This window comes from Microcoleus sp. Pol12A5, from assembly GCF_036701435.1.
In the GTDB taxonomy this organism is placed as follows: Bacteria; Cyanobacteriota; Cyanobacteriia; order Cyanobacteriales; family Microcoleaceae; genus Microcoleus.
In genome coordinates this window covers 1-42,574 of the sequence record NZ_JAUBQU010000052.1, presented here as the reverse complement: position 1 = coordinate 42,574, position 42,574 = coordinate 1, and the positions used below count along the sequence as shown (strand labels likewise).

Sequence of the window (42,574 nt, the reverse complement as noted above, 5' to 3'; positions counted from 1 at the left end):
GCTGCAATAAACAGCCAAGAAATCCCGCAGGTGGTTTCGGATATTGTCATGAAGCTGATGGCGAAGAATGCCGAAAAACGCTATCAAAGTGCCTGGGGATTGAAACATGACTTAGAAAAGTGTTTGCAGCAGTGCCAAGAAACTGGAAAGATTGAAACTTTTGAGTTAGGAACGCGGGATATATGCGATCGCTTCCTCATCCCCGACAAAATTTATGGACGAGAAACCGAAGTAAAAACGCTCATACAAGCCTTTGAAAGAGTCAGCGAAGGTGCAACAGAAATCATGCTAGTAGCGGGTTTTTCTGGAATTGGAAAAACCGCAGTTATCAACGAAGTTCATAAACCCATTGTCCGCCAGCGCGGTTATTTTATTAAAGGAAAATATGACCAATTTCATCGCAACATTCCCTTCAGCGCCTTTGTGCAAGCATTCCGCGATTTAATGGGGCAATTGCTATCCGAATCAGATTGGCAATTAGAAACATGGAAAAGCCAGATATTAACTGCATTAGGAGACAACGGACAAGTCTTAATTGACGTAATTCCTGAGTTAGAAAATATTATCGGTAAACAGCCAGCAGCCATTGAATTATCGGGAACAGCCGCCCAAAATCGCTTTAATCTCCTGTTTCAAAAATTTGTGCAAGTCTTTACCAGTAAAGAACATCCATTAGTCATGTTTTTAGATGACTTGCAATGGGCCGATTCCGCATCACTGAACTTGCTGAAATTATTGATGCAAGATGCTGGGTATCTATTAATACTAGGTGCGTATCGAGATAATGAAATCTCCCCCGTACATCCATTCATTTTAACAGTGGATGAAATTGTAAAAACTGGGGCAACGGTGAATACAATTACTTTACCACCCTTAAGGCAACCTGATATGAATCAGTTGGTGGCAGATACACTGAATTGTGAATCATCTCTAGCCCAGTCTTTAACAAAATTGGTCTATCAAAAAACTCAAGGTAATCCTTTTTTTGCGACCCAGTTTCTCAAAGCATTACATGATGACAAGTTAATTAGCTTTGATTTCGAGATTCAATATTGGCAATGCGATATTGCCCAAGTGAAGGCCTTAGCCATTACTGATGATGTCGTTGAATTCATGGCATTGCAATTACAGAAATTGCCCAGAGAAACTCAGGATAGTCTCAAACTAGCGGCTTGTATAGGGGCGCAGTTTGATTTGAATACCTTAGCAATTGTCAGTGAGAAATCACCAGACAGTAGCGCCACAGCTTTATGGAAAGCCTTGCAGGAAGGTTTGGTAATTCCTACTACCGAAATTTATAAGTTCTTTACCCAATCTGATAGCGAGGAAGTTTTTAATGATTCCGCTAATCCGACTTATCGATTTTTACACGATCGCGTCCAACAAGCGGCTTATTCATTGATTCCTGACGAGCAAAAACAGCAGACCCATTACCATATTGGGCAATTACTCCAACAAAACTTATCAGAGATAGAAAAAGAGGAAAAGCTGTTTGATATTGTCGGGCATTTAAATTTAGGAATTGAGTTCATGACTCAAGCAGAGGAACGGGAAGCCTTAGCCAGATTGAACTTAGCAGCAGGACAGAAAGCCAGAAATTCTACAGCCTATGCAGGCGCCAGAAGTTTTGTAAAAACAGGGCTGGAGTTACTCACTGAAAACTGTTGGCAAACTCAGTATGAATTAACCCTGAATCTTTATGTGGCTGCGGCTGAAACGGCTTACTTAAATGCCGATTTTAATGGCATGGAAGAAATGGCAGCCCAGGTTTTGCGATCGGCGAAAACAATACTAGATAAAGTCAAGATATTTGAGATTCAAATCAACGCACTGACAACTCAGAGTCAGATGTTAGAAGCGATCGCTATCGGCACCAATGCCCTAGCACAATTGGGGATTGAACTCCCCTATGAAACTGACGAAGCATTGACACGCATTGCATTACAAAACCTCGCCAACCAACTGGAGGGCAAACAGATCGAGGAACTGGTTAACCTTCCCGTGATGAGCGATCCTCGGACAATCGCGGCGATGCAATTGTTAGGCATCTTGTTTCCGGCTATTTTTATGGGAAATCCTGCCTTGCAGCCTCTCCTTTGTGCCACAATGGTCAGTATATCACTTCAATTTGGCAATGCACCAGCATCAACAATCGGGTATGTGGGTTATGGCATTGTGCTGTCTGGTTTTTTCGGAGAAGTAGAAAAAGGTTATCGCTTTGGGCGAGTAGCACTGAGCTTACTCAATCAGTTGAATTGGCCAGAATTTAAATGTATCACTTTACTTTGGTTTGGCTGTTTTATTCAGCATCGTCAAGAACCACTGAGGGCAACAATCCCAACTGCGAAAGAAGGGTATTTAGTCGGAATGGAAACAGGTGATTTTCTCAATGCTGGCTACTGCGTCAGTAGTTATTTATATAATAATTTTTTTTCAGGGGTAGAGATTGATGATTGGCACGCAGAAATAGAAAATTACTGTGTTGTCTTAACGACTGTGAAGCAATATTCTCCTATGTTTTACGTGAAGATGACACAACAGACGGTACAGAACTTGAGGGAAATTGTCAATCAACCGGATTTGTTAATCGGTCAGGCTTATGATGAAACCGTGATGTTTCCTCAGCATAATCAGAATAGAGAGCTTACTGCACTCGCTCTTGCCTATAACTACAAACTAATGCTTGCCTATCTCTTTGGCAACTACACCAACGCCCTAGACTACATTGCTCAAGCAAGCCTCTATTTGAGGGTGGCGGCAGCAATGATTCATACTCCGGTTTTCCATTTCTATGCCGGGTTAACCTGCTTGGCAGTCTGCTCTAAGCAGTCAGAAATTGAGCAAGCGAACAGTCTCGCTTTGGCAGAAACCCATCAAACCACTTTGGCTCAATGGGCACACCAGGCGCCGAGGAATCACAAACATAAAATTGACTTGGTAGAAGCAGAAAAATGCCGGGTTTTAGGCAAGAATTATGAAGCTGGAGATTGGTACGATCGCGCAATTGCCGGAGCCAAGAAAAACGAATATATCCAAGAAGAAGCTTTAGGCAACGAACTCGCTGCAAAATTCTACTTAGATTGGGGGAAAGAAAAAGTTGCACAATCTTACATGATTGAGGCGTATTACTGTTATTCCCGTTGGGGTGCAAAGGCTAAAGTCGCTTATTTAGAACAACACTATCCACAACTACTGAAAGCTATTCTCCAACCTGCTAACTTTGTAATCACATCTGGGACAACAATCAACCCTACCTGGATGGGAAGCCTAGCTAGCGTCAGTAGTAGCGAGAATGTATGGTTAGATTTTCCAGCAGTAATGATGGCGGCACAAGCTATTTCCCAAGAAATTGAATTAGAGAAACTGTTAGCCACTTTGATGCAGATTACGCTGGCGAATGGGGGAGCACAAATCGGTTGTTTAGTGCTTCGCCAAGACCGACAATGGTTAGTCGTCACTCAAACCGCACAAAAGCAGACAAAAATATTAGAAATTCCTCTGGAACAATATCAGGAAATTCCTCATAGTTTAATTTATGCGGTGGCACGAACTCAAGCGACGGCTGTTTTTGATAACTTAAGTATAGCAGACCAATTTGCAGGCGATCGCTATATTATTGCTCATCAACCTAAATCAGTTTTATGTACTCCAATTATTCGCCAAGGAAAACTCGTCGGTATTGTTTACTTAGAAAATAACTTAACACTAGGAGCATTTACTAATGAGCGAGTAGAAATTCTCCAGATACTCGCAGCTCAAGCGGCGATCTCTATTGAGAATGCTCGTTTATATAAACAAATAGAAAAATATTCCCAAAGCTTAGAAGCAGAAGTAGCGCAAAAAACGGAAGATTTAAGCCAAAAAGCTTTTGATTTAGAGCAAGCATTTAAAAACTTACAACAAACCCAAGCACAATTAATTCAGAGCGAAAAAATGTCATCTCTCGGTCAACTGGTAGCTGGGATTGCTCACGAAATCAACAATCCAGTAACATTTATTCGTAGTAATGTTGCACATATAGAGGATTATGTCAAAGATTTGCTTATTTTACTTGATATTTATCAACAAGAGTATCCTGAAGCCCGTGGAGTAATTCAAGCAAAAATAGAAGAAATGGATTTAGAATTTATCTGGAAAGATTTAATTAAAATTCTAGAATCTATGAAATCAGGGAGCGATCGCATTAGCCAAATTATCCTGAGTTTGCGTAACTTTTCCCGTTTAGATGAAGCAGAGATGAAAGCAGTAGATTTACATACCGGAATAGAAAGCACTTTGCTAATTTTACAAACTCGCTTAAGACTAAGCGATGGCAAATCAGAAATACAAGTTATTAAAAGTTATGGAAATCTGCCCAATGTCATTTGTTATGCTAGTGAGATAAATCAAGTATTTCTGAGTATTATCAGTAACGCTATTGATGCTCTTCAATCAATTAATAAAACAGAAAAAAATCCTGTAATCATGATTCATACTGAAGTCATAGAAAAAGACAGGGTTAGAATTAAAATCTCTGATAATGGTGCTGGTATCCCGGCGAGTATTCAATCCAGAATATTCGATCCCTTTTTTACAACTAAACCAGTGGGTAGCGGTACAGGTTTAGGTTTATCTGTTAGCTATGGTATTGTCAAAAAACATGGCGGTAAATTAACCTGTAATTCTAGAGTTGGAGATGGTACAGAGTTAGCGATCGAGATTCCTATCAGCTATATTAGAGCCTAAAGAAGCTTCTTACTGCTACCCCCGTTGGGATGTCAAACAAAAAATATTCGATCATTTATTGACCACGAAAGCAGTGGGCAAAGGCACGGGATGGGGTTTGGCGATCGCACGGCAGATTGTAGTTGAGAAACATAGCGGTTCTATTCACATCAACTCTCGACAGGGAGCCGGAACAGAATTTATCATCACCTTACCCACTAATGCCTAACAAAAAAGTTAATTTTTTTCTCTTCTTCAGACCCATTTAACCGCTCGTTAACCCACCAATTACCAAATAACAACAACCATGAATAACTCTCACCAAAACCGCAACCAAAACATAAGCATTCAAATTCCCAACTATCAAATTCTCCAAACAGTTTATTCAGGAAGTCGCACCTTAGTTTATCGGGCCATCCGTACCAGTGACCGATTACCTGTCGTCATCAAACTGCTGAAAAACGAGTATCCCACCTTTAGCGAGCTGGTGCAATTTCGCAATCAATATACCATAGCTAAAAACCTTTGTCAAGCGGGAATCATCCAAACGTATAGTCTCGAACCCTCTCGAAATGGCTATGCATTAGTCATGGAAGACTTTGGGGGAATTTCGCTTCAGGAATGGGCGATTAAAGGGAAAAACGCACTATCTTTGAGAGAGTTTTTGGAAATCGCGATCGCACTATGCAATACCTTAGATATTCTCTACCGAGAGCGCATTATTCACAAAGACATCAAACCCAGCAATATCTTAATTAATCCCGAAACCAAACAGGTCAAATTAATTGACTTTAGTATTGCGTCTTTACTTCCAAGAGAAACACAAACTTTGATAAATCCCAATGTATTAGAAGGGACACTTGCTTATATTTCCCCAGAACAAACTGGTCGAATGAATCGGGGGATTGACTATCGAAGTGACTTTTATTCTTTGGGTGTGACTTTCTACGAATTACTCACAGGGAAATTACCATTTGAATCAAATGACCCAATGGAGTTGGTACATTGTCATATTGCCAAAGCAGCACCATTAGTACATGAAAATAACCCACAACTCCCCTCGGTAGTCTCAGAGATTGTCAGTAAATTGATGGCAAAAAACGCCGAAGATAGATATCAAAGTGCATTAGGACTGAAATATGATTTAAAAAAATGTTTACATCAACTACAAAAAACTGAGAAAATTCAGAGCTTTAAAATTGCACAACGGGATAGGAGCGATCGCTTCATCATCCCCGACAAACTCTACGGACGAGAAACTGAAGCAGAAACTTTACTGCAAGCATTTGAGCGAGTCAGTCTTGGTGCAACAGAAATGATGCTGGTAGCAGGTTTTTCTGGTATTGGTAAAACCGCCGTTGTCAATGAAGTTCATAAACCAATTGTTCGGCAACGCGGTTATTTTATCAAAGGAAAATTCGACCAATTTCAACGCAATATCCCCTTCTCAGCTTTTGTCCAAGCATTTCGGGATTTAATGGGGCAATTGTTAACCGAAAGTGATGTCCAACTAGAGCAATGGAAAAATCAAATATTAGAAACTGTCGGAAACAACGGTCAGGTAATTATTGAAGTCATTCCCGAATTAGAAAAAATCATTGGTGAACAACCACCAGCAGTAGAATTATCAGGAACAGCAGCCCAAAATCGCTTTAATTTATTGTTTCAAAAATTCACCCAAGTCTTTACTAGCGCCGAACATCCATTAGTGATGTTTTTAGATGATTTACAATGGGCTGATTCAGCATCATTAAAGTTGATGCAGCTATTAATGGTTGATACAGATCATCTTTTCATCATTGGTGCCTATCGGGATAACGAAGTCAATCCCGCCCATCCATTAATGCTGACTTTGAGCGAAATTCAAAAAAACCCAGCAGCCATTAATACTATTACTTTAACACCCCTGAGTCAATCCCAAATCAATCAATTAGTCGCTGATACCCTAAAAATTACAGAAAATTTGGCATTACCCCTTTCACAACTAGTCTCTCAAAAAACTAAAGGCAACCCATTTTTTGCCACCCAATTTCTCAAAGCCCTACACGAAGAAAATCTCATTCAATTTAACTTGGAGTTAGGCTGTTGGCAATGCGATCTGTCCAAAATTAATCAACAAGCTTTGACCGATGATGTTGTAGAATTTATGGCGTTGCAGTTAGAGAAGTTACCCTTAGTAACCCAGAATATTCTGAAGTTAGCCGCTTGTATTGGCAATCAGTTCGATCTAGCAACATTAGCAATTGTTTCAGAACACTCAGATGTAGAAACCGCAGCCAATTTATGGAAATCATTACAAGAAGGTTTGATTTTACCGATCGGTGATGTTTATAAATTTTATCTAGGGGAAGAAAGTCAAGCTGTTACGTCAGAAAAGTCTCAAAATGTTACCTACAAATTTTTACACGATCGCGTTCAACAAGCAGCCTATTCCCTAATTCCACACGACCAAAAACAGGCGACTCATTACCAAATCGGACAACTGCTGCTGCAACAGATTTCGGCACAAGCAAGAGAAGACCGTATTTTTGAAATTGTCAATCAATTAAATCACGGAACTGGTTTAATTACCAAACCAACAGAACGAGAAGAATTAGCCCAACTCAATTTAATTGCCTGTCGCAAAGCCAAAACTTCAACCGCCTATCAAGCCGCCCATGAATATGCCACAGCAGGATTGTCTCTGTTGGCAGAAAATACTTGGCAGCAGCAGTATGAAATGACCCTAGCCTTGTATGAACTAGCAGCGGAAGTGGCAATGCTAAACGGTAATTTTGAGGCGATGGAACAGTTCATTGATATTGTCATTCAACAGGCACGCTCCTTACCTGAAAAAGTCAACGTTTACTGCTTTAGAATTCAATCTCATATTTCCCAAAGTAAATTAACCTCAGCGATCGCGATCGCCCAACCAGTTTTACAACAGCTTGGCGTCACCTTTCCTGAAACACCAACACGATCAGATCTTCAACAGGAAATCCAAGAGATTGAGGAACTTATTGGAAATAGGGAAATTGCCGATTTGGTTAACTTGCCTGAGATGAGGGATGTGGAAAAACTCGGTACTATTAAGATTGCCAATATCATCAGCCCAGCAGCTTACCTCACGGGCTCTGCGCTGTTCCCATTGCTGAGTACTTTGTCGGTTAAACTTTCCATTCAGTACGGTAACACATCGATTTCTGCTTACGGCTATGTGAACTATGGCAATATTCTCTGCAATTTCTTCCAAGTCGTGGATACAGGAACACAGTTTGGTTTCTTGGCACTCCAGATTATTTCAAAACTCGATGCCAAAGCAAGTAAAACAGATGTTTTGATGCTCTTGGGGTTATTTGTTGTACACCGAAACTCTCACATTCAAGAAACACTACCCCTGTTGCAAGAAGGTTACACCACTGCCATAGAATTTGGGAACTTGGTACTTGCTGGGTATAATGGCCACAGTTTTTGCCTCAATTCTTTTTGGTGTGGTCAATCCCTGGCTACGTTAGAGCAGGAAATTTGCGCTTACTGCCATAGTTTGATGCAATTAAATCAATTGACAACCGCAAATTATTGCCGGATCTATTGGCAGCCTGTTTTAAATTTGCTAGGTCTTGCAGAACATACCACCCTTTTGTCTGGGAAAGCCCTTGAAGAAACAGAATTTCTCCAGCAGCTACAATCTGCCAAGGATGGATATGGATTGTATATTTTCCATTTGTATAAACTGATGCTTTGTTTCTTGTTTGGAGAAATTGAGCCAGCGAAAAATCATGCTATTGAATTCAGGCGCTATTTTATGGCTGGTGCGGGATTAGTCAGCGAACCAGTATTTTATCTTTATGAATCTCTGCTAACTCTGGCACAATTGAATCCAGAGTTAGATGAAACATCAGAAGCATTGCAGGGTGTCATAGAAAACCAAACCAAGTTACAGCAATGGGCGTATCATGCACCCATGAATTATCAACATAAGGTTGATTTGGTAGCGGCAGAAAAATGTCGAGTGTTAGGACAAAAAGCCGAAGCAATTGAGTTTTACGAGAAGGCGATTTCTCTTACCAAAGCCAACGAATATACCCAAGAAGAAGCACTTGCTAACGAACTGGCTGCTAAATTCTACCTACATTGGGGCAAAAAGCGCATAGCCGGGGAATACATGATTGCAGCCTACTATGCCTATGCTCGTTGGGGTGCAAAAGCCAAAGTTGCTGACCTAGAAGCTCGCTATCCGCAACTGCTTGCACCTATATTAGAGCAAATCCGTTCTCCTCTCTCCACTCACGAAACTATCTTCACTTTAGGGAGTGTTACCTCCACCAGTTCTGCCACATCCAGTAGTAGTGTTTCTGTGGCTTTAGATTTAGCTGCTATTCTCAAAGCTTCCCAAGCAATATCCGGTGAAATCGAACTCGAAAAGCTACTTTCATCGTTGCTTTCAATCGTCATTGAAAATGCGGGGGCTGATAAATGCGTGTTCATGCTATTGCGAGACGATCGCCTGTTAATTAAAGGGTCAATTACCGAGGGTTCCAAGCCAGTTGTCTTGCAGCGTCTTCCCATTGAAGAGAGTCAAGAAATTCCCCTGAAGCTGATTTACAAAGTCAAGCACAACAGGCAGACTGTTGTGCTGCTGGATGCGACGACCGAGCGGACTTTAATAAATGACCCATATATCATGCGTCAGCAGCCGAAGAGTATCTTGTGTAGTCCGATTTTGCATCAAGGGAAGCTGATGGGCATTTTATATCTAGAAAACAATTTAGTTACGGGAGCATTTACAAGCGATCGCGTTGAACTACTTAACTTACTCTGCGCTCAAGCGGCGATTTCCTTAGAAAATGCTCGACTTTACGAGCGATCTCAGAACTATGCTCAACAGCTAGAACAGTCTCTGGAAGAGTTAAAGAATAGTGAAGCCCGCTTTCAGAAACTTGCCAATAACGTACCTGGCTTGATTTATCAGATTCGGATTCAAGCCGATGGTTCTGCTTCAGTGCCCTACGTCAGTTCTGGATGTCAAACACTCTATGAAGTGGCGGCAGAGGATGTGATGGTAGGAAAATACAGCCTACGCGATTTTGAACATCCCGACGATCGAGCAGAAGCGTTTCGGGCAGTTATCGAGTCGGCTCAAACGCTCACCCCATTTCAACATGAGTGGCGGATTATTACTCCCAGTGGGAAAGTGAAATGGGTGAAAGCCGCTGCTCAGCCAGAACGTAGAGAAGACGGAGAAACCGTTTGGGATGGAATGCTGATTGATATTACCGATCGCAAGCAAGCAGAAGCAGCTGTAATTCAAAAATCACAGGAACTCCAACAGACTCTGGTAGATTTGCAGAACACCCAACTGCAAATGGTGCAAAGCGAAAAAATGGCATCACTCGGAAATCTGGTAGCAGGTGTTGCTCATGAAATCAATAACCCCGTCGGCTTTATTTGCGGCAATTTGAATGAAACCCAGCAAACGGTGCAAGACTTAGTGGAGCATCTCAATCTCTATCGCGATCGCGCTCCAGAAACAGAGGTTGCAGACCATGCCGAAGATATCGATTTAGACTATATCATCGAAGACTTGCCTAAAATGATTGACTCCATGAAAGTGGGATGCGATCGCATTAAAAGTATCAGCACTTCGCTCCGCACCTTTTCTAGAGCTGACAAAGACTATAAAGCGCCCTTCAACATCCACGAGGGCATAGATAGTACGCTCTTAATTCTCAAATATCGATTGAAAGCGAACGATGAGCGACCCGCCATTGAAGTAGTGAAAGACTACGGCAATATTCCGACGATCGAATGCTTCCCCGGACAGCTTAACCAGGTGTTTATGAACATTCTAGCCAATGCGATTGATGCGTTAGATGAATCAAATACTGGTCGAAGTTTTGCGGAAATTCAGGCGAATCCCAACCGCATTACAATTACAACCTCACTAGAAGATAACCAGGCTAAAATTACCATTACTGATAATGGAAAGGGTATGAGTGAATCAGTCAAAGAGAAAATATTCGATCATTTGTTTACGACGAAAGCGGTAGGGAAAGGAACGGGATTAGGATTGGCGATCGCACGGTTGATTGTAGTTGAGCAACACTTTGGTATGATCGAAGTCAACTCAACTTTAGGTCGCGGTACAGAATTTATAATTTCACTGCCATGTTGAGCATTAGCTGGGTAATTTATAGCCAATTTTGGGATTTTTTTTGAAACTTGAAAGTTTTTTACACCCCAATTTACAATTTCTAGTGAGCGATAACTTCTGCCAAAGTCTTGATACTTCCGTCGGACTAATTCATAAAGGAATCTCGATCGCAAATTCCGTACCTTCTCCTACGGTGGAACGGCAGCTCAAGGCTCCGGCGTGTTTTTCCGCGACAATTCGGTAACTGATGGCTAACCCTAAACCAGTGCCTTTTCCCATCGGTTTTGTCGTGAAAAACGGGTCAAATAATCGACTCCGCACGTCTTCTGTCATGCCGATCGCATTATCGGCAATGCGGATGCAAATACTATTTTCGTTCAGGGCTTCTGTGCGAATCCTAATAGTTGGTTTCCAATCGTCGCCGCCGGCAGCCGATCGCCTTTTTTGGTTGCAAGCATCTTCCAAGGCGTCAATACTGTTGCTAAGCAGATTCATAAATACCTGATTGAGCTGACCAGCATAACATTCTATTAAAGGGAGTTGACCGTAATCTTTGATGATTTTTATTTCTGGATAGTCGCCTCTGGCTCGGAGTTTGTTGTGCAATATTAAGAGGGTATTATCTATGCCTTCGTGAAGGTTGGTAGGCTTTTTTACGGAGTCGTCTAAACGCGAGAAATTTCGCAAGCTCAGAACTATTTCGCGAATGCGATCGGCTCCCATTTTCATCGAAGATAATATTTTTACTAAATCTTCTCTCAAAAATTCTAAATCGATATTGTCAATAAATTCTTGAACTTCTACCACGGGCTGAGGATAGTGTTTTTGGTAAAGTTCCACAAGCTGCAACAAGTCTCGGATATATTGGCTGGCGTAGGAAATGTTGCCGTAGATAAAACTGACAGGGTTATTAATTTCGTGAGCTACTCCAGCTACCATTTGACCGAGACTTGACATTTTTTCGGTATGAATTAGGTGAGCTTGAGTTTCTCGAAGTTCTTTGAGAGCGATTTCTAGCTGCTGGGCTCTGTTGTTGGCGATCGCCTCGGAGAGCCGCAAAGCATCCTCCGCTGCTTTGCGCTCAGTCATGTCAAAAATGGCACCGTTGAGGGATAAAACTTCACCGTCTGCGTTGAAAAGGGCTTGACCTTTCTCTGCAACCCACCGCACATTTCCGTCGCAGTGCATCAGGCGATATTCGATGATGTAAGGTTGTTTTGTCTTAATAGCCCGATCGATAATTGTCTCGATCTGCTCAGCGTCATCGGGATGAACTATACTCGGAAAAGCCTGCACCGGTTTTTGCATAAAGTTAGCTGCAGGATAGCCGGAAATAGCTTCTATGCCACTGCTGATAAAAGTTAGGCTCGATCGCCCAGCAGCACTGCATCGGTAAACCGCACCGGGAATGCTAGAAACTAATGACCTAAATTCTTCTTCCCTTTCTCGCAAAGCTGCCTCAATCCGCTTGCGTTCGCTAATATCGCGAGCAAACGCGCACTGATATTCTTTGCCGTTAAATTCCAAATGGTCGATCGTAATTTCTACCGGAAAAATGCGACCGTACTTAGTGAGGTGGTGAACTTCAATATTAACTGAACCGCAGCGTTTTAAGACTTTCCAGTGCAAGCTCCAAGCACTTTGGGGAAAATCTGGATTGATGTCGTGCACTGTCATCGAGAGCAATTCTGCTGCAGAATATCCCAATGAAGTGCAAGCAGCGTCGTTGACGTACAAAAATTTACCGTCGGGTCCGATCCAGAATATCGCATCTGCCGATCGGTCGATCGCAAACTGAGTCAGTTGCAACTTTTCTTCAACTCGCTGGCGATCTGCAATTTCTTTTTCTAACTGTTCATTAAGCGAATTGAGAGCTAAAGCGCGATCGATAATAGTATCTGAAGCGTAAAAATCGATCAATTCTTTCGCCAATTCTCCTTTCTCTATATCATGCTGGTGCGGATTTTCTTCTACCTGTTTTAACGACTGTTGTTGAAATTTTTCTCTTTGATTAAAACCAGACTCGGCAAGTGCTTTCGGCATCAGGGCGAAGGCGACTGCGGCTAAAAGCCAAGAAATCAAAGCACTTGTAGCTTTAAGAGTTACCGACAGCCAATATATGGAATGCCAAAGCGTCCAAACTTCCGTCAATTTAGCCGCACCCCAGGCAAAAAAAACAACGGCAAACACCCGGAAAATCCTGCGGTGAGAACCTTGGCGGGTAAAATAAACTAAAGATAGGGCGATCGAACAATAAGCCAGTGCAGTCAGCGAGTCAAAAACAGCGTACAATCGCAACTCCGGCACCAGCTTGCAGGCGAGTGTAGAAGATACAGAAATTGTTGAAAAAAAATTTGTTAATTGTTCTTGCATAAAGTTCAAGAAAAAAATTATCTGTACCAATGCAAATCCGATCAAATCTAATTATTTGATTTCGGCTAGTGAAATATTTACATAATTATATACTTTTTTCATTTTTTATGAAACAGCTATTTTTTCAGGAAATGTCAAAACTGTCGAGGTTGGGCCCCGGAAAGGAAGCTTTATCGCAAGTATGAGCAATGGTGAGCGTCACGGCTAGCAACGCTTAGGTTGCTCCCTGTAACGGAATAAATAGGTTCGCCTAGCTCTTGATTCAGAAACATTTAAATTGTTAATGATCGGTATTAAATTTTCTTTTAGATTACTTAAGCAGTGAGCTAGGGGTTAAAAACCCCTGGCTCACAGATGGACTAACAGACTTTTAAGGCAGAGAAAATCTCAATTTTTGGGGTGGAAATCCACAATTAAGCGCCGCCCAGGGCCCACTGCACCAAAGTCCGAACTCCAAAACCGGTAGCCCCAGGGCCATTGTAACCATTTTCTTTGTCAGTCCAAACCGGGCCGGCAATATCTAAATGCGCCCATGCAGTATCCTTTACAAACTGCTTCAAAAATAGCGCCGCCGTAATCGAACCGCCGGGACGAGGGCCAGTATTTTTCATGTCGGCGTGCAATGCTTTCAAGCCCTCAAAATACTTCTCTTCCATCGGCATTCGCCAAAATTTTTCGCCTGCCAACTCTGAGGCGGCGACTATTTCGGCAGCGACGCTATCTTGAGGACTCCACAAACCCGCGATATCGTCGCCTAAAGCAATTACGCAGGCTCCGGTCAGAGTTGCTAAATCGACAATCGCGTCAACTCCCAATTTATCAGCAAATACCAAAGCATCAGCCAGTGTTAAACGACCTTCAGCGTCCGTATTGTTGACTTCAATTGTTTTGCCGTTGGAAGCTGTAAGGATGTCTCCAGGGCGCATGGCGCGGCCGCTGATCATGTTTTCAGTGACGGCACTGATAAAGTGAACTTCTACATCTGGTTTGATGTGTCCGATCGCCTTTGCCGCACCCAAAGTAGCCGCAGCGCCGCCCATATCTATTTTCATCATTTCAATGCCGCTGCCCGCACCTTTGATGTTCAAACCACCAGAATCAAAGGTCAATCCTTTGCCGACTATTGCTATTTTGCGGCGCGGTGTGCCTTCTGGTTTGTAAGTTAAATGGATGAATTTAGGCGGTAAATCAGATGCTAGGGCAACGCCGAGAAAGGCTCCCATGCCGAGTTTTTCGCAGTCTTCCCGCTCCAATATTTCTAATTCTAAACCGCATTCGGCAGCTAGACTTTGAGCAGTTTCTGCCATTGTAATCGGAGTGACAAAATTTGCCGGCGCTGCGACTAATTCCCGTGCTAAAATGACTCCGGCAGTGATTTGGCGGGATCGGGCGATCGCACTTTCGGTACCGGCAAAACCGAGCAAATGAATTTGTTCGAGTTGCGGGCTTTTGTCTTCCTGTTCCGATTTGAAACGGTTGTCTTGATTCAAGGAGAGTTCTACACCTTCGGCGATCGCGCTTGCTGTAACATCCGGCGCGTTTTTCCACACCGGAAAGCTAATTCCGAGGGTTTTGCATTTCTCTTTTTTGGCTAACTTGGCGCAAACGCCTGCTGCTTGCCGCACGGTGTCTAATTTTAAATCCTCTGTTTTGCCCAAACCGACGATCGCAATTTTGCGAATGGGATTATTGCCGCCGACGCGGGTGATGGCGCTGGTGCCCACTTTGCCCTTAAAATCTACTTCCAGTAGCAGCTCTTTCAAAGTGCCTGCAAGCTTTTCATCTAATTGTGCCAGATCGCCCGTGAGTTCCAGGGCATCCTCAAATAGACCAATTGCCAAGGCGTCTCCGGTCCAAACAGAGCGGGGCGTATCGGTGACTAGAAATTCCATGTTTTGATTTACACTTTAGATTTTAGATTTTTGATTGTACTTTGTAGTGGGTGGTTTGTGGTTTTTCCTTTGTGCGCGTAAATAGATCGGTCGCACAAATTTTCCGCTCCACATCAAAATAAATTCTGCTACTATATCAGCCAAGTCCGCCTGCGATCGGATCTTCCACCAATCTCAATCATCTGTGTGGGGGTCGGCTGTCCGTTTTTGCCCCACTCTTAACATTTATTTCTCGTTAAACAGGTCTCCTGCCTGTGATGGCGTGGAACACCCATCCTGCCTCTGATGGCTTTTGACAAACGATCGGTTATCTATTGTTATTTTCTTAAATTTTCCCATGCTAAAACGACGCCGGGCCCGATTTTCTGTTTTAATCAGCGTTTCAGTTTGCGTTATTGCGATCGGCTCTTTGGTTGCTGCGATGAAATGGATGGGTTTTGGCTCGGTCCAGAAGGCTCAGCAGCCCCTGAATGCAGCGAATTCCGAATCGGAAGTCAAGATGCTGGTGTCGCTGTCACCGAGCGAGCGATCGGCAAAATTAGTTGAACTCGCAGCCAGTCAGTCTGAAAGTACGAACCCGCAGCAGGAAATCTCCCCTCAAAGCCGCGCCCGCTACCTGCTTGCCAGCGATTTAATCCAGCAAGGAAATGCGGCCAAAGCATTAAAATTATTGGACAAATTAGAGCAAGAATATCCGGTTTTAGCTGCTCACATTGCCCTAAAAAGAGCGCAAGCTTACCAATTGAGCGGCGACAAAGGCAAAGCCCAAAAAGCTTGGCAGGAACTGCTCAAAAACTATCCGAACGACCCCGTAGCAGCAGAAGCTTTATATGTTTTAGGCAAGTCAAAACCGGAATATTGGCAACAGGCAATTACTGAATTTCCTGGTCATCCCCGCAGCGTAGAAATTGCCCTCCGCAAGTTAAAAGAAAATCCCAATCAGCCGCAGTTGATGCTGCTCGTAGCAAAACACGGTCATTATGTCAAAGACTACGGGACAATTTTGGAACAACTGGTGCAGCGAAACAGCGCCGCTTTGAAACCGGAAGATTGGGAAGAAATTGCCTTTGGCTATTGGGAAAAACAAGATTACGGCAAAGGAGCTATTGCTTACGGGAAAGCTCCCCGCAACGCCAAAAATCTTTACCGCAAAGCTCGCGGTTTGTGGCTCGACGGAAAAATCCCGGAATCAAGAATTGCCTATCAAGAATTAGTGCGCGAGTTTCCCGATGCCGAAGATACTGGTTTGGGTTTAATTCGGCTATCGCGGCTGAGCGAAGCGAAAGAAGCCATCGTTTTGCTCGATCGAGTTATTAGCAAATTCCCCAATTATGCCCCCGAAGCTTTGTTAGATAAATCCCAACTTCTCGACAAAGCACGCAGCGGTCAATCTGCCTCAGATACCCGGAAGTTGCTCTTGACAAAATACAATAATTCTGATAAAGCTGGCGAATTGCGGTGGACGATCGCCCAGCAGTTTGCCAAAGGCGGAGATTTAAAATCAGCTTGGCAGTGGGCGAGAGAATTAACCACCCACAATCCCGACAGCGAACAAGCTCCAGAAGCAGCATTTTGGGTGGGGAAATGGGCACAGCAACTCGGCCGCGAACAAGACGCCAAGACTGCATTTGACTACACGATCTTACGCTATCCAGAATCATATTTTGCGTGGCGATCGGCTGTACTTCTCGGCTGGCCCGTAGGCGACTTTACCACAGTCCGAGATTTGTCTCCCAATGTAGTGCGGCCCCATCAGCGCCCCGAACCAACCGCCGGTTCTCCTGCGTTGAAAGAACTCTATCAATTAGGTCAAGATAGAGATGCTTGGACGCTGTGGCAAGTAGAATTTATCGATCGCGTAGAACCAAGTATTGCCGAACAGTTTACCGACGGTTTAATGCGAGTTGCAGTCGGAGACAATTTAGACGGTTTGTGGATGGTTAGTAGTTTGCGGCAGCGCGATAAACCAGATGATAGAACCCAATACCTCGATCTCAGACAGCAACCGATTTATTGGCAAGCACTTTATCCTTTTCCTTACTTAGAAAGCATTGTCAAATGGTCGCAAGAACGCAAAATAAATCCAGTATTAGTAACCGCATTAATCCGTCAAGAATCGCGGTTTATGCCCTCCATCAAATCATCAGTTGGCGCCACCGGTTTAATGCAAGTAATGCCTGAAACAGCAGCTTGGGTTGCCGCTCAAATCAGCCTCAAAAAGTATTCATTGGAGAATGTGGACGACAACGTTAAACTCGGTACGTGGTATTTGGATCACACTCACGACGAGTACAAGAATAACTCGATGTTAGCTGTGGCGAGTTATAATGCCGGTCCGAATGCAGTATCAGATTGGTTGAAGAGGTTTAATTTTAGTGACCCGGATGCTTTTGCGGAAAAAATTCCCTTTCCTGAAACGAAAGGATACGTAAAATCGGTGTTTGAAAATTACTGGAATTATCTGCGGATTTACAATCCAGAAGTTAATCAGTTAATGAGTGAGCATTATGCGACTGCTCAGAAAAAAGCAAAGCCTTAGTAATTATGGTTGAGGCTAAGCTTTCAGGAACGGACTCTCCGGCCCGTTCCACAAACAAATTTATTTTGTGTATTGATTTTTTCGGGTGGGCTTCTAGCCCGCCCATACCAAAATTCTAGAAAGTGAAATTATGGAATGATAAAATAAATCACCGGCATCCCAAGGAATCGCGAGTAGAAATCCCTGTTTTAGAATTAATACCGCTGGCTTTTGTGCACAATTCTTTAACTTGTGAGCCGTCCATAATTGCGTCGGTAAAGTCAGCGCCGGTAATATCAACTCCGTCAAAAGTAGAACGCAGCAAAATTGTTTCCGCTAAAATTGCATCACTTAAATCGGCATTAGTAAATTTAACTTGATCTATCATTGCATTAGTTAAATTGGCGCCATGCAAATTCGCTTGAGTCATCACCGAAGCGCTCATAATTGCTCCCCGCAAATCGGCATTAGAAAAATTAGTCAAGTCCATATTAGCGTTAGAAAACTCAGCGGCCCGCAGCATTTGACCCGAAAAATCGCGTCTTGTCAGTTCGGCATTGCTAAAGGACAACGGCGGAGCGTAATATTTAGATTGAGCCAGCGCTGGCCGCGGCAGGATGAAGATAGTTAGCGCCAAAAGGAATGCTGCTAGTTGCCGAAGTTTCATAAGTCTGATATTCTCGCAAGGTGGGTATTTCGTAGTGTATCCCGAACTTGGGTCGATCGACTAACCAGGTACAATCTTAATTAATAGTGATGGAGATGGAAAAAAAGATATGCTAAGTTTTTTCTTAACTTGGATAGTAGCAGCAGTTTCGCTGATCGTTACCGCTAACATTGTACCAGGTATTTCGGTGGTTAGCTTTCCGGCGGCGATGGTGGCTGCTGTTGTTATCGGATTGGTGAACGCGGTTGTCAGACCGATTCTTACATTGCTGACGCTGCCTTTGACCATTATTACTTTAGGTTTGTTTTTATTCGTTGTGAATGCAATTTCGCTTTCCCTGGCTTCGTTGTTGGCGGGTGCGTTCAATATCGGCTTTGCGGTTAACGGTTTTTGGCCGGCTTTGTTTGGTTCGATTGTTTTGTCATTCGTGTCTGGGTTGATTGGTCGATTTGTGAATGCCAATACTTTGTCTCAGTAATACATTATCCCAGATACTCGATCGGGCAAACTGCAACCGCTACTGTTACCGCAGAACCCGCCCTAACCCCTCCTTGTGAAAGGGGGGGATTTTTGGTGCGAAATATTTTTTTAGGAACTAAGAGGGCATTTGAACCGCAGATAAACGCAGAGGGGCGCTGATGATTGATGGATATCTGCGTATATTCGCGTTCATCTGCGGTTAAATTTTCTTTTTTAACTGCACAAAGTGCCGCAGCTTCTGCTACGCTGGGCGTCCCGACTGCTTTTGCTGCAATATTTGAAGGGTTGGGGACTTCTACGGAACTTAAAATGTCAGCAGCAAAGGTTTTTAACGGCCAATTTCGCTCTTGACAAAGTTCCAGCAAGCCGACTTCACCTGCTTTAGTGTCTATTGTAGCAATACCTGCGATCGCACTTTCCGCTAAATGATAAGCACGGCATACTTGTTTAATCGCAGTTTCTATTAATTCTCGCCCTGTTCCGCGTTCGCAACCTATCCCTATCCACAACACTCTCGGATGCCACTGAACTTTTGGCAAAGCAGATTCCGGGGAAAATCTTCTCTGCGTGAAACTAATCCAAATTCTGGCTTTGATAGTTGATAGATTTTCCCCATCCCAATACAAAGAATGTTTTTCGGGCAGACTGTTTTGCCACAAAGTAGAACCAACTTCTTGAATTACTTCGACAGTTTCCCCTCTAGCCATAGCCGCCGCCACTCCTGTCCAGTCACCTTCCCCGCGCTGCCAGCCGCTGGGAATGTCTAGCATCTCTAAAGTAAATTCATCGCTCATTATTCCGTTATCTATTCTGTAGTTTCACTGCGACCGCAATCTTAAAAAAAATTTAATACTTTGTTTATTGAAACTTTTGCTACAACTGTAGCATAAAATACAAAAAATCAAACATTTAAGATGGTAGAACTAAATCAGTTACTGTTAGAGTTTGAAAACAACCTCAAATGGGAAGGAGTGACAAAAGAATGGATAGAGCGGCGGGAAAGTTGGGTTAGCGATGTGGCAGCATCAGTTAATCTGACAGATCTAGCATAACTGCTAGTTGAATATAAATCTTCTAACTTGCAGTGGGAATCGGTAGATATGCAGTCGCCAGAGCGTCGTAACCGTTGGGTAGAAGAATGTCTTGGAGCATCGATTGTTCAAGAAGTATCAAGTTTATTGCTGGAACTTGAAACCAATACCAATTGGAAAGCTGTGACTACTGATGAATGGCAGCAGAATTGCGAGAAATGGGTACCGCAAATACACAAGTTTAAGGATTAGTTTCCAGGAGTCAGAGCAGGTAGAGATGCGTTTTTATAACCTAATATTTCCTAATGACTAATCGCTAGTTCTTCCTCTTTCAGCTAAACCCCATTTAGAAAAATCTCTGCGAGTCATTCAGCCCTTTTCTGCATTTGCTGCGGAGAAGCATTCGGCTCCATAATCGTATTTTGACTGAAGGGCGCGACTGCAAACATTGCCAAAAATACCTGAGCGACAATTTTCTGATTCATCTTTGGATAAACTTGTTTTTCCATCGCCGTTTCCAAATAAAACCTCAGCCACATAGCTCATTATAAAAAACCAACAGTCTCAATCAATAAAATTTGTCCAAAAATAGCACAAACTGCAAACAATACCAAATTTAATATGGTAGAACTAAACCAATTACTGTTAGAGTTTCAAGCCCACCTAAGCAGGGACGCAGTGACGGAAGAATGGAAAGAACGTCGCGACTGTTGGATGAGCGAGGTATCAGCAGCAAGTGACGAAAAACACCTAGCGAAATTGCTAGCTGAATTAGAATCCAATTTTCAGCGAGAAGCGGTACAAAGTCTCTGGAAAATGATCCGTGAAAGTTGGGTAGAAGAATGTCATATAGCATCGACGCTGGAAGAAGTATCAAGTCTATTGCTGGAACTTGAAAGCAATACAACTTGGGAAGTAGTGACGGATGAATGGCAGGATAATCGGGAGAAGTGGGTGCAAAAGATGTACGAATTTATAGAGTAATAATTCACTTAATCAAAATCCACTTTCATTGTGAATGATGTCCCTCCTGTGCGGTTGATTGTCTCGCTTCCGTCAATTACTTTAAATCCACAGCGCTCGTACAAACTCAGGGCCCGATTTGAGCTTCTGACACTCAGGGAGACCGATCGATAAGATGCTTTTGCCGCTGACAACAAACGAGCCAGCAACTGCGTTCCTACACCCTGATTTGTATATTCTGGAAGAACCGCGATCGCCAATTCCGGGGTAGTATCGTCAACCCAGCCAAAGCCCTTGTCATCCCCTGTCAACAAACGCAGCCAGGCGGCTCCTACTGGCTGGCTGGCGTTCAATTCGATGGCTGCGAAGCCCAAATCGTTTGCACGTCCCCAATTCTTGACATATTTGGCAATTAAAGGATGATTGACAACCGCTTGCACCGTTGATTCGCCTTCTTCTGCCATGTGCGCCGCTTCATACAGCATTTGCCACAAAAAAGGCTCGTCTTCCTGCGTTAGCCGCCGAATAGAATAGTGCAAAACTTTGCTCATAACAAGTTTTTCCTATTGCCCTAATTATTCATCTTTAATTAAAACCCCATTCAGAAAAATATCTGCGAGTCCTTCAGCCATTTCCTGCATTTGCTGCGGAGAAGCATTCGGCTCCATAATTGTATTTTGACTGAAACCCGCGACTGCAAACATTCCCAAAAATACCTGAGCGACAATCTTCGGATTCATCTTCCGATAAACTCCTTTTTCCATAGCCGTCTCAAAAAAAGCCTCAGCCACATTAGTCATTTTTCCGATGACTTCCAACTGAATTCTGTCGCGCAAATCCGGGTGAAATTGCGCCTCCAAAAAACACACCCGCATCATGTCGCTATTCTCGCGGATATTCAGCATCCGCCGCCGCATCACCTGAGCCACTGCTTTGTAACTGCCCATCTCGCTTAATTCAGTCAGCAAATCCGTCAGCAACTCCACCCATCCTTCCGTCGCCACCTCAATCAAAATCGCTTTTTTATTATCAAAATGCCGAAATAGCGTACCCTCTGCCACCCCCGCCGCCGCTGCTAAATCGCGAGTTGTCGTGCCGTCGTATCCGCTGCGGGCAAACAACCGCTGAGCGGCTTGTAAAATCCGCTTCTTGGTTTCTGTTTCAGAAGGAGGAGACTGATTAAAAATTCGCATGGCTTTGCAATCGGTAATTGGCGACTTGGATCTACGGTATCGGGACTGAATGGCTAAATTAATGTTAAGTTTTAAGTTGTGCGCGGCTTTGATCCCAAACTTAAAACTCCTCGCTCAACTCCAGACCCTTTTTGAGATTTGCTGTATCAGCCTAACATCTGCGGCGCAACAGATCGCTTATGCCTCCAAAAATCTTTATCCTTAAAAAAGAATCTCTGACCGCCGAGCACAAACATTTTTTGTTTGACAATCCAAAATCTCAATTCTAAAATCTAAAATCGAATGACCCCGCAGTTCCAAAAACCCCGTGAAGCGAAGCTATCCCGTAGGGAATCGCCCGATCGCCAAACTCGATTCATCGCCTCCCTGCTGGCCGCTGTACTGCTTTGGTGGGGCATTTCTCCAGAAATGGCCCTTGCCCGCCCCAACCCCGCTAGCGGCTCCCAAGCAGTCTCTGTTCAACCGTCGCTCGATCGAGTAATCAGCCAAGTCAGCGAATTTAAGCTCGACAACGGCATGAAATTCATCGTACTCGAAAGGCCCAGAGCGCCCGTAGCATCGTTTCTGATTCACGCCGATGTCGGCGGCGCAAACGAACCCGACGGTCAAACAGGTGTCGCTCACTATCTCGAACATTTAGCCTTTAAAGGCACGCCAAAAATCGGCACTACCGACTACCAAGCCGAAAAGCCGCTCTTAGAAAAACAAGACCAACTCTTCGAGCAAATGCAAGCAGCCAAGGCCAGCGGCAAAACTGAAGAAGTCGCCCAATTAAAAGCAGAATTCGACAAAGTTGAAGCTGAAGCTTCGCAATTTGTCAAGCGTAATGAACTCGGCAAAATAGTGGAACAAGCAGGCGGAGTCGGACTAAATGCCGCTACTTCCACCGACGCCACAATGTATTTTTACAGCCTTCCAGCTAATAAGTTAGAAATGTGGATGTCGCTGGAATCCGAGCGATTTCTAGAACCAGTATTTCGGGAATTTTACAAAGAAAAACAGGTAATTTTAGAAGAGCGCAGGCTGCGAACCGAGAATTCTCCGATCGGACAAATGGTTGAAGTTTTTGCCAACAAAGCTTTCTCTGCTCATCCCTACCGCCGCCCCGTAATTGGCTACACTGAAGACATTAAAAACCTTAGCCGCAGCGACGTGCAGAAGTTTTTCGAGACTCACTACGTCCCCAGCAAGCTGACTGTGGCCGTGGTAGGAGACGTGAAAGCTTCGGAGGTGAAGCGACTAGCTCAAATTTATTTCGGTCGTTACAAGGCGAAACCAGCGCCTCCAGAATTGCAGATTGTCGAACCTCCCCAAACGCAAACTAAGGAAGTCACGCTGCAATTAAAAACTCAACCTTGGTATTTGGAAGGATACCATCGGCCTGCGATGAATCATCCCGACAATGCGATTTATGAAATGATTGGTTCTTTGCTCAGCGATGGCCGCACTTCTCGGCTTTACAAATCTTTGGTAGAACAACAGCAATTGGCGCTGGCGGCTCAAGGTTTTAGCGGTTATCCGGGGGAAAAGTATCCGAATTTGATGTTATTTTACGCTCAAACTGCTCCGGGCCGCACGGTTGATGAAGTAGCTGCAGCTTTGAGCAAGGAAATCGATCGCCTGAAAACTGAGCCCGTTTCTGCTTTGGAATTGGAGCGGGTGAAAACTCAGGCGAGAGCCGATTTATTGCGATCGCTCAATTCTAATATGGGCATGGCATTTGCGCTGGCGGACTATCAAGTAAACACCGGTTCGTGGCGAAATTTGTTCAAGGAATTGGATGCGATCGCGGCTGTTACTCCCGCTGACATTCAGCGTGTCGCTCAGGCAACTTTTCGCCCGGAAAATCGCACGATTGGTAAGCTTTTGCCACTGTAACCAGAAGGAAGAAGGAAGAAGGAAGAGGTAAGAAGGAATAAGGAAGAAGGAACTCTCGTTTCCAGGCTCTGCCTGGGAACGCATATCCGCGAGGCTTTGCCTCGAATTGTCAACTTATGAAATAAAGGAAGAAGGAAAAAGGAAGAAGGCTCTTCTGCTTCGCTCAGGGTAAGAAGAGGGAAGAAGAAAGAGGGAAGAAACACTCGTTTCCAGGCTCTGCCTGGGAACGTATATCCGCGAGGCTCTGCCTCGAATTGTCAACTTAGGAAACATTGGAGAAAGAATGAAAAGGACTAAATTGAGACTGAAAAAAGTAAAGTTATTTCTGCTATCGCTTTGCTTTTTTACTGTTTCACTTGGCACGTTTAATTTGTTACCTTCCTTTGCGGCGGCACCCAAACACTACGACGAATTAACATTTCCCCCGCTGGCAGAAATTAAACTGCCTAAATACACTCGCTTCGAGCTGAAAAATGGCATTCGGGTGTATCTGATGGAAGACCGGGAACTCCCGTTAGTCGGGGGAACGGCGCTATTTCGCACGGGCGAGCGCTTTGAACCTGCCGAGAAAATTGGATTGGGAGGATTGACGGGAGAAGTGATGCGAACTGGCGGCACGAGCGGGCATACGGCTGATGAATTAAATCAGTTGCTAGAACAGCGAGCAGCTTCGGTAGAAACTGGGATTGATGTTGCTTCTGGTACGGCTAATTTTAGTGCTTTAGCTGAAGATGTGGAACCCGTGTTTGACTTATTTGCGGAAGTGATTCGAGAGCCAATATTTGCTCAGGAAAAGTTAGATTTAGCAAAGAATCAAACTCAAGGTGCGATCGCCCGCCGCAATGACGATCCTGACGGTATTACCGGCCGCGAGTTTCAAAAATTAATTTATGGCGATCGCAGTCCTTACGCGCGCACGGTAGAATACAAAACCCTCGCCAATATTTCCCGCGATGATTTGGTGAGTTTCTACCAGAAATATTTTCATCCCAAGAATATGATTTTGGGTATTTCTGGCGACTTTGATACAGCTAAAATGCGATCGCTCGTCGAGCAAAAATTCGGCAACTGGCAACCGAGTCAAAGTGCAGAAGTGCCTGCACTACCAACCGTATCGCCAGCAAATAGGGGCGGCGTATTTTTGGTAAATCAGCCGCAATTAAGTCAAAGTTACGTGCAAATAGGACATTTGGGCGGAATGCTCAGCAGTCCAGATTACGGTGCTTTGGACGTGATGAACGGGGTTCTCAACGGTTTCGGTGGTCGTTTGTTTAATAACGTGCGATCGCGCCAAGGCTTAGCTTATTCAGTATACGCCGCTTGGAGTCCGAGATATGACTATCCGGGGGTGTTTGTCGCTGGAGGCCAAACGCGATCGGACGCCACAGTACCGTTTATCCAGGCAATTCGCGCCGAGATCGATCGTATCCGCACCGAACCAATTACCCCGGAAGAATTAGCTTTCGCTAAAGATTCCACCCTGAATTCTTTCATCTTTAAATTTGAAAATCCCAGTCAAACTTTGTCGCGATTAATGCGCTACGAATACTACGGCTATCCAGAAGATTTCATTTTTCGCTACCGCCGCAGTATCGAAGCAGCAACAATTGCCGACGTGCAGCGCGTAGCCAAGACTTACTTGAAACCGGAGAATCTGGTAACATTAGTAGTGGGAAATAGTGCGGCAATTGAACCGCCGTTATCGAGTTTGGGAACTTCGGTAAAAGTGCAATCTGTTGATATCACCATTCCCCCAGCGACTTGAGCATAATTAGTTTGACGCACCAGCCTCTTATTTGGTGCGTCACTATGAGATTGTCACTCTAACTTGTGAATTTTTGATGGCGACACACCCTACGGCTATCTTGCTGAAGAAGTCGATTACTAAAGCTCTGGAATACCAAAACTACCTAACTGACTAGAGTTTTTCACGTCAACCCATACTTGAAATTCAATTATTGAAGGTTTGACTGTAATTTTTTCCGTCATACCAAAACCTTTATTTTGCTGGATTACCTCACACGGAGCGAAACTGACTGCTTCGTTAACATCAATGATCGTTCCTGAAAAATCGCCTTCTGGAGTGTTATAAAACTCAATGGATCGCCCCTCAACAGGAGGATAAGGCATAAGCGTAGAAAATGCACCGAAACCACACTCTTTATTTACACAAATTAGAATCGACCAAAGGTATACTCCAAACTGCGTCCCATAAATCGCTGTATCTGATGAACTCATTATTATCCCCTTTGATTTAAAAATGGACAAGATAGCAGATATTGTATTATCTGCCCACCATCCAGAGTTAGTCTACCGTTGTGGCGAGCGCTTTTAATTACCAGCTTTGTCAGGCTCGGATCGCAAATGGCTAGACAGTTACCCATGTCGGATAACTGTTCTCGGTTAACGTACCACAAAATAAGGTGTTTTTAGTGAAGACTTTAGTCCTTATAAAACACGATAGGAATAAAGTCCTCCCTACAACCTCAACTAAAAATCAATACTCAAAGGTGCTCTCGGAAACGGAATCACATCCCGAATATTCCCCATTCCCGTCATAAACTGCACCAACCGTTCAAATCCCAAACCAAACCCAGCGTGAGGCACAGTACCGTAGCGGCGCAAATCCAAATACCACCACAATTCCTCCTTATTCATACCCTGCGCTTCCATGCGCCGCTCCAACACATCTAGCCTTTCTTCCCGCTGCGAACCGCCGATTATTTCCCCAATATTAGGAGCCAAAACATCCATGGCTCGCACCGTTTTCTCGTCATCGTTTAAACGCATATAAAATGCTTTAATCCCGACGGGATAGTCGCTGACAATTGTCGGCTTTTTAAACAAGTCCTCAGCCAAATAACGCTCGTGTTCTGACTGCAAATCCAAACCCCAACTGACCGGAAAGTCAAACTTTTTGTCGGCTTTTTCCAAAAGTGCGATCGCCTCCGTATAAGTGATCCGCTCGAACTGATTATTAATGATATTTTGAGCAGTAGCCAAAACCGTTTTGTCAATGCGCTCGTTGAAAAACTCCATATCTTCCGGGCAACGATCCAAAACGTATTTAAAAATGTACTTTAAAAACGCCTCAGCTAAATCCATATCTCCCTGCAAATCGCAGAAAGCCATCTCCGGTTCAATCATCCAAAACTCAGCCAAATGTCGCGAAGTATTAGAATTTTCCGCTCGAAAAGTCGGTCCGAAAGTGTAAACATTTCCGAAAGCCATCGCCATAACTTCCGCTTCCAACTGGCCGCTAACTGTTAAATAGGCGCGCTTTCCAAAAAAGTCTTTAGCATAATCTACCTCTTGCGAATCAGTGCGTGGCACATTCTTTAAATCAAAGTTGGTAACGGCGAACATTTCCCCCGCACCTTCGCAGTCGCTAGCAGCAATAATCGGAGTGTGAACCCACAAAAAACCGCGTTCTTGAAAAAATTGGTGTACCGCCGCCGAACAAGCATTGCGGACTCGAAAGACAGCACCGTGGGTGTTTGTGCGCGGCCGCAAATGCGCGATTGTCCGCAAAAATTCAAAGGAATGCCGCTTTTTTTGCAATGGATAAGTTTGCGGGTCTGCATCACCGTAAACTTGTACTTGTGAGGCTTTCAACTCAATTCGCTGTCCTTTTGCTGGAGAAGCTACCAGCACTCCCGACACTTCTAGAGATGCACCTGTATTGAGTTGTTTGAGTACATTTTCAAAGTCTGGCAAATCGGAATTTATGACTACTTGCAAGTTAGCCATCGCCGAACCATCGTTGACTTCGACAAAGGCAAATTCTTTCAATTCGCGTTTGGTACGAACCCAACCTTGAACAGTTACAGTTTCGTCCGGTTCACCTGCGCGCAAAATTGCTGCTATTCGTTGATTTGTCATATCCACTCCTGTTTATTTAATATTTATTTTGCACCATCTTTCTCTCTTTTCTCTTCCTCTGCGCCCTCTGCGCCCTCTGCGGTAAATAAAAAAATCAAAAATCCCAACATTGTTCAACCTGCATAGGATTTCAAAATCCAACCGATCAAAATACCGAGTCCCCCAAACCGAACTGCTTGCCAAAAAGGTTGTTTTATGCTTCCCCAAGAAAACAGGCTGCTTTCTAAATTCAACTCGATAGTTTCCAATTCTTGCTCAATTTCCCGCAATTCTTTTTTGAGTTGCGGCAATGGATTTCGGCGCCCCGACTGGCGGATTTCTTCGCGCCGATGGCCGAGTTCGACTTGGCGCTGTCGATCGACCTGAATTTGAGTGTACCGTTCTTTGACTGCCGCGAGCGATCGCTCCACTGCTGCGATCGCTTGAACAAACTCGCTTTCTTGCTCTTCCGGATTTAACTCTGACGGCTGTTGAGGCATTTCGATCTGCAAACCTGACAATAATAATAAAAAAAACTGATTTCCAATTAAGTTGTTATTATATGCAGTATATTTTCTAAATTAACGAACTCTAGCCAAATAGACATAAGTATAGCAACTTTATCGGCATTTAAAACGTTTTTAATTGCTGAAACCATTGATTTTATGTCATTTTCCTTCTTCCTTCTTCCTTCTTCCTTACCACCTATGCTTGAAACTACACAAACAACCCAAACTGTCAACCTCAACGAGCTGAGCACGGTAGAACTAGCCCAAGCTCTAGCCGCGCGCCTCGCCATCCCCGAAAAAGATTGGCACCGCCTCAAAGCAAACCGTTCCGCGCGGGCCTGCGAGCAAGCTGCGGCCGCTTTGGTCTTTTTGCTCAAAAAACAGCCCGAAGAAGCTCTCCCGCGCTTAAACCAAGCAGCAGGATGGCTGGATAGATCGATATCTGCTCCTCCCTGTCCCACCCACGGCAAATAATTTTGAGTATAGAGTCTTGAGTTTTGGTTTGATTAGTCGCTCAAAAATTAGACAATCGCGCTGCTCGATCGAGCAGCGCGATTGTGAGTTCAAAAGATTTATACTTTTTTAACTCAAAACTCAGATTTTGCATTATGATCAGCTATCAATAGCCAGAGCGTTCAAATTCTCATTGCAAACTTCAGTCCGGGAACGAAAAATTTTCCAGGTCTAACTGAGATGAAAAATGCTGCTTTCATAGCGGTGCTAGCGCAAGCGAGGCAGTCGGTAGCGACTTGGAAGTTCTTTGCACAGCCGTAACTCTGTACCTTGAGAATTCCACTCTACCCGATCGAATATTTGGTAAAGAATAAACAAGCCTCTACCGCATTCCTGTTCCACATTGGGTAGTCCAGAGTTATCTGCAACGTCCTCTGCTAGGAGACTGTCGCAATCATCGGTATAAAGGTTACAACTGCAAGGGGCATTAAAGCCAGAACCTTGATCCGATATCACCCACCAATATTGGTTTTGAACGATTGAAAAACGGACTCCAACAGTTTTACCGGGGTCTAATTTGTTTCCATGCTTAGCAGCATTTACCAAAGCTTCTTGAAGCCCCAACCGCAATTCCGCTTGCCAGTAATCTGGCACCTCTGCTAGGAGCAGATCCAAAATAGGACAAAGGTATAGAGTAGAAGCGAAGCTAATCGTAATCCAATTGCGTCCGACGGGACGAGGTGAAATAGCAATCACTCAGAAAACTCCCTAACTTTCAGGTGGATAAAGTTCACACCCTGCATAGTTGGCTCCCTAGTATTCAAAATGCTAATTAATTGAGCGGCGCAGCTCTACTTCTATATTAGAGTATCTAAGCAATTAAGAACAGCAAACAACGTCACAAAATATTCAGCGATTCTGAGAAACTTCTGCAGAGAACCATCGGTAATTTTACTTATAACTTCTCCCAGCCGCGAAATTTTTGATTTCAGCTTTTGTCAACTCGCAACCAAACGGCTCGCTGCATCCCCACGCCGTCAACACCTCTTGAACAAACGATCCCCACCTGGAAAAGCTCGCAAATAACTATAAAAAAGTCGATCCCTTGACCCTCGCCCATCAGGTTCGACCCTCGCCGCCAAGCTTTGCACCCATCGCCCCAGAGCTATCTCTTACCGCCACACAGCACAATCATCATACCTAGGTATGTTGCACCCAAAACCCGATTTATTTTCCCAAATGCGATCTGGCAAAACATCTCCCTTTGCTGCGCCCCTCACAAAATCAATATTCGTTACAAAACTTATTAATTCTGAGTGCGGAAGATCGCCAGCTCCCAACTCGCTCACATGGACGAATCCTTTGCTAGCGGAACCCCCGCGCGGATGGCAAACTTTATAAATCTGAGCGTCGCGATACAATAGTTAAAGTAAATAATTATTTCTTTACATTATGCAAGCAAACCCAGCCGTCACCACAGCCCCCATAGCCGGCACTTACTGGCAGTGGCGGGGGCATTCAGTATACTACGTTCGATCCAGCGATCGGCATCCAGAACGCCCTCCCCTGCTGTTAATTCACGGTTTTGGAGCGTCCACAGACCACTGGCGCAAAAATATCAGCGGGCTGAGCAAAGACTTTGAAGTGTGGGCGATCGACTTGATGGGATTCGGGCGATCGGCAAAACCCGAATTGCAGTACAGCGGCGACCTCTGGCGCGACCAACTCCACGACTTTATCACCAACATCATCGGCCGGCCCGCCGTACTAGCCGGCAACTCCCTCGGAGGCTACGCCGCCTTGTGTGTAGCAGCCCAGCGCCCCCAATCAGCAGCCGGACTCATATTAATCAACAGCGCCGGCCCCTTCAGCGAACCGCAGCCCGCACCCGAAGCCCCCCCCTTGCAAAAAGCCATATCTGCAATAGCTAAAACCTTATTTCAGCAAGATTGGGCAAGTTTTCTGCTGTTCCAGTACGTGCGCCAGCGATCGACAATTCGGAAAACCTTAGAAAAAGTTTATCTCGACCAAAGCGCCGTCACAGACCAATTAGTAGAAGAAATATACCTTCCCTCCTGCGATCCCGGTGCCCCCAAAGTATTCGCTTCCGTATTCCGAACACCCCAAGGCGAAAAAATTGACGTATTACTTAGTCAATTAACCTGCCCGTTGCTAATGCTGTGGGGAGAAGGCGATCCGTGGATGAATTCCACAGAAAGAAGCGCCAAATTTCGCAAACACTATCCGCAGTTAACAGAACACTTTATCAAAGCCGGTCACTGTCCCCACGATGAAGTACCAGAACAGATAAACGAACTGATTCGCGCATGGATAATTGACCAATAGTCGATCGGCACATAAATAATTTTCCCCAGGCTATCTCCTCCCTCGGAGAGGGGGAAAATTATCCGATTTGCAGTAAAAGTTTATGTATTGTGCCAACACAAACGCGGTTAATTTCTCTCACATATTCTGAGGAGACGGAAACCATGACCCGCAAAAAGACTCGCCGCAATTTTATATTGAGCAGTATAGCTGTTGCCAGCGGCATTGCAGGCGCTAAGGCGATCGAACAGCAGGATCGGGAAATCGCAGCCGCACCAAATAACAAGGCCGCCACCACAGTAAAAATGCCAGAACGAGTGTTAGGCAAAACCGGGGTCAAAGTGCCGATTTTCGGTTTGGGTGGGGCCGGACAAACACCGCTGTCGCAGCCGGGAAGAGAAGCAGAAGCAGCGGCGCAAATTGAACGCGCGATCGAACTAGGCATTCGCTATTTTGACACGGCGGCCGAGTACGGGCCCAGCGAAGAAAACTTAGGCAAAGTTTTGCCACCATATCGATCGCGCCTATTCCTAGCCACAAAAACCTCCGCCAGAGACAGAGACGGCGCGTGGAGAGACTTAGAGCGATCGCTCAAAAGATTGAAAACCGATCGGCTAGACTTGTGGCAACTGCACCACGTCTCATTCCAAGCCGAATTAGACCAAATTTTCAGTGCCAAAGGAGCAATAAAGGCGATCGAACAAGCCAAAGAGCAAAAAATAATTCGTTTTTCCGGTATAACCGGACACCACGAACCTGCTATCATTGTGGCCGGCTTGGAGCGCTATCCTTTTGATACAATATTAATCTCCCTCAACGCCGCCGAAAAACATCACCCGCGCTCCTTTGTTACCACCGCTTTACCAGTAGCCAAAGCCAAAAACATCGGCGTCATAGCCATGAAAATACCCGCTTACGGCAAATTATTTGAGAACGGTGTTTTAGATGGAATGCACCAAGCAATGGGCTACACGCTTTCACTTCCCGGCGTTAACTGCTGCATCATCGCTGCCGACTCAGTAAAGCAATTAGAAGAAAACTTAAAAGTCGCCCAAGAATTCCAACCGCTGAACGAAACAGAAATGGCAGCACTTGAAAAACGCACCGCTGCGGCTTGGCAAGAAAACACATTTTTCCGACAGTGGACTTAAACTCCCCAATCCACAATCCCCTTTTTCCTCTGTGTTTATTGTGGCGCGGGACGCCCGTGAGTCGTAGTTTTGTAGGAAGACTCAAGTGGTCACTACAAACTTCTAACGGTTATGTTACTGAACTTGATATCATCTGCAGTGAAAATATTTCAAATCACAAAACAAGGCGAGCCAACCAGGTCGCCTTGTTTTTTATCATAAAAAATGCGATTTGTCAACAGCAAACCGTTACTTTTTTTTCCGTTTAGCCTTATCTAACCGCCTGCGATCGCGCCACTCAACCGCCGTCAAATAAGCGACTCCGCCAGTCACAGTCAGCAGCAGTACAAAGGCCACTAAAACAAGAATATTAGCAATCGAAAATTCCACAACCCCTCTTCCTCTGATTTTACATTTTCTACTTTCGATTTTAGATGAAAAATGTTAACAATTAACAGTTGAATGTTGACGGCTAACTGTTAATTGTTAACACTCTCTTCAAACTGCAGGCAAATCTTCCAAAATTGTAAACCTCACATGATTAATTGCCAGACTCCCCACGGAAACATCCTCCTTGTTCAAAGGGAGACCGCCGCTCGTGAGACTTTGAAACCGAATTCCCTTGCCAATTTCTACGTGATACCAAGCCAAACCCATAAAAAATCGCAAAGGATAAGGGCCTCTGTCTTGAATATCATCAGGATTAGATTCCATCGGCACCCACCCAAAACCCGGAATGTAAAATTCCAGCCAAACGTGATTGAAATCCGGCTCCAGCGACACCCCTTTTCTGTCAGCAAAAGCCGGACACTTGTAGCGCCCGATCGTGCGGCAAGCAATCCCGTTTAACCTAGCCAAAGCTAACAAAAGTCCCACGTACTCGCCACAAGAACCGATGCCGCGGCGTAATACAATATCGGGAGTGTCAATGTGAGGCCTAATGCCGTAAGAAAGTTGGTCGTAAACAAAATTGCGAATGCTCAGTAACTGCCTCAGAATATTAGTTTCTGAGCCAATGGCAGCCCCAGCAGCCGATCGCACAATCTCCGTATCCATCGCCAAATTGTCATTATCCACCAAATACTTAGCTGCAAACTCCGGCGACAGCTTGGGAATCTTTTCGACATCCCGAGGCGACAACTGATACTTAATCGATCGAACTTCTAACAAAGCCTTCCAGCCAAAAATTCGGCGTTCCCCAGGGTGCAGCCGATCGAACTTAAACACCGCCACCCGTTCCCCTTCCTGAATTTCCTCAGTAAAAGGCATTCCAATCGGCGTAATTTTCCTGACCTTTTGTCGGTGAGTTTCCGAAGGCAAAGCAATCCGCCACTCCAAATTTTCGATTTCTACCTCATCGAGAGGAGACAGTTCCTCCACATAAGACATTTCCATCAAAAAACCGTTTGACAGAGCGTAGCGCTCGGCTTCATTGTAGTGAAAATATAAAGGCTGAATAAAAGTGCGATCGCGCTTTGTCAACTGAAAAGGATCTTCCGAATTCGGGTCATCCCGGATGTAAAGTTCATCCCCGGCATAAGCCACGTACAGAACCTCCTCTCCCGTTTCGGAATCCTTGTGAAAAGCCAAACCAGAAGGCGACTCAAAGGGAGTCAAAACGCTAAATTTAATCTCCCCAGTTCCCCGTTCCAAACAGTAAACAGTTTGCTCAGTCTTGTCGCAAACCCAAATTTCCTCATCCCGGACTGTGATATTTTCCACCCCTATACCGGGAGCGTAAAACCGAGTAATTTCCCGACCAGTTTTCAGGTCAAAAACCAGAATCGCATTTAATCTCTGGCAAGTCGCATAAAGCGTAGATTTCCACACAGCAATCCCGTCAGCAGGATAAGAAAGTGAAACAAAATGTTCCGGTTTGAGTGCAGCGATCGCCCCGTCCCGAACTGCGCCCCGACAGCAACAAATATCCTCATCCCGCGCAAACCAGAGAGTATCTTCCGAAATAGCCAGCCCGGTTGCGCCCGCAAACTTAGCCGTTTGATAAGGATTCAAAACAGTAGTGTTGTCAGTTTCTCGATCGATCTCCAATAGCAGCCCTTCGGCGCGATCGACAGCGAACAACCTATTTCCTAAAAAAGCAATGCCGTGCAGTGCCAAGACTCCGATGGGTCTTACCATCCGCAGCCCCGAAGGCTGTTTGTCCGAGAGAACAGGTGAATCGAGATTCATGCTAAATTTCTTGTCGGTATTGTACAGAAAACCTGATTTGTAACTTGTAGCCGCTCGCTTGAGGTTAACCAGCAAAATTGCCGAGTTTCCTGATATTCAGGATTGACGCATCAACCGGGTGTTTTTACGAAAAGACGCGCTGTATCCTCTGGCTAGAGTTAAAAGGACCCGAATATTAGTCTTTGTCAAAGTTGGGTTTAACAAGCTCAACCCAACCTGGTGCCGTGAATGGAAGTAAGTATAACTACTAAGCTACCACTGACAAAGGCGACACAGAATTCTATGTTGAGCACAGCGACCAAAATAATCGTATCTGCCTAAAGATATAAATTAAGTACAACAGATTACTATATCCGTCAAAACCTTGGATAGAATAAAACCGTGCGATAAAGTTCCTCGGTTCATCAAAAGGCAGGTTCGTCATGGCTTTGAAGTCTGCTCTAAATATCGGTGCTTTTTCATTAATTCTGTCTTTAGAGGCAGTTGCCGCCGGTAGTTTCTTAATACCAGCAGAGGCTCTCAACAGCCCCGCAAACATTGTCAAGCGCCCCTCACCACCGCAGTTACCCCTCAACTGGCAAACAGTTCAACCCCCTGAAACCAGGGGAAGCAGACCGAACATTCAGCCAACCGGTTCCACGTGGAATACCTTTCAACCGCCGGAGGACGGAGTACCCGGAAGGCGTGAAGGGGGAGGAACCCGCGGCTTAGAATGCCCCACGGCCACAACTGCCTTAACTGCTTTGATTCCCCAATCAACTATGGGGCAAACCATATCAGCAAAGCCAACATTTTTCTACTACCTTCCTATAGCCCTCGACAAAACAGTTCAGTTTGAGTTAGCAGACCAAAGAGACAAAACACTGTACAAAAAAAGTTTTCGCATGGTAACTAGCCGTGCAGGTGTAGTTAGCGTCAGCCTCGACTCCGACGACAACTCGCCAACCCTGGAAGTTGGCAAAAACTATCAATGGTACTTTACTATCAAATGCAACCCCAAAAATACAAGAGATGATGTTCTCGTTTCCGGGTGGATCAACCGCACCGCACTCGCCCCAACCGTGCAAACAGAGTTGGATCGATCGCCCGATCTCACCAAGCTCAGTATCTTCGCCCAACAACGTCTTTGGTACGAGTACCTGGCAACTCTAGCTCAATTGCGTATCGAGTCTCCCAGCGATGCCAGTTTAGCGATCGAGTGGTCAGCAGTGCTCAACTCAGTCGAACTCGGCAAAATAGCCCAAGAACCCTTAGTCACAAGTGAATTAACACCTATCACCAGAAAATAATTAAACACCAGTTCCAAAAAAGAATGCAACGGTAGGCAAGCCCCAAACTGTGATAGCCATCAGTCAGTTGATTTTAGATTTTAGATTTTAGATTTTAGATTTACTTGTTGCATTGAATCAGGAATCTCGAACAGGAGTCTAAAATTTTAGGATCTACGCTGATGAGCGTTCGGGGTACGGTATCCGTTTTTGGGCGAGTCATTGCCAAATCTCAAATCTCAAATGGTATGACTGGTGCAGCAAGTACGACAAACTCGGTTTAAAGCGCGGTATTTGGCAGCGCCACAGATGATTTTTGGCTGTTGCGGGTTGTTTGGTCGATCGTGCTAAATAAATTAAAATTTGTGTACCGATCGGCAAGCAGTTCTGACTTCTGGCATCTTAAAAGGCGGACTGTGAAGATTTTGATGGTCAAATTTCGCCTAATACTAAATGATAAACTGGCATAGTCAAGCAGCCGACAAACTTATTTTAGAGAAATTATTAATTATGCGCCCGAATGCAAATATTGCAATATTTCGGTTAGGGATTTCACTTCTAACTTCGCTCCCGATGGTTTGCTTTTACACCAATAAAGCTATATCCCAAACCAACGATATTTCTCAGTTGCCCGTCGCCGCTGACAACTCAGCAGATACGGGCAATCAAGTATTAGCACTGCAAAAACTGGAAATCAAGCAGGATGAAACAGCGACCAACTTAAATCAGCTTCGCGATTCCATCGAGACCAACCCTGAACCAGAAACACAATCGAACCCCGCCGAGAACAGCCAAGATGCCTGTTCCACAATCGATGAAGCTGCTTGTGGTGCGGGCATCTTGCCCGAACAAACAAATCTGGTTGACAACGATCCCCAATGTCAGAACCAGCTAAATTGTCATCATGTTTTAGCTCAGAACCCGCAGACGCCACCGGGAAACCTCCCGCCCGACTTAAACCGCGAGCGACTACCAGATCCGCTGTTACCGTCGCCGCCGACTCAGCCAGATCCAAATCGCGATCGATTTCTGCAACCGGCCCCGCAGCCTTCGCCAGAACCTCCCCAAGTACCGCCCACAGTAGCGCCGCCGTCCCCGTCGCCAGTTCCCTCAACCCTGCCGAATACACCAATTGAGGTGCAGAAAATTCAAGTAGTGGGCAGCACAATTTTAAGCCAAGACGAAATTAATGCCTTAGTCAACCCCTTAGAAGGCCGTTCTACCACCCTAGAACAGCTCAAACAAATCGCCGACAAAATTACCGAAATTTACCTCAATCGTGGCTACATCACTTCGAGAGCAGTCTTGCCACCCCAAACTATCACCGCAGGGGTAGTCCAAATTCAAGTGATTGAAGGCAAGCTAGCCCGAATTGAGGTAGAAGGAACTAAAAGATTGAATCCAAATTACATCCGCAGCCGGATTCGACTCGGTGCCGGAATGCCTTTAAGCACAGCTTCCTTAGAAGACCAACTCCGGCTGTTGCGGGTCGATCCTTTATTTGACAATGTAGAGGCCAGTCTGCGGGCTGGGGATAATGAAGCCGAGAGCATTCTGATCGTCCGAGTCTCGGAAGCTAATCCATTTCAGCCTACTTTCAGCATTGACAATTACTCGCCTCCCAGTGTTGGTTCCGAAAGATTGGGAGTTAGTTTGCGGCACCGCAATATAACAGGAAATGGCGACGAACTTGCGGCGGCTTATTATCGATCGCTCGGCGATTCAGACGTATTTGATTTCAGCTATCGCGTGCCGCTAAATGCGATGAACGGCACTTTGCAATTGAGGGCGGCCCCGAACCGCAACAGTATCGTACAAGCACCTTTTGACGCTTTTGACATTTCAGGAAAATCGCATTTATTTGAAGTTAGTTACCGCCAGCCGCTGCGGAGAACGCCGATCGAAGAATTTGCGTTGTCTGCCGGTTTTACTTATCAGACAGGCAGAACTTTTCTCGCCGGCGAACCGTATGCTTTTGGCATCGGCCCGGATTCCAATGGTGTCACCACTACGAGTTCAATTAAGCTGGGACAGGACTACATTCGGCGCGACCCTCAGGGCGCTTGGGCTTTGCGATCGCAATTTACGATCGGCACTAGCTTGTTTGATGCTACTCAAAACGAAGGTTCTGACCCGGACGGACAATTTTTTAGTTGGCTGGGTCAAGTGCAGCGAGTACAGCGATTGAATGACAAACATTTATTAATTTTGCAGGCAGACTTGCAGTTGTCAGCTAATAGTTTGTTGCCTTCCCAGCAATTTGTAATTGGCGGCGGGCAATCTTTGCGTGGCTACCGCCAAAATGTCCGTTCTGGCGATAACGGCTTCAGAGTTTCCATCGAAGATCGGATTACTTTGCAGCGCGATGCTTCGGGAAATCCAAAACTACAATTAGCTCCATTTTTGGATGCAGGTACTGTATGGAACGTTGCGAACAATCCTAATAAATTAACCAATCAGACATTTTTAGCCGGTCTGGGTTTGGGGGTAATCTGGGAACCGATACAGCGGGTGAACCTGCGGGTAGATTACGCTTTCCCTTTGGTGAGAATTAGCGATAAAGGCGACAATCTGCAAGATAAGGGAATTTACTTCAACATAATTTATACGCCTTAAGGAGAGAGGGAGAGTGAAGAGTGGGGAGTGGGAGAAAGTGGAAGATGAAGAAAATATTTCCCTCTTCCCTCTTCCTTCCACATCCGATATTAATCGCCGACTTCCCCGACAACCTCTGCAGCAGCCTGAGTTTCGAGCCAGAGATTGAGCAGCAATAGCTCCGCCCGATCGCCCAACACAGTCGCAAACACGCCGTCAGCCCCCTCGGACGCCTCAGAAATCCACGTACCGCGCAGAGTCACTTCTACAAAGTCAGTATCAGCAACACAAAGCTCGATGGCATCGTTGTCGTTTCGGCGGGCCTCAGATTCCAACAGAGACAGCGCCGGCAAATTCGCGGGCAGCAAAAATGCCGCAGTGCTCGGTTCGACGCTGATGCTTTGACCAACTCGCATAGCCAGCACAACTCGCAGCGCCACTAACTGTTCGGGAGATTGAGCCAAACGCTCGAGGTTAAAGCCCGTTTCAGTGTAAGTCAACTTCAGCATATTGACAGCCCTAAATTTGGAATTGAAAGTTTAAAATTGAAAATCGGGAACTGGGCATGGGGAATAGGGCATCGGGCATTGGGCATCGGGCATCGGGCATTGGGCATTGGCCATCGGACATTGGATAGGTCGGAATGAAAAGTTTGCTATTGGGACCTAAAATCCTTTTCAATTACAGAACTTAATTAGCTATTAACTATTAGCTATTACCAATTACCAATTACTTGTTTGGTCCATGCCCTATTCCCCATGCCCTATTCCCCTATTTGATATTCGTGCCAAAACAGTTCGGCAAAAGCAACAGTGGGGTGTATGGGAGCCTTTGGCTTAGTTCGCAGAGACATTCCAGCTTCTATAGGAGTTCGATCGCCCTTACGAGAGTTGCACCGTTCGCAAGCAGTCACTACGTTGTCCCAAGTATGCGGGCCGCCCTTCGATCGAGGCATCACGTGATCCAGCGTCAAATGCCGATTGCTACCACAGTATTGGCAAGAATGAGCGTCGCGGCGCAGAACTTCCCGGCGATTGACCGGGGGTACTTTCCACAAGCGTTCCCTGTTACCAAAAGTTAAGCGGATTTGTTCGGGTACGTGGATGCTGGTGCTGGGCGATCGTACCAGCCAGCCGTTGCCGATGCTAAAATCCAGAGGTTCAGCTTTGCCTGTTACCAACAGTACGATCGCCCGTTTGATGTTGACACGGCTCATTGGTAGGTAATTCTGAGAAAACACCACCACAGATTGCCTCAATACATCAGTTACTACGGTCACGGCTTGCTCCTCCTCATCAATTTTGGATTTTAGATTTTGAATTTTGAATTTTGCTTGCTTCGTCAGCATTGGCTACATCTGGTTTTTTCCCAGTTCCCCAAGCGGATCGAATTTCTCAAATATCCAATCAAATGCCCCCGCTTCTCTTACTTAGAAGCGGGGGCTAGAAAAACTGCTAAAGGCAAATTTTCATCCTGTCTTGGTACAGTCGTTTAGCTGTACCTCCCGCTTCGCGTATCTCGATGTGGCTGTGCCACTTGCAGACCGTCCCGGTCTACCTCGTTGTAATTAATTTCTGCAATTTGTCCTAATCCACTATAACCGCGTTTAATTAGGCCCAAGCCCGCCCACGAGGTTGCTGTGACAGTCGCAAAACCCGTGCTAAAAACGTGCCGTAACGACTCAGAGTGACCCGTGGGGCGATCGCACTTCAATTGATAGGTGGAGTAGGTGGGGAGAAATTTCACAGCAGGCAGAAGGTGGTTAAGAGGCTTTCAATCTAGCTGTAAACATACTACACTGATATTACACATATGTCCACCCGTCACGGAGAAAAAATTATGCATACCCTACCTAGAACCTCAACCACCGAAATGGAAGTCACCAGCATTCGACTCGAAAGAGAACTCAAGGAGAGACTTAAAGAGCTCGCGGGCAATCAAGGCTATCAAGCTTTGATTCGAGATTTGCTCTGGAATTACGTGCAGCAGAAGTCTGGAGAGTATCGGCAGATGTTTTCTCGATCGGATATTCGAGCCAGCATTAATGCCACAGCACAGCAGGAGGAACGCTGCGCGCTTACAGGAGAGTTGATTCGACCGGGCGGGCCGATGTTATTAGGCCTGACGATGCACGGCGAAATGGTGCCGCTGAGTATAGGGAGTATGGCTGGATAAACCAGTTTATCGAAAATTTGTGAGAGCGATCGGCCTGGGGTGAAGGCCCCAGGCGCTGAAGATCATACTATTTTAGATTTTAGATTTTAGATTTTAGATTTCAATACTTCGGGCAGTTTTTGATTACCAACCGTAGAATAAGGGTTTCCAGGCTCCAAGGCAATCGAGCTACCAACGGAAAATCCAGGGTTTCAGACTACGAACTAAAAACAGTCCGGACTATTGGTATAAAATTCCGCAGTCTTTAAAAAATATCTATTTAACGAACCGTGAAGACGCAAAGAACGCGAAGGAAGATGGAGAAGAAGAGAGGTAATGTCAGCGGTTCGGGAGTCTGGTAACGCAGATGCGGAGGCTCCACAACGCGCTGGCTAGTGCTAAAATTTCCATCGGGCGTGCCGAACAGACGATCGTACATTTGATGAAAAAAATTAAAGTAATGCTGAAAAACCGCTACTTGACTGCTGCGAGTTCGATCGCCCTTCTTACAATTATTGCCGGATGTGCAGCTACTGAATCACCTCAACTTGCATCTCCCTCTCCCGTAGCTGAAGCTTCCCCGCCGCCAGTTAAACCAAGTCAGCCTCAGCCCTTAATAGTCTCTGCTAGCAATCCCGAAACCCCCACAAGTACCAAAATCCAGCAATATCTCAACGGGTTGGCAGCCCAAGGTTTTGCCAAAGAAAACCAAGGCGTCTGGATGCAATCTGGCAATACTTTGCTAGCCAATCACCAAGGTACAGTTCCTCTGTCGGCCGCTTCTATTACCAAAGTAGCAACATCTCTGGTAGCGCTGCAACAATTCGGGCCGGAACATCAATTTATCACCTTAATTGGTACAACGGGAAAAATAGAAAAAGGCATACTAAAAGGCGATTTAATTGTTCAGGGAACCGCCGATCCGTTGTTTGTTTGGGAAGAGGCGATCGCCCTTGGTAACGCCTTAAGTAAAAAAGGGATCAAGCGAGTCAGTGGCAATTTAATAATTGTCGATAAGTTTTATATGAACTTTGAACTCGATCCCTTCAAATCGGGAGAATTGCTCAAACAAGGATTGAACAGTCAAATCTGGCCCAGCGAAGCCGCCGCCCAGTATCAAACTCTGCCTCCCAATACGCCAAAACCCCAAATAGCCATTGAGGGTACTGTACAACTTTTGCCAGCATCTCCCAACGACGTGCAGCCTTTAGTCAAACATTATTCTTTGCCCCTTGCTGAACTGATCAAAAAAATGAATCAGTACAGCAACAATCTCATGGCAGATATGCTAGCTGATACTGTCGGGGGCGCCAAAACTGTCGCGCAAAAAGCAGCAGCAGCAACCGGAGTTCCGCCCGCAGAAATTCAACTCGTCAACGGTTCGGGATTGAGCGAAGAAAATCTCATTTCTCCCCGGGCTGCTTGTGCGTTGTTTATAGCTTTAGAACGCTATCTTGAACCTTACAGCATGACAGTTGCTGATGTCTTAACTGTAGTTGGGAAAGATAAAGGAATACTATCAGAACGGCCGCTTCCCAAATTAGCAGTAATCAAATCTGGCACGTTGGATAATGTTAGCGCTTTGGGCGGAGCGCTGCCAACTCAAAAACAAGAAACAGTGTGGTTTGTGATTATGAATCGCGGGGCAAATGTCGAGACATTTCGCACTCAGCAAGAGGTTTTGCTGAAAAGCTTTTTGAATGAGTGGGGAAGTGTTCAAGTTTCGCCACCCGAATTAACGCCAAATCCTGCTAGAAGCAGTAAGGTATCTCGCAGCGAAATCATCAATTAATCGGGTTTGTAGTAAGGACTTGAGTCCTTGATTTTTAAGTAGCGCAAGGTGCGCCACAAGCACCTAGCCCGCTCAGGAGTGCGATCCTCTTCGTTGGCGTAGCCCCCGTAGATACTGTCTTGATCTGTCAAGGGGTAGCGAGCAAATAAGTTGGATCGAAAGGCTTTTGGGACTTTAAAATACCAAAAGCCAAATGCACCAACTTCCTCATCAAAGCACCAATCACCTGCATTTTGACCTTTCCACGACCCAATAATCGCTCAGTCATGGCTTTGAGCAAAGGATTACAACGCATCGCCACCACCGCAGGCATATACAATGCCTTTCGCAATCGGACATTTCCCGTACAAGACAAACGAGTTTTGCCATGCACAGAAGTTCCTGAACAACGCTCACACGGAGTCAAACCTGCATAAGCTGCGAGTTGACGAGCATTTTTGTAATCTTCAATACGACCAACTTCAG

34 protein-coding genes are annotated in these 42,574 nt (G+C 45.1%); 17 read left to right on the top strand and 17 right to left on the bottom strand.

Annotated features, from left to right (window positions below):
- The 3 genes from QUA45_RS15600 to QUA45_RS15590 form a co-directional block, all read left to right on the top strand.
- The coding region (locus QUA45_RS15600; RefSeq protein ID WP_333221450.1) for an AAA family ATPase at positions 1-4,725 on the top strand (4,725 nt) is incomplete at its 5' end.
- Between the two features lie 58 nt (positions 4,726-4,783).
- A complete protein-coding gene (locus tag QUA45_RS15595) occupies positions 4,784-4,933 on the top strand; it encodes an ATP-binding protein (protein WP_445304978.1) in 150 nt (49 codons plus the stop codon).
- 78 nt (positions 4,934-5,011) lie between these two features.
- Complete coding sequence (locus QUA45_RS15590; protein WP_333221448.1) at positions 5,012-10,858, top strand: AAA family ATPase; 5,847 nt, start codon at positions 5,012-5,014, stop codon at positions 10,856-10,858.
- 129 nt (positions 10,859-10,987) lie between these two features.
- Here QUA45_RS15590 and QUA45_RS15585 read toward each other — a convergent pair whose 3' ends face one another.
- Together QUA45_RS15585 and QUA45_RS15580 are read right to left on the bottom strand one after the other, a co-directional pair.
- Complete coding sequence (locus QUA45_RS15585; protein ID WP_333221446.1) at positions 10,988-13,210, bottom strand: PAS domain S-box protein; 2,223 nt, start codon at positions 13,208-13,210, stop codon at positions 10,988-10,990.
- Positions 13,211-13,623: 413 nt separating this feature from the next.
- Positions 13,624-15,102, bottom strand: a complete 1,479-nt coding sequence (locus QUA45_RS15580; RefSeq protein WP_333099824.1) for a leucyl aminopeptidase — start codon at positions 15,100-15,102, stop codon at positions 13,624-13,626.
- Positions 15,103-15,439: 337 nt separating this feature from the next.
- Here QUA45_RS15580 and QUA45_RS15575 point away from each other — a divergent pair, with 337 nt between their 5' ends.
- A complete protein-coding gene (locus tag QUA45_RS15575; RefSeq protein WP_333221444.1) occupies positions 15,440-17,641 on the top strand; it encodes a transglycosylase SLT domain-containing protein in 2,202 nt (733 codons plus the stop codon).
- 148 nt (positions 17,642-17,789) lie between these two features.
- Here QUA45_RS15575 and QUA45_RS15570 read toward each other — a convergent pair whose 3' ends face one another.
- Positions 17,790-18,287, bottom strand: coding sequence for a pentapeptide repeat-containing protein (locus QUA45_RS15570; RefSeq protein ID WP_333099822.1), 498 nt, complete (start codon positions 18,285-18,287; stop codon positions 17,790-17,792).
- A gap of 109 nt (positions 18,288-18,396) precedes the next feature.
- Here QUA45_RS15570 and QUA45_RS15565 point away from each other — a divergent pair, with 109 nt between their 5' ends.
- On the top strand, positions 18,397-18,765 hold the full coding sequence (locus QUA45_RS15565; protein ID WP_333099821.1) for a phage holin family protein: 369 nt from the start codon (positions 18,397-18,399) through the stop codon (positions 18,763-18,765).
- A 4-nt stretch (positions 18,766-18,769) separates the two neighbouring features.
- On the opposite strand, the gene QUA45_RS15560 is transcribed toward QUA45_RS15565, so the two are convergent.
- Positions 18,770-19,561 carry a cobalamin biosynthesis protein gene (locus QUA45_RS15560; protein ID WP_333221443.1) on the bottom strand — a complete coding sequence of 264 codons (792 nt, stop codon included), beginning with the start codon at positions 19,559-19,561 and terminating at the stop codon, positions 18,770-18,772.
- Positions 19,562-19,681: 120 nt separating this feature from the next.
- On the opposite strand from QUA45_RS15560, the gene QUA45_RS15555 reads away from it, so the two are divergent.
- Together QUA45_RS15555 and QUA45_RS15550 are read left to right on the top strand one after the other, a co-directional pair.
- Positions 19,682-19,819, top strand: a complete 138-nt coding sequence (locus tag QUA45_RS15555) for a hypothetical protein (RefSeq protein ID WP_333221441.1) — start codon at positions 19,682-19,684, stop codon at positions 19,817-19,819.
- A 48-nt stretch (positions 19,820-19,867) separates the two neighbouring features.
- A complete protein-coding gene (locus QUA45_RS15550) occupies positions 19,868-20,050 on the top strand; it encodes a hypothetical protein (RefSeq protein WP_333099818.1) in 183 nt (60 codons plus the stop codon).
- A gap of 113 nt (positions 20,051-20,163) precedes the next feature.
- Here QUA45_RS15550 and QUA45_RS15545 read toward each other — a convergent pair whose 3' ends face one another.
- On the bottom strand, positions 20,164-20,307 hold the full coding sequence (locus QUA45_RS15545) for a hypothetical protein (protein WP_333221439.1): 144 nt from the start codon (positions 20,305-20,307) through the stop codon (positions 20,164-20,166).
- Between the two features lie 112 nt (positions 20,308-20,419).
- Here QUA45_RS15545 and QUA45_RS15540 point away from each other — a divergent pair, with 112 nt between their 5' ends.
- Positions 20,420-20,782, top strand: a complete 363-nt coding sequence (locus QUA45_RS15540; protein WP_333069100.1) for a hypothetical protein — start codon at positions 20,420-20,422, stop codon at positions 20,780-20,782.
- Positions 20,783-20,790: 8 nt separating this feature from the next.
- On the opposite strand, the gene QUA45_RS15535 is transcribed toward QUA45_RS15540, so the two are convergent.
- Positions 20,791-21,312: a GNAT family N-acetyltransferase gene (locus QUA45_RS15535; protein ID WP_333099816.1), complete on the bottom strand. Its 522-nt coding sequence runs from the start codon at positions 21,310-21,312 to the stop codon at positions 20,791-20,793.
- Between the two features lie 24 nt (positions 21,313-21,336).
- Positions 21,337-21,954, bottom strand: coding sequence for a TetR/AcrR family transcriptional regulator (locus QUA45_RS15530; RefSeq protein WP_333099815.1), 618 nt, complete (start codon positions 21,952-21,954; stop codon positions 21,337-21,339).
- Positions 21,955-22,236: 282 nt separating this feature from the next.
- On the opposite strand from QUA45_RS15530, the gene QUA45_RS15525 reads away from it, so the two are divergent.
- Together QUA45_RS15525 and QUA45_RS15520 are read left to right on the top strand one after the other, a co-directional pair.
- Positions 22,237-23,832, top strand: a complete 1,596-nt coding sequence (locus QUA45_RS15525; protein WP_333099814.1) for a pitrilysin family protein — start codon at positions 22,237-22,239, stop codon at positions 23,830-23,832.
- A 283-nt stretch (positions 23,833-24,115) separates the two neighbouring features.
- Positions 24,116-25,597: a pitrilysin family protein gene (locus tag QUA45_RS15520; RefSeq protein WP_333221437.1), complete on the top strand. Its 1,482-nt coding sequence runs from the start codon at positions 24,116-24,118 to the stop codon at positions 25,595-25,597.
- A 119-nt stretch (positions 25,598-25,716) separates the two neighbouring features.
- On the opposite strand, the gene QUA45_RS15515 is transcribed toward QUA45_RS15520, so the two are convergent.
- The 3 genes from QUA45_RS15515 to QUA45_RS15505 all read right to left on the bottom strand — a co-directional run bounded on the left by QUA45_RS15515 (position 25,717) and on the right by QUA45_RS15505 (position 28,193).
- The gene (locus tag QUA45_RS15515) at positions 25,717-26,070 is read right to left on the bottom strand and encodes a hypothetical protein (RefSeq protein WP_333221435.1); all 354 of its coding nucleotides are present in this window, start codon (positions 26,068-26,070) and stop codon (positions 25,717-25,719) included.
- 252 nt (positions 26,071-26,322) lie between these two features.
- Positions 26,323-27,714, bottom strand: a complete 1,392-nt coding sequence (gene asnS, locus QUA45_RS15510) for an asparagine--tRNA ligase (protein ID WP_333221433.1) — start codon at positions 27,712-27,714, stop codon at positions 26,323-26,325.
- Between the two features lie 113 nt (positions 27,715-27,827).
- The gene (locus tag QUA45_RS15505; protein WP_333099811.1) at positions 27,828-28,193 is read right to left on the bottom strand and encodes a DUF2203 domain-containing protein; all 366 of its coding nucleotides are present in this window, start codon (positions 28,191-28,193) and stop codon (positions 27,828-27,830) included.
- Between the two features lie 207 nt (positions 28,194-28,400).
- Here QUA45_RS15505 and QUA45_RS15500 point away from each other — a divergent pair, with 207 nt between their 5' ends.
- On the top strand, positions 28,401-28,676 hold the full coding sequence (locus QUA45_RS15500; RefSeq protein ID WP_333056391.1) for a DUF6439 family protein: 276 nt from the start codon (positions 28,401-28,403) through the stop codon (positions 28,674-28,676).
- Between the two features lie 246 nt (positions 28,677-28,922).
- Here QUA45_RS15500 and QUA45_RS15495 read toward each other — a convergent pair whose 3' ends face one another.
- Positions 28,923-29,411 carry an anti-sigma regulatory factor gene (locus QUA45_RS15495; protein WP_333221431.1) on the bottom strand — a complete coding sequence of 163 codons (489 nt, stop codon included), beginning with the start codon at positions 29,409-29,411 and terminating at the stop codon, positions 28,923-28,925.
- Between the two features lie 696 nt (positions 29,412-30,107).
- On the opposite strand from QUA45_RS15495, the gene QUA45_RS15490 reads away from it, so the two are divergent.
- Positions 30,108-31,001 carry an alpha/beta fold hydrolase gene (locus QUA45_RS15490; RefSeq protein ID WP_333221429.1) on the top strand — a complete coding sequence of 298 codons (894 nt, stop codon included), beginning with the start codon at positions 30,108-30,110 and terminating at the stop codon, positions 30,999-31,001.
- A 143-nt stretch (positions 31,002-31,144) separates the two neighbouring features.
- Positions 31,145-32,131 carry an aldo/keto reductase gene (locus QUA45_RS15485; protein ID WP_333099807.1) on the top strand — a complete coding sequence of 329 codons (987 nt, stop codon included), beginning with the start codon at positions 31,145-31,147 and terminating at the stop codon, positions 32,129-32,131.
- A gap of 228 nt (positions 32,132-32,359) precedes the next feature.
- On the opposite strand, the gene QUA45_RS15480 is transcribed toward QUA45_RS15485, so the two are convergent.
- Both QUA45_RS15480 and QUA45_RS15475 read right to left on the bottom strand, forming a co-directional pair.
- Entirely contained in the window at positions 32,360-32,500 is a 141-nt protein-coding gene (locus tag QUA45_RS15480; RefSeq protein ID WP_333029071.1) for a hypothetical protein, read from the bottom strand.
- A 108-nt stretch (positions 32,501-32,608) separates the two neighbouring features.
- On the bottom strand, positions 32,609-34,300 hold the full coding sequence (locus QUA45_RS15475; RefSeq protein ID WP_333221427.1) for a transglutaminase family protein: 1,692 nt from the start codon (positions 34,298-34,300) through the stop codon (positions 32,609-32,611).
- A 422-nt stretch (positions 34,301-34,722) separates the two neighbouring features.
- On the opposite strand from QUA45_RS15475, the gene QUA45_RS15470 reads away from it, so the two are divergent.
- Together QUA45_RS15470 and QUA45_RS15465 are read left to right on the top strand one after the other, a co-directional pair.
- Positions 34,723-35,589: a DUF928 domain-containing protein gene (locus tag QUA45_RS15470; RefSeq protein WP_333221425.1), complete on the top strand. Its 867-nt coding sequence runs from the start codon at positions 34,723-34,725 to the stop codon at positions 35,587-35,589.
- 432 nt (positions 35,590-36,021) lie between these two features.
- The gene (locus tag QUA45_RS15465) at positions 36,022-38,184 is read left to right on the top strand and encodes a ShlB/FhaC/HecB family hemolysin secretion/activation protein (RefSeq protein WP_333221423.1); all 2,163 of its coding nucleotides are present in this window, start codon (positions 36,022-36,024) and stop codon (positions 38,182-38,184) included.
- An 89-nt stretch (positions 38,185-38,273) separates the two neighbouring features.
- Here the strand turns inward: QUA45_RS15465 and QUA45_RS15460 are convergent, their stop codons facing one another.
- From QUA45_RS15460 to QUA45_RS15450, 3 genes are all read right to left on the bottom strand, one after another.
- Positions 38,274-38,672 (bottom strand): alr0857 family protein, encoded by a 399-nt coding sequence (locus QUA45_RS15460; RefSeq protein ID WP_333099802.1) that lies wholly within the window; start codon positions 38,670-38,672, stop codon positions 38,274-38,276.
- 254 nt (positions 38,673-38,926) lie between these two features.
- Positions 38,927-39,442, bottom strand: coding sequence for an HNH endonuclease (locus QUA45_RS15455; protein ID WP_190660760.1), 516 nt, complete (start codon positions 39,440-39,442; stop codon positions 38,927-38,929).
- A 212-nt stretch (positions 39,443-39,654) separates the two neighbouring features.
- Entirely contained in the window at positions 39,655-39,909 is a 255-nt protein-coding gene (locus tag QUA45_RS15450; protein WP_333099801.1) for a hypothetical protein, read from the bottom strand.
- 93 nt (positions 39,910-40,002) lie between these two features.
- Here QUA45_RS15450 and QUA45_RS15445 point away from each other — a divergent pair, with 93 nt between their 5' ends.
- Together QUA45_RS15445 and QUA45_RS15440 are read left to right on the top strand one after the other, a co-directional pair.
- Positions 40,003-40,338, top strand: a complete 336-nt coding sequence (locus tag QUA45_RS15445) for a ribbon-helix-helix domain-containing protein (protein WP_039886507.1) — start codon at positions 40,003-40,005, stop codon at positions 40,336-40,338.
- 439 nt (positions 40,339-40,777) lie between these two features.
- Positions 40,778-42,109, top strand: a complete 1,332-nt coding sequence (locus tag QUA45_RS15440; protein ID WP_445305322.1) for a D-alanyl-D-alanine carboxypeptidase — start codon at positions 40,778-40,780, stop codon at positions 42,107-42,109.
- A gap of 127 nt (positions 42,110-42,236) precedes the next feature.
- On the opposite strand, the gene QUA45_RS15435 is transcribed toward QUA45_RS15440, so the two are convergent.
- On the bottom strand, positions 42,237-42,574 hold a 338-nt coding region (locus QUA45_RS15435; protein ID WP_333221421.1), incomplete at its 5' end, for a transposase.

Bases quoted from the DNA above. Each gene is read 5' to 3' on its own strand.
- QUA45_RS15500 (WP_333056391.1), top strand. From the start codon at position 28,401: ATGCTTGAAACTACACAAACAACCCAAACTGTCAACCTCAACGAGCTG.
- QUA45_RS15520 (WP_333221437.1), top strand. From the start codon at position 24,116: ATGAAAAGGACTAAATTGAGACTGAAAAAAGTAAAGTTATTTCTGCTA.
- QUA45_RS15505 (WP_333099811.1), bottom strand. From the start codon at position 28,193: ATGCCTCAACAGCCGTCAGAGTTAAATCCGGAAGAGCAAGAAAGCGAG.
- QUA45_RS15560 (WP_333221443.1), bottom strand. From the start codon at position 19,561: ATGAGCGATGAATTTACTTTAGAGATGCTAGACATTCCCAGCGGCTGG.
- QUA45_RS15555 (WP_333221441.1), top strand. From the start codon at position 19,682: ATGGTAGAACTAAATCAGTTACTGTTAGAGTTTGAAAACAACCTCAAA.
- QUA45_RS15590 (WP_333221448.1), top strand. From the start codon at position 5,012: ATGAATAACTCTCACCAAAACCGCAACCAAAACATAAGCATTCAAATT.
- asnS (WP_333221433.1), bottom strand. From the start codon at position 27,714: ATGACAAATCAACGAATAGCAGCAATTTTGCGCGCAGGTGAACCGGAC.
- QUA45_RS15445 (WP_039886507.1), top strand. From the start codon at position 40,003: ATGCATACCCTACCTAGAACCTCAACCACCGAAATGGAAGTCACCAGC.
- QUA45_RS15565 (WP_333099821.1), top strand. From the start codon at position 18,397: ATGCTAAGTTTTTTCTTAACTTGGATAGTAGCAGCAGTTTCGCTGATC.
- QUA45_RS15475 (WP_333221427.1), bottom strand. From the start codon at position 34,300: ATGAATCTCGATTCACCTGTTCTCTCGGACAAACAGCCTTCGGGGCTG.
- QUA45_RS15585 (WP_333221446.1), bottom strand. From the start codon at position 13,210: ATGCAAGAACAATTAACAAATTTTTTTTCAACAATTTCTGTATCTTCT.
- QUA45_RS15515 (WP_333221435.1), bottom strand. From the start codon at position 26,070: ATGAGTTCATCAGATACAGCGATTTATGGGACGCAGTTTGGAGTATAC.
- QUA45_RS15490 (WP_333221429.1), top strand. From the start codon at position 30,108: ATGCAAGCAAACCCAGCCGTCACCACAGCCCCCATAGCCGGCACTTAC.
- QUA45_RS15440 (WP_445305322.1), top strand. From the start codon at position 40,778: ATGCTGAAAAACCGCTACTTGACTGCTGCGAGTTCGATCGCCCTTCTT.
- QUA45_RS15540 (WP_333069100.1), top strand. From the start codon at position 20,420: ATGGTAGAACTAAACCAATTACTGTTAGAGTTTCAAGCCCACCTAAGC.
- QUA45_RS15485 (WP_333099807.1), top strand. From the start codon at position 31,145: ATGACCCGCAAAAAGACTCGCCGCAATTTTATATTGAGCAGTATAGCT.
- QUA45_RS15550 (WP_333099818.1), top strand. From the start codon at position 19,868: ATGCAGTCGCCAGAGCGTCGTAACCGTTGGGTAGAAGAATGTCTTGGA.
- QUA45_RS15535 (WP_333099816.1), bottom strand. From the start codon at position 21,312: ATGAGCAAAGTTTTGCACTATTCTATTCGGCGGCTAACGCAGGAAGAC.
- QUA45_RS15545 (WP_333221439.1), bottom strand. From the start codon at position 20,307: ATGGAAAAACAAGTTTATCCAAAGATGAATCAGAAAATTGTCGCTCAG.
- QUA45_RS15460 (WP_333099802.1), bottom strand. From the start codon at position 38,672: ATGCTGAAGTTGACTTACACTGAAACGGGCTTTAACCTCGAGCGTTTG.
- QUA45_RS15575 (WP_333221444.1), top strand. From the start codon at position 15,440: ATGCTAAAACGACGCCGGGCCCGATTTTCTGTTTTAATCAGCGTTTCA.
- QUA45_RS15470 (WP_333221425.1), top strand. From the start codon at position 34,723: ATGGCTTTGAAGTCTGCTCTAAATATCGGTGCTTTTTCATTAATTCTG.
- QUA45_RS15525 (WP_333099814.1), top strand. From the start codon at position 22,237: ATGACCCCGCAGTTCCAAAAACCCCGTGAAGCGAAGCTATCCCGTAGG.
- QUA45_RS15465 (WP_333221423.1), top strand. From the start codon at position 36,022: ATGATAAACTGGCATAGTCAAGCAGCCGACAAACTTATTTTAGAGAAA.
- QUA45_RS15580 (WP_333099824.1), bottom strand. From the start codon at position 15,102: ATGGAATTTCTAGTCACCGATACGCCCCGCTCTGTTTGGACCGGAGAC.
- QUA45_RS15530 (WP_333099815.1), bottom strand. From the start codon at position 21,954: ATGCGAATTTTTAATCAGTCTCCTCCTTCTGAAACAGAAACCAAGAAG.
- QUA45_RS15570 (WP_333099822.1), bottom strand. From the start codon at position 18,287: ATGAAACTTCGGCAACTAGCAGCATTCCTTTTGGCGCTAACTATCTTC.